At 75.9% G+C, this 56,036-nt stretch carries 56 protein-coding genes (1 of these 56 running past the window's edge); 22 read left to right on the top strand and 34 right to left on the bottom strand.

Annotation, left to right across the window (positions count from 1 at the left end):
• Positions 1 to 1,629, top strand: partial view of a LuxR C-terminal-related transcriptional regulator gene (locus OF117_RS15405; protein WP_263553725.1) — the 3' portion only. It extends 81 nt beyond the left edge of the window; 1,629 of the gene's 1,710 nt are visible here — the last part of the coding sequence; its start codon lies beyond the left edge, outside the window; it ends in the stop codon at positions 1,627 to 1,629.
• Positions 1,630 to 1,639: 10 nt separating this feature from the next.
• Complete coding sequence (locus OF117_RS15400) at positions 1,640 to 1,876, top strand: hypothetical protein (protein WP_263553724.1); 237 nt, start codon at positions 1,640 to 1,642, stop codon at positions 1,874 to 1,876.
• Between the two features lie 17 nt (positions 1,877 to 1,893).
• On the opposite strand, the gene OF117_RS15395 is transcribed toward OF117_RS15400, so the two are convergent.
• Entirely contained in the window at positions 1,894 to 2,406 is a 513-nt protein-coding gene (locus OF117_RS15395; protein ID WP_263553723.1) for an ASCH domain-containing protein, read from the bottom strand.
• Positions 2,407 to 2,466: 60 nt separating this feature from the next.
• A complete protein-coding gene (locus OF117_RS15390) occupies positions 2,467 to 3,303 on the bottom strand; it encodes an alpha/beta hydrolase (protein WP_263553722.1) in 837 nt (278 codons plus the stop codon).
• A 222-nt stretch (positions 3,304 to 3,525) separates the two neighbouring features.
• Between OF117_RS15390 and OF117_RS15385 the strand changes: the two genes are divergently transcribed.
• Complete coding sequence (locus OF117_RS15385; protein WP_263553721.1) at positions 3,526 to 4,479, top strand: AraC family transcriptional regulator; 954 nt, start codon at positions 3,526 to 3,528, stop codon at positions 4,477 to 4,479.
• Between the two features lie 34 nt (positions 4,480 to 4,513).
• Here the strand turns inward: OF117_RS15385 and OF117_RS15380 are convergent, their stop codons facing one another.
• Positions 4,514 to 4,996: a GNAT family N-acetyltransferase gene (locus tag OF117_RS15380; protein WP_263553720.1), complete on the bottom strand. Its 483-nt coding sequence runs from the start codon at positions 4,994 to 4,996 to the stop codon at positions 4,514 to 4,516.
• 153 nt (positions 4,997 to 5,149) lie between these two features.
• On the opposite strand from OF117_RS15380, the gene OF117_RS15375 reads away from it, so the two are divergent.
• From OF117_RS15375 to OF117_RS15365, 3 genes are all read left to right on the top strand, one after another.
• Positions 5,150 to 5,644 carry a DUF1059 domain-containing protein gene (locus tag OF117_RS15375; protein WP_263553719.1) on the top strand — a complete coding sequence of 165 codons (495 nt, stop codon included), beginning with the start codon at positions 5,150 to 5,152 and terminating at the stop codon, positions 5,642 to 5,644.
• A gap of 208 nt (positions 5,645 to 5,852) precedes the next feature.
• The gene (locus OF117_RS15370) at positions 5,853 to 6,083 is read left to right on the top strand and encodes a hypothetical protein (protein ID WP_263553718.1); all 231 of its coding nucleotides are present in this window, start codon (positions 5,853 to 5,855) and stop codon (positions 6,081 to 6,083) included.
• Positions 6,084 to 6,119: 36 nt separating this feature from the next.
• Positions 6,120 to 6,767, top strand: a complete 648-nt coding sequence (locus OF117_RS15365) for a hypothetical protein (protein ID WP_263553717.1) — start codon at positions 6,120 to 6,122, stop codon at positions 6,765 to 6,767.
• Positions 6,768 to 6,786: 19 nt separating this feature from the next.
• On the opposite strand, the gene OF117_RS15360 is transcribed toward OF117_RS15365, so the two are convergent.
• Positions 6,787 to 7,668, bottom strand: a complete 882-nt coding sequence (locus OF117_RS15360) for an LLM class flavin-dependent oxidoreductase (RefSeq protein ID WP_263553716.1) — start codon at positions 7,666 to 7,668, stop codon at positions 6,787 to 6,789.
• A gap of 161 nt (positions 7,669 to 7,829) precedes the next feature.
• Here OF117_RS15360 and OF117_RS15355 point away from each other — a divergent pair, with 161 nt between their 5' ends.
• Entirely contained in the window at positions 7,830 to 7,970 is a 141-nt protein-coding gene (locus OF117_RS15355; protein ID WP_263553715.1) for a hypothetical protein, read from the top strand.
• Between the two features lie 117 nt (positions 7,971 to 8,087).
• Positions 8,088 to 9,065, top strand: coding sequence for a hypothetical protein (locus OF117_RS15350; protein ID WP_263553714.1), 978 nt, complete (start codon positions 8,088 to 8,090; stop codon positions 9,063 to 9,065).
• A gap of 20 nt (positions 9,066 to 9,085) precedes the next feature.
• Here OF117_RS15350 and OF117_RS15345 read toward each other — a convergent pair whose 3' ends face one another.
• From OF117_RS15345 to OF117_RS15320, 6 genes are read right to left on the bottom strand one after another with little or no spacing between them, the layout of a single operon-like run.
• A complete protein-coding gene (locus OF117_RS15345; RefSeq protein WP_263553713.1) occupies positions 9,086 to 9,595 on the bottom strand; it encodes a hypothetical protein in 510 nt (169 codons plus the stop codon).
• Positions 9,592 to 10,050, bottom strand: coding sequence for a TadE/TadG family type IV pilus assembly protein (locus OF117_RS15340; protein WP_263553712.1), 459 nt, complete (start codon positions 10,048 to 10,050; stop codon positions 9,592 to 9,594). The genes OF117_RS15345 and OF117_RS15340 overlap by 4 nt, the downstream gene beginning before the upstream one ends.
• Positions 10,043 to 10,249, bottom strand: a complete 207-nt coding sequence (locus OF117_RS15335; protein ID WP_263553711.1) for a hypothetical protein — start codon at positions 10,247 to 10,249, stop codon at positions 10,043 to 10,045. Before OF117_RS15335 ends, OF117_RS15340 begins: the two co-directional genes overlap by 8 nt.
• Before the next feature lie 28 nt (positions 10,250 to 10,277).
• Positions 10,278 to 11,219, bottom strand: coding sequence for a type II secretion system F family protein (locus OF117_RS15330; RefSeq protein WP_263553710.1), 942 nt, complete (start codon positions 11,217 to 11,219; stop codon positions 10,278 to 10,280).
• Complete coding sequence (locus OF117_RS15325; RefSeq protein WP_263553709.1) at positions 11,216 to 12,070, bottom strand: type II secretion system F family protein; 855 nt, start codon at positions 12,068 to 12,070, stop codon at positions 11,216 to 11,218. The genes OF117_RS15330 and OF117_RS15325 overlap by 4 nt, the downstream gene beginning before the upstream one ends.
• On the bottom strand, positions 12,067 to 13,311 hold the full coding sequence (locus OF117_RS15320; RefSeq protein ID WP_263553708.1) for a CpaF family protein: 1,245 nt from the start codon (positions 13,309 to 13,311) through the stop codon (positions 12,067 to 12,069). The genes OF117_RS15325 and OF117_RS15320 overlap by 4 nt, the downstream gene beginning before the upstream one ends.
• 266 nt (positions 13,312 to 13,577) lie before the next feature.
• Here OF117_RS15320 and OF117_RS15315 point away from each other — a divergent pair, with 266 nt between their 5' ends.
• On the top strand, positions 13,578 to 13,880 hold the full coding sequence (locus tag OF117_RS15315; protein ID WP_263553707.1) for an AbrB/MazE/SpoVT family DNA-binding domain-containing protein: 303 nt from the start codon (positions 13,578 to 13,580) through the stop codon (positions 13,878 to 13,880).
• A 278-nt stretch (positions 13,881 to 14,158) separates the two neighbouring features.
• Here the strand turns inward: OF117_RS15315 and OF117_RS15310 are convergent, their stop codons facing one another.
• Positions 14,159 to 15,154 (bottom strand): endonuclease/exonuclease/phosphatase family protein, encoded by a 996-nt coding sequence (locus tag OF117_RS15310; protein WP_263553706.1) that lies wholly within the window; start codon positions 15,152 to 15,154, stop codon positions 14,159 to 14,161.
• 561 nt (positions 15,155 to 15,715) lie between these two features.
• On the opposite strand from OF117_RS15310, the gene OF117_RS15305 reads away from it, so the two are divergent.
• Positions 15,716 to 15,886 (top strand): hypothetical protein, encoded by a 171-nt coding sequence (locus OF117_RS15305; RefSeq protein WP_263553705.1) that lies wholly within the window; start codon positions 15,716 to 15,718, stop codon positions 15,884 to 15,886.
• A gap of 177 nt (positions 15,887 to 16,063) precedes the next feature.
• Here the strand turns inward: OF117_RS15305 and OF117_RS15300 are convergent, their stop codons facing one another.
• Both OF117_RS15300 and OF117_RS15295 read right to left on the bottom strand, forming a co-directional pair.
• Positions 16,064 to 16,843, bottom strand: coding sequence for a GPP34 family phosphoprotein (locus OF117_RS15300; RefSeq protein WP_263553704.1), 780 nt, complete (start codon positions 16,841 to 16,843; stop codon positions 16,064 to 16,066).
• Between the two features lie 53 nt (positions 16,844 to 16,896).
• Positions 16,897 to 17,877: an AraC family transcriptional regulator gene (locus tag OF117_RS15295; RefSeq protein WP_263553703.1), complete on the bottom strand. Its 981-nt coding sequence runs from the start codon at positions 17,875 to 17,877 to the stop codon at positions 16,897 to 16,899.
• A gap of 152 nt (positions 17,878 to 18,029) precedes the next feature.
• On the opposite strand from OF117_RS15295, the gene OF117_RS15290 reads away from it, so the two are divergent.
• Positions 18,030 to 18,731, top strand: coding sequence for a class I SAM-dependent methyltransferase (locus OF117_RS15290; RefSeq protein ID WP_263553702.1), 702 nt, complete (start codon positions 18,030 to 18,032; stop codon positions 18,729 to 18,731).
• Positions 18,732 to 18,781: 50 nt separating this feature from the next.
• On the opposite strand, the gene OF117_RS15285 is transcribed toward OF117_RS15290, so the two are convergent.
• From OF117_RS15285 to OF117_RS15270, 4 genes are all read right to left on the bottom strand, one after another.
• Complete coding sequence (locus OF117_RS15285; protein WP_263553701.1) at positions 18,782 to 20,335, bottom strand: hypothetical protein; 1,554 nt, start codon at positions 20,333 to 20,335, stop codon at positions 18,782 to 18,784.
• A gap of 65 nt (positions 20,336 to 20,400) precedes the next feature.
• Positions 20,401 to 21,144, bottom strand: coding sequence for a hypothetical protein (locus OF117_RS15280; protein WP_263553700.1), 744 nt, complete (start codon positions 21,142 to 21,144; stop codon positions 20,401 to 20,403).
• Between the two features lie 14 nt (positions 21,145 to 21,158).
• The gene (locus OF117_RS15275) at positions 21,159 to 22,190 is read right to left on the bottom strand and encodes a sugar-transfer associated ATP-grasp domain-containing protein (protein WP_263553699.1); all 1,032 of its coding nucleotides are present in this window, start codon (positions 22,188 to 22,190) and stop codon (positions 21,159 to 21,161) included.
• A gap of 16 nt (positions 22,191 to 22,206) precedes the next feature.
• On the bottom strand, positions 22,207 to 24,006 hold the full coding sequence (locus OF117_RS15270) for an ABC transporter ATP-binding protein (protein ID WP_263553698.1): 1,800 nt from the start codon (positions 24,004 to 24,006) through the stop codon (positions 22,207 to 22,209).
• Between the two features lie 149 nt (positions 24,007 to 24,155).
• Here OF117_RS15270 and OF117_RS15265 point away from each other — a divergent pair, with 149 nt between their 5' ends.
• The 3 genes from OF117_RS15265 to OF117_RS15255 all read left to right on the top strand — a co-directional run bounded on the left by OF117_RS15265 (position 24,156) and on the right by OF117_RS15255 (position 27,163).
• Positions 24,156 to 25,037 carry an ATP-grasp fold amidoligase family protein gene (locus OF117_RS15265; RefSeq protein WP_263553697.1) on the top strand — a complete coding sequence of 294 codons (882 nt, stop codon included), beginning with the start codon at positions 24,156 to 24,158 and terminating at the stop codon, positions 25,035 to 25,037.
• Positions 25,038 to 25,151: 114 nt separating this feature from the next.
• Entirely contained in the window at positions 25,152 to 25,379 is a 228-nt protein-coding gene (locus tag OF117_RS15260) for a tautomerase family protein (RefSeq protein WP_263553696.1), read from the top strand.
• On the top strand, positions 25,376 to 27,163 hold the full coding sequence (locus OF117_RS15255) for a BTAD domain-containing putative transcriptional regulator (protein WP_263553695.1): 1,788 nt from the start codon (positions 25,376 to 25,378) through the stop codon (positions 27,161 to 27,163). Before OF117_RS15260 ends, OF117_RS15255 begins: the two co-directional genes overlap by 4 nt.
• 28 nt (positions 27,164 to 27,191) lie before the next feature.
• Here OF117_RS15255 and OF117_RS15250 read toward each other — a convergent pair whose 3' ends face one another.
• The 6 genes from OF117_RS15250 to OF117_RS15225 all read right to left on the bottom strand — a co-directional run bounded on the left by OF117_RS15250 (position 27,192) and on the right by OF117_RS15225 (position 36,819).
• Positions 27,192 to 28,025, bottom strand: a complete 834-nt coding sequence (locus OF117_RS15250; RefSeq protein ID WP_263553694.1) for a sulfurtransferase — start codon at positions 28,023 to 28,025, stop codon at positions 27,192 to 27,194.
• Positions 28,026 to 28,054: 29 nt separating this feature from the next.
• A complete protein-coding gene (locus OF117_RS15245; RefSeq protein WP_263553693.1) occupies positions 28,055 to 29,416 on the bottom strand; it encodes an MBL fold metallo-hydrolase in 1,362 nt (453 codons plus the stop codon).
• A 51-nt stretch (positions 29,417 to 29,467) separates the two neighbouring features.
• Positions 29,468 to 31,585, bottom strand: a complete 2,118-nt coding sequence (locus tag OF117_RS15240) for a BTAD domain-containing putative transcriptional regulator (protein ID WP_263553692.1) — start codon at positions 31,583 to 31,585, stop codon at positions 29,468 to 29,470.
• A 115-nt stretch (positions 31,586 to 31,700) separates the two neighbouring features.
• On the bottom strand, positions 31,701 to 33,242 hold the full coding sequence (locus OF117_RS15235) for an acetolactate synthase large subunit (RefSeq protein ID WP_263553691.1): 1,542 nt from the start codon (positions 33,240 to 33,242) through the stop codon (positions 31,701 to 31,703).
• 57 nt (positions 33,243 to 33,299) lie between these two features.
• Positions 33,300 to 35,756, bottom strand: coding sequence for a patatin-like phospholipase family protein (locus OF117_RS15230; RefSeq protein ID WP_263553690.1), 2,457 nt, complete (start codon positions 35,754 to 35,756; stop codon positions 33,300 to 33,302).
• 127 nt (positions 35,757 to 35,883) lie between these two features.
• Positions 35,884 to 36,819: an NADP-dependent oxidoreductase gene (locus OF117_RS15225; protein WP_263553689.1), complete on the bottom strand. Its 936-nt coding sequence runs from the start codon at positions 36,817 to 36,819 to the stop codon at positions 35,884 to 35,886.
• Positions 36,820 to 37,166: 347 nt separating this feature from the next.
• Between OF117_RS15225 and OF117_RS15220 the strand changes: the two genes are divergently transcribed.
• Positions 37,167 to 37,886: a DUF4230 domain-containing protein gene (locus tag OF117_RS15220; RefSeq protein WP_263553688.1), complete on the top strand. Its 720-nt coding sequence runs from the start codon at positions 37,167 to 37,169 to the stop codon at positions 37,884 to 37,886.
• A gap of 31 nt (positions 37,887 to 37,917) precedes the next feature.
• Here OF117_RS15220 and OF117_RS15215 read toward each other — a convergent pair whose 3' ends face one another.
• Positions 37,918 to 39,114, bottom strand: a complete 1,197-nt coding sequence (locus OF117_RS15215; RefSeq protein ID WP_263553687.1) for an acyl-CoA dehydrogenase family protein — start codon at positions 39,112 to 39,114, stop codon at positions 37,918 to 37,920.
• Between the two features lie 152 nt (positions 39,115 to 39,266).
• Here OF117_RS15215 and OF117_RS15210 point away from each other — a divergent pair, with 152 nt between their 5' ends.
• Complete coding sequence (locus OF117_RS15210) at positions 39,267 to 39,689, top strand: DUF4190 domain-containing protein (RefSeq protein ID WP_263553686.1); 423 nt, start codon at positions 39,267 to 39,269, stop codon at positions 39,687 to 39,689.
• A gap of 67 nt (positions 39,690 to 39,756) precedes the next feature.
• Here the strand turns inward: OF117_RS15210 and OF117_RS15205 are convergent, their stop codons facing one another.
• Both OF117_RS15205 and OF117_RS15200 read right to left on the bottom strand, forming a co-directional pair.
• Entirely contained in the window at positions 39,757 to 40,710 is a 954-nt protein-coding gene (locus tag OF117_RS15205) for an HpcH/HpaI aldolase/citrate lyase family protein (protein ID WP_263553685.1), read from the bottom strand.
• 155 nt (positions 40,711 to 40,865) lie between these two features.
• On the bottom strand, positions 40,866 to 41,747 hold the full coding sequence (locus OF117_RS15200; protein WP_263553684.1) for a PhzF family phenazine biosynthesis protein: 882 nt from the start codon (positions 41,745 to 41,747) through the stop codon (positions 40,866 to 40,868).
• A gap of 103 nt (positions 41,748 to 41,850) precedes the next feature.
• On the opposite strand from OF117_RS15200, the gene OF117_RS15195 reads away from it, so the two are divergent.
• Together OF117_RS15195 and OF117_RS15190 are read left to right on the top strand one after the other, a co-directional pair.
• The gene (locus OF117_RS15195) at positions 41,851 to 43,089 is read left to right on the top strand and encodes a magnesium transporter MgtE N-terminal domain-containing protein (protein ID WP_263553683.1); all 1,239 of its coding nucleotides are present in this window, start codon (positions 41,851 to 41,853) and stop codon (positions 43,087 to 43,089) included.
• Positions 43,082 to 43,639 (top strand): DUF1003 domain-containing protein, encoded by a 558-nt coding sequence (locus tag OF117_RS15190; RefSeq protein ID WP_263553682.1) that lies wholly within the window; start codon positions 43,082 to 43,084, stop codon positions 43,637 to 43,639. The genes OF117_RS15195 and OF117_RS15190 overlap by 8 nt, the downstream gene beginning before the upstream one ends.
• Before the next feature lie 119 nt (positions 43,640 to 43,758).
• On the opposite strand, the gene OF117_RS15185 is transcribed toward OF117_RS15190, so the two are convergent.
• Positions 43,759 to 44,076, bottom strand: a complete 318-nt coding sequence (locus tag OF117_RS15185; protein WP_263553681.1) for an AzlD domain-containing protein — start codon at positions 44,074 to 44,076, stop codon at positions 43,759 to 43,761.
• Positions 44,073 to 44,813 carry an AzlC family ABC transporter permease gene (locus OF117_RS15180; RefSeq protein ID WP_263553680.1) on the bottom strand — a complete coding sequence of 247 codons (741 nt, stop codon included), beginning with the start codon at positions 44,811 to 44,813 and terminating at the stop codon, positions 44,073 to 44,075. Before OF117_RS15180 ends, OF117_RS15185 begins: the two co-directional genes overlap by 4 nt.
• 208 nt (positions 44,814 to 45,021) lie before the next feature.
• On the opposite strand from OF117_RS15180, the gene OF117_RS15175 reads away from it, so the two are divergent.
• Entirely contained in the window at positions 45,022 to 46,287 is a 1,266-nt protein-coding gene (locus tag OF117_RS15175; protein WP_263553679.1) for a GGDEF domain-containing protein, read from the top strand.
• A 276-nt stretch (positions 46,288 to 46,563) separates the two neighbouring features.
• On the top strand, positions 46,564 to 47,715 hold the full coding sequence (locus OF117_RS15170; RefSeq protein WP_263553678.1) for an Mrp/NBP35 family ATP-binding protein: 1,152 nt from the start codon (positions 46,564 to 46,566) through the stop codon (positions 47,713 to 47,715).
• Between the two features lie 780 nt (positions 47,716 to 48,495).
• Here the strand turns inward: OF117_RS15170 and OF117_RS15165 are convergent.
• The 4 genes from OF117_RS15165 to sigE form a co-directional block, all read right to left on the bottom strand.
• Complete coding sequence (locus tag OF117_RS15165) at positions 48,496 to 48,924, bottom strand: twin-arginine translocase TatA/TatE family subunit (protein ID WP_263553677.1); 429 nt, start codon at positions 48,922 to 48,924, stop codon at positions 48,496 to 48,498.
• Positions 48,925 to 49,047: 123 nt separating this feature from the next.
• Positions 49,048 to 50,409, bottom strand: coding sequence for a S1C family serine protease (locus OF117_RS15160; protein ID WP_263553676.1), 1,362 nt, complete (start codon positions 50,407 to 50,409; stop codon positions 49,048 to 49,050).
• Between the two features lie 206 nt (positions 50,410 to 50,615).
• Positions 50,616 to 51,200 carry an anti-sigma factor family protein gene (locus tag OF117_RS22150; protein ID WP_318014257.1) on the bottom strand — a complete coding sequence of 195 codons (585 nt, stop codon included), beginning with the start codon at positions 51,198 to 51,200 and terminating at the stop codon, positions 50,616 to 50,618.
• A 6-nt stretch (positions 51,201 to 51,206) separates the two neighbouring features.
• Positions 51,207 to 51,902 (bottom strand): RNA polymerase sigma factor SigE, encoded by a 696-nt coding sequence (gene sigE, locus OF117_RS15150; RefSeq protein WP_411969458.1) that lies wholly within the window; start codon positions 51,900 to 51,902, stop codon positions 51,207 to 51,209.
• Between the two features lie 124 nt (positions 51,903 to 52,026).
• Between sigE and OF117_RS15145 the strand changes: the two genes are divergently transcribed.
• Complete coding sequence (locus OF117_RS15145) at positions 52,027 to 52,689, top strand: O-methyltransferase (protein ID WP_263553674.1); 663 nt, start codon at positions 52,027 to 52,029, stop codon at positions 52,687 to 52,689.
• Between the two features lie 62 nt (positions 52,690 to 52,751).
• On the opposite strand, the gene OF117_RS15140 is transcribed toward OF117_RS15145, so the two are convergent.
• Together OF117_RS15140 and glgC are read right to left on the bottom strand one after the other, a co-directional pair.
• On the bottom strand, positions 52,752 to 53,372 hold the full coding sequence (locus tag OF117_RS15140) for a 2'-5' RNA ligase family protein (RefSeq protein WP_263553673.1): 621 nt from the start codon (positions 53,370 to 53,372) through the stop codon (positions 52,752 to 52,754).
• The gene (gene glgC / locus OF117_RS15135; protein ID WP_263553672.1) at positions 53,365 to 54,585 is read right to left on the bottom strand and encodes a glucose-1-phosphate adenylyltransferase; all 1,221 of its coding nucleotides are present in this window, start codon (positions 54,583 to 54,585) and stop codon (positions 53,365 to 53,367) included. The genes OF117_RS15140 and glgC overlap by 8 nt, the downstream gene beginning before the upstream one ends.
• A 93-nt stretch (positions 54,586 to 54,678) precedes the next feature.
• Between glgC and glgA the strand changes: the two genes are divergently transcribed.
• Positions 54,679 to 55,842 (top strand): glycogen synthase, encoded by a 1,164-nt coding sequence (glgA, locus tag OF117_RS15130; RefSeq protein ID WP_263553671.1) that lies wholly within the window; start codon positions 54,679 to 54,681, stop codon positions 55,840 to 55,842.
• Positions 55,843 to 56,036: the final 194 nt, after the last annotated feature.

Here is a 56,036-nt window from a genome sequence, read left to right as displayed (position 1 = left end):
TTCGAGCGGGCCGGTGGCGGCGCGGCCGACGGCAGCCCCGAGGCGGTCGACGGCTTGGGCCAGGCGCTCTACTGGCTGGGTGACTACCCGCGGGCCCTGGCCCTGCGCGAGCACGCCTTCGCCCTCCACCGCCGGCGCGGGAACCTGCGCGCCGCCGCTCTGGTCGCCGTCCGCCTGGCGGTGCTGCACGCGCTGATCACCGGCAACGAGGCCGTGGTGAACGGCTGGGTCGCCTCGGCGCAGCGCGCGCTGGACGGGTGCGGCGACTGCCCCGAACGGGGCTGGCTCGAGCTCGTCCTGGCCGCGGCCGCCGACGACCCGGCGGAGCGGGTCCGCCGGGCCGAGGAGGCCCGGGCCTGCGGACGCCGGTTCGCCGACGCCGGCCTGGAGTTCGACGCCCTCGCCTACACGGGCAAGGGCCTGGTCGAGCAGGGGCGCGTGAGCGCGGGCATGGCGTTGGTCGACGAGTCGGTGGCGGCGATCGCCTGCGGCCTGGTCACCGACCCGTGGGCGGCGGGTGAGATCTACTGCGCGCTGTTCTCCGCCTGCGAACTGGCGCTCGACGTGCGGCGGGCCGACACCTGGCTGCTCGCCGTCGACCGCTACGTCGACCGCACCGGCGAGCTGCCGATCTCGGCCATCTGCCGGATGCACTACGGCGGCCTGCTCTGCGCGGCCGGGCGCTGGTCGGCGGCCGAGCGGGAGCTGCAGCTGGCGTTGCGCATCTACGACGGCACCTACGTCGGCTCGCGCGCGGAACCGCTGCTGCGGCTGGCGGAGCTGCGGGTCCGGCAGGGGCGGACGGAGGAGGCCGCCCGGCTCCTCGAGGGCGCCGAGGACCGCCCCGAGGCGGCGCTGCCGCTGGCCCTGGTGCACCTGGCGAGGGGGGAACCGCACACGGCGGCCGCCACGCTGGGCCGGGCGCTGGTGCGGCGCCCGCCCGACGTCCGGGCCGTGCCGCTGCTCGCCGCCCTCGTCGACGCCGCGCTGGCCGGCGACGACGTCCCGGAGGCCTGCCGGGCGGCCGACGAGCTCACCCGCCTGGCGGGCACGACCGGACTGGCACCCGTGCGGGGCGCGGCGTCCCTGGCGCGGGCCCGGATCGGCGCGCACGAGCGGACGGGCGACGGGGCGGCCGAGGCGGCGGTCGAGGCGGAACGCGCCATCGTCGCGTTCGCCGAGGCCGACCTGCCCGGCGACGTGGCCGAGGCCCGCCTCGAGCTGGCCCGCGCCCTGGCGGACGCGCGGCCGGAGGTGGCCCGCACGGAGGCCCGCCGGGCCTTGCGGACCTTCGCCGACGCGGGCGCCGGACGGCGGGCGGACGAGGCGGCGGCCCTGCTGCGGCGGCTCGGCGACCGGGCACGGCCGTGGCCGAGGCGGTCGCGGTCGGACGTCGGCCCGCTGACCCACCGCGAGGAGGAGGTGCTGGGCCTCCTGGCCGAGGGCCTCTCCAACGCCGCGATCGCGGACCGGCTCGTCATCAGCCCCCGCACCGCCGAGCACCACGTGGGCAACGTCCTGGCCAAGCTCGGCCTCGGCAGCCGGGCCGAGGCCGCGGCCCACGTGCTCCGCCGCCGGACGGGGCGCCCACCGGGTGTTCCGCGGGTGCCGGACGGGTCACCGGGGTAGCGGCCCGGTCATGACCGACGACATGACGATCGAGCTCGACGGCGAGCGGTACGTCGTCCGCCGCGACGGCGACGGCCTGCAGGTGGGCCGCCGGGTGGACGGCGACGTCGCCTGGTTGGACACCGTCGACGAGTCGCTGCTCACCGGACCGGCGCTGGCCGCCCTCGAGCGCGACGACGGCGAGGACGAGGCCCTCCGGACGGCGCTCCGCGGGATCGTCCAGGCCGAGAACCGCCGGGGCGGCTGACCCCCGCGGGCACCCGCTCAGCCGGCGGGCCCGGGCGGCCAGACGACCCGGAACCGCTCGAACACGACGTCCTGGTCGTCGGTGAACCGCTCGCCGCGGGCCGCGCAGGTGCGCTCGAAGTAGCGGCGGTGCCCGGCCAGCCAGTCGGCGCGGGTGCGGTCACCCTCGCCCTCGTCCCGGGCGAAGGCGTCGTCCACGCTGCCGATCGGGCCCAGCCGCAGCTCCGTCGTCCGCAGCACCGCCCGGGGCACGCCGGCTCCGTCGCAGGCGATCCAGTGCCCGCCGATGCGCGGCAGCGGCTGGCCCTCGCCGACGAAGTCGGCGACCAGCGCGGCGGTCGCCCGCTTCGGTCCGTGCAGCACCAGGCCGATCAGCTCCTCGGCCAGCTCGGCCGAGTCGCCGAACTGCTCGACGACGTGCTCGGCGCCGGCCGCCGCCTCCGGGTGCGCGGCGGCGTAGGCCGTCCACATCTCCTCGGCGGCGGCGGCGTCCGGCGGGGCCAGCGGCGTGCGGGGCGGTGTCTCGGGCACGGCGGGAGTGTCCCAGCGACCCGTCCCCGAGCCGCCGTGCCGGCCGCGGCACCGACCGGCTCACTGCGCGCCGGCGGCCTCCGGTCGCGGCGCCTGCGCGTGGCGCAGGGCCCAGTCGAGGACGTCGTCGGCGATCCGCTCCCACCCCTCCTGGGCGGGCAGGAGGTGCGCGAAGCCCTCGTACTCCCGGACCTCGGTGACGGTGTCGCCGGTGTAGTGCCTGGCGTTCGAGCGCTGCACGCTCGGCGGCATGAGGTGGTCCTCGCCGCCGGAGACGAACAGCAGCGGCGGGCGCCGGTCGTTGCGGTAGTCGACGTGCGCGTCCTGCGGGCCGGGCATGACGTTGGCCAGCACCGTGCTCCACAGGATCCGGCTGGACGCGGGGACGTGGTAGCGCTGGTAGAGGCGCAGCGACTCCTCCTCGCCGAAGGTGTTGGTGAAGGCGTAGTGCCACTGCTCGGGGCTGAGCCCCACGGCGCGGTGCCGGTTGGCCGGGTTCCTGAACGCGACGAAGGTCGACCGCAGCTGCGACAGCGGCAGCACCTTGACGCCCTCGGTGGGTGCCGAGTTGAGCGCCACACCCGCGGCGCCGTGGCCGCGGTCGAGCAGCAGCTGCACCAGGGTGCCGCCCGCGGAGTGGCCCATGAGGACCGGCGGCCGGTCGAGCGCGCCGACCACCGAGACGAGGTGGTCGATGATCTGCGGCAGGGTCACCTCGGCGATCGGCGTCGGATCGGCGTTGAGCGCCTCGACCTCGACCTCGAAGCCCGGGTAGGCGGGGGTGAGCACGCGGAAGCCCTGGCGCTCGTAGTGCTCCTTCCAGCCCTCCCAGCTGCGGGGCGTCACCCAGAAGCCGTGGACCAGCACGATCGTGTCCGGTGCGGTGTCGGGGGTCATGGCGGGTCCTTCCGTCGGACGGCTCGTGGGCCGCAGCCTGGCCCGGGCCGGGGCGGCCGGATCGGCTGTCGCTGCACGGTCGTCGTCCGTGGGTGCACGCGGCGGGTGCTCCCCCGCCCGCCGCGGCTCTGCCACACTCGGCCCGCCCGCGAGGAGGTGTGTCCCGGCCGACCGCCGGCCCGGCTGCCGGCGTCCGGCCCCGCCGGACCCGAGGACGGCGCGATGCTCCTGCTCGACACCGCCGGCATGACCCCCGACGAGCGGATCGACGGCTTCCGCGCCGCCATGGGCCAGGCCTCGGTGCCCTGCCGCATCGAGCACCTCGGGCCGGCCCGCGACGTGGCGGCGCGGATGCACCTGTGGCAGTTCGGGCCGGCCAACCTGTTCACCGCCGACGCGACCGGCTTCCGCCTGGTGCGGACGGCCAGGCACGTGCGCATGGAGGCCCCGCTCGTGGTCGCGCTGGCGGTGCAGCCGCACGGGCGGGGACGGTTCAGCCAGTTCGGTGCCGACCACCTCGTCGGCCCGGGCGACCTGATGCTCAGCGACCTGACCGCGCCGTACGTCTTCAGCTGGACCGGGACCGGCGGTTCGCGGGCCTTCCAGGTGCCCTACGAGGCGCTCGGCCTGCCGGTCGACGTGGTCCGGGCGGCCGGACCGCGGCTGCGCGCCAGCCCGGTGCACGGCCTGGTGCAGGCGCACCTGCGCCGGATGGCGCGCTCGGCGGCCGAGCTGGCGGACGACGCCGGCGCGGCGGCCCTGGGGACCGCGACGGTCGAGCTGGTGCGGGCGCTGGTCGTGTCGGCCGCGGCGGACGAGCGCCGGGGCCGACCGGTGCTGGCCGAGACGCTGGTCAGCCGGGTGCTGGCGTACGCCCGGCTGCACCTCACCGACCCCTCGCTCGGTCCGGCGCGGCTGGCCGCGGCGCACCACGTCTCGGTGCGCAAGCTCTACCAGGAGTGCGCTGCGGCCGGGATCAGCCTGGAGCAGTGGATCATCGACCAGCGCCTCGAGCTGGCGAGGGCCCAGCTGGTCGCGCCGCTGGGACGGCGCCGGACCATCGCCGCGGTCGCCCGCAGCTGCGGCTTCACCGATCCGAGCCACTTCGCCCGGCGGTTCCGCGACGCCTACGGCACGACCCCGCGCGAGTGGCGGGACGCGGCGGGTGGCGCGTGAGGCCGCACCGTCCGAGCAGCCGGCGCAGCAGGCGTCACAGCAGCCGCTCGAACTCCAGCTCGTGCCGGATCGGGATGCCGTCGCGACCGACCAGCGGGATCGCGGGCTTGAGCTCGCGGCGGGCGGCGGTCACGGCGTCGTGGTGCAGGGCGCGGAGATCCAGGCCGCGGCGCTGGTAGAAGCGGATCGCGGGCGTGTTGTCGTTGGTGGTGATCAGCCAGAGGCGGCGGCAGCCGGCGTCGCGGGCCGCGGCCAGGCAGGCGTCGACCAGGGCGCTGCCGACGCCGCGGTTCTCCACGAGCGCGTGGAGGGTGGCCAGCTCGAACTCGTCCCCGTGGACGGCGAAGGTGGCCAGCCCCGCCCGCTCGCCGTCCACCTCCGCGACGAACCCCGCGCACCGCGACGCGTCGACCAGCTCGCCGCGCCGCGCGACCTGCACCGAGCCCCAGGTGCGCTCCAGCGTCTCGCGCACCCACGCCGCGTCGTCCGCACCGACCGGACGCACGCCGACCCCCATGGCGCCCCCTCCCCTCGGCACCGGCGGACCCGCGGGTCACGGTGACCTTGTGCTCTGGCCCACCGGGTTCCTGCAGGCCAGCGTCGCACCAGCCCGGGCCCCGCGGCACCGGAGCGGGCCGGGCTGCCGGATGGGTTGGCGGAAGGAGGAGTCGTGGCGCGCAAGACGATCGACTGCCGGAGGCGCCCGAGCGAGCGCGGGTGCACGGTGGTCATCTCGGGCGAGGAGGACGAGGTGCTCGAGCTGGCCGTGGCCCACGCGGTCAGCGCGCACGGGCACACCGACGGGCCGGAGCTGCGCGACGGCCTGCGGGCGGAGCTGCGCGACGAGGGTGCGCTCGACCTGGAGGAGGGCGCGTTCGTCCAGCTGGTCGAGTTCCGGACCGACGACTCGCAGAGGTTCCTCGCGCTCCTCGACGAGTGGCGGGAGCGGATGGGGGCGGAGACCACGGCGCGGTGGGCCGTGCTCACCGCCGACCGCGACCGGCCCGACGTGCACGTGCAGGTGGTCGCCTTCCCCGACCACGCGGCGGCGATGCGCAACTCGGAGCACCCGGTCACCACCGAGTTCGCCAAGCGCCTGCACGAGGTGGCCGACGGCGAGCCGGAGTTCCGCAACCTCGACGTCCGCGCGGTGACGCGGGTCTGACGGCTCCCGGACGACGTGACGGCCCGGCCGGGTGCCACGACCGACGGCCCGGCCGGGTGCGGGGCGGCCCGGCCGGGCCGCTGGACCGCGGCCCATCGCGGCGGGCGGACCGGCACGGATCGTCCGGCGCCGGCCCTGGGCCAGCGGCCGGGCACCCGTCGCGCGGCCGTGTGCTTCCTCCGGGCTCCGGCGCGGCTACGGTGCGGACGTGGTGCGATCGCTGTGCGCGCTGACCGTGTCCGGCGTCGTCTCGGCCTTCGCCTTCCTCCTCGTCACCGGCAGCTACCTCAACGACGGCCCGGTGCTGGTCCAGCTAGGTCCCGGGCACGGGGTGCACGCCGGCGACCTCCTCGTGCTCGCGGGCTGGGCCGTCTCGATGGTGGCGCTCGCCGCGCTGGTGCTGGTGCCGCGGCGGGACGGCTTTCCCTCCCGCCGGTGATGGTCGCGGCCGCGTGCGGCTGGCACAGTCCGCGGCGTGCACCCGCCCGCCCCGCCCGCCCCGCCGTCCGGCACGACGGCGCCGCCGCTGCTGCCGCGACCGACCGCCGTGGCGATCGTCGTGCTGACCGCGGCGACCACGGTCGTCGGGCTGCTCGACTGGCCGCGCCCCGCGGGCGCCTCGCGCACGGTCGCCACGGCCGTCGCCGCCGCACCCGCGGCGCTGTGGGTTCCCGTGCTGGCCTGCACGGCGGCCTGCCTGGCAACGGCCGTGCTGCTGCTGCGGCGCACCGCCGACCTGCGGCTCCGCGAGCCCCGGGCGTGGGCGCTCCTGGGCGTGCTGGCGCTCGCCGCCGCGGGGTCGGTCGGCTACGCCGTCCACGCGGCGGCCCTGTCGGCCACGCTGGTCGGGCCGGTCATCCCCGTCCTCGACTGGCTGCTCACCGTCGTCCCACCCCTGCTGACCCTGCCGATCACGGTCGGCCGGCGCGCCGGCACCCGGGTCGCGGTGGGCGCGCTGACCGGCGTCGTCACGCTCCCACTGCTCGCCCTCGGCTGGTCGCTGCTGCTCTCAGGACCGTCCGAGCCCGGCAGCCCGCTCGATGCGGTGTGGAACACCGCCGTCCTCGGCGCCGTGCCGTTCCTGCTGGTCCTGCTCCTGATCCGGACGCGGTGCGGACGGTGAGCGGCCGCGACCGGCCGGCTCACCTCCGGCCGGCGGCCACCGCCTCGCGGACGGCGGGCGCGACCTCCTGCCCGTACCGGGTCAGCTCGGCCTCGTCGTCGCTGGCCAGGATGAACGTGCCGAACCCGTGCTCGAGGGCGAGCGTGGTGAGCATCTCGACCGGGGTGGGCGGCAGGCCGGCGGTGCGCTCCTCGCCCAGCGCGCCGATGTTGAGCAGCCGGCGCACGTCGGCCGGGCGCCGTCCCGCCGCCGTGGCGGCCTCGTCGATGAGCGCGTTGGCGGCGGCCAGGTCGTCGGTGCTGGGCCAGCCGCCGAGGGAGGGCAGCCAGCCGTCGGCCTTCTCCCCGGTGAGGCGGAGCATCCGCGGCTTGTAGGCGCCGAGCCAGATGCCGATGGCGTGGGCCGGGCGCGGGCCGCGCTTGGCACCGTCCACCGCGTGCACGGTGCCTGCGACGCGAAGCACCGTGCCGGCGTCGACGTCCCAGATGCCGCGGACGACGTTGATCGCCTCGCCCAGCGCGGCGACCGCCTCGGCGGGCGCGAGCCGCCGTCCGCCCATGGCCGCGATGGCGTCCCAGAAGGCGCCGGCGCCCAGGCCGAGCTCGAACCGGCCGCCGCTGAGCAGGTCGAGGCTGGCCGCGGCGCGGGCGACGACCGCGGGCGGGCGCAGCGGCAGGTTGAGCACGTTCGGCGCCAGGTGGACCCGCTCGGTACGGGCGGCGACGTAGGAGAGCAGCGTCCAGGTGTCGAGGAAGCGGGGCTGGTAGGGGTGGTCCTGGAAGGTGACCAGGTCCAGCCCGGCCCGCTCGCTCGCGACGGCCAGCTCGACCGTGTGCCGGGGATCGGCGTTGGCGGGCGTGATGAACGAGCCGAACTGCAGTTCGTGCCGGTAGTCGGTCATGGCGACCTCCCAGCTGTGCGGTGGTGCCCGCTGCAACAGCGTGCCGTGACCGGCATTCCGCCCGACGCGGCAGCCGCGCGGAAACGAGCGGACGGCGGGGCCGCCACGGCGTAGCGTCCGCGCTGCGGAGCGCCTCCCGATCCGGAGCCAAGGGGGCTGTCATGGGCGACAAGTCACCGCACGACTCGCACCACGCCAAGAAGTCGGCCAAGTCCATCAAGGAGAAGCGCGCCGAGCGGAAGGCGAAGGAGTCGCGCACCATCTCCCAGATGGAGCGGCTGACTGCCGAGAAGAAGCGCTGAGCCGGCCCCGCCGGGGCCCTCACCTCACGCCCACCCCCGGGCGGCACGCCCGCCTGGAACAGTGACACCTCACCTGCGGGCGGCGCTCCCCACGTCGCCCGAGGACGGAACGACGCGGTGCGGCCGATCTTCGTGGCCCATCGTCGACGGCGGCGTGGCGCGCCGCCGTCGACGTCGCCGCGCGCCGTCGACGAGCCCGACACGCCGGAGCCGCCCCAGCCCACGCCGGTTCCGGATGCTGCCGAGACGGCGCGGGTCACCGACGGCGCGGAAGGGTCCTTCATCGGCACCGCTGCCCGCCTCGGCGCCATGGGCGCCGCGTTCCTCACCGGCTTCGCGCTCGTCAAGGCGTACGCCGTCGCCAACTTCTCGCTGACGACGGGCTCGGCGCTGCTCACGACCGCTCCGGTGTCGGTCCTGCTGGGCAGCCTGATGTCCTACGCCTACTGGCTCTTCCCGCTGACCGCGATCGCGCTCTTCTGGGCGTGCCGACGCGCCGGGCGACGCGGGTGGAGCGGCGGGTGCACCGTCCTGCTGGCCGGCGGCGTCCTCACGGCGTTGTTGTCACCCGTGCGCCCGCTGCTGTGGTGCACGGGCGCCCTGCTGCTCTATCTCGCGGTCTTCCGTCTCCCGGGCAGGTTGCTGCGCGACCACGCAGACGGCACGTCGTCCCGGTGGACGGCCGTCGGACTGTCGCTCACGCGGCACGCCTTCTTCGGACCGCAGCTCTTCTTCACGGTCGCGCTGCTCTGGCTCGTCATCGCCTCGCTGCCCCGCACGTGGGTGCCCGTCGAGATCATGCGGATCCAGGACGGCCTGGAGCAGAAGTTCATCGTCGGCAACGTCATCAGCGGCGACGGCGAGTGGACGACGGTGCTGAGGGCCGGCGACCGGGGACTCAGCCGCATCCGGTCGGAGGACGTGTACACCCGGCGGGTCTGCCACCTCACGGGCGCGCAGTCGCCCGGGCAGGCGCCGTTGATGTGGGTGCTCATCGATCGTCCCTACCGGTCGCCGAACCTCAACTGCCAGCGGCTGGCCGACGACCGCCCCGGCCTACCGGTCGTCGAGGGCTCGTTCCCGGATTCCGGGTGACCTCGTCGACGGCCCGGTGCTCACGGCGCGTCGCCGGGACCCGCCCGATCGTCGACGTAGCGGTCGCGCTCGACGACGAAGCGGCCGGTGGCGGTGTTGGCGTCGACGAACTCCGGCAGCAGCGGGATGCGCACGGTCACGGTGACGCACACGGTGAACTCCTCGCCCGGCGCCAGCACCGGCGCGTAGCCGCCCGCGGCGCAGTCGCCGCCGACCGGGGCGAAGGCCAGACGCACGTCGTCCGCGGCGACCGACTGGTCCTCCACCGCCAGCCGGACGGCGGCCTCGGCCCGCGCGGTCCCGGTCCCCACGTCGGGTGCGGTGCCCATCGCCCGGCCCGCCTCGCGGGCCGCGGCGGTCGCCGCGAACACCCCGCGCTGGACGGCGGAGAAGCCGGCGACGACGTAGACCAGCGGCACGAACACCACCAGTGCGATGAACACGAACTCGACCAGCGCCGAGCCGCGATCGCCGGCGAGGCCGCCCAGCCGCCGCCGGGTCGGCGCCGTTCGCCGCCCGCCCGGCGTCACGCGGCCTCCCGCACCGACCGGCCGGTGACGGCCAGCGGCAGCAGCGCGCCCAGGCCGTCGAGCAGCGCGGGCACCGCCCCCGAGCAGCGGACGACGACCACGGTCAGCCCGCCGCCGACGACCTCCGTGCCCGACGAGCAGGCCAGCCCCTCGGCGGTGCGCACGGAGGTGGCACGGGCGACCACCTGCAGCGTGCGGGCGGCGCCGGCGGCCGGGTCGACGTCGGCGTTGGCCGCGTACCGGGCTCCCTCCTGCGCGCCGGCGGTCACCACGTTGCGCACGTGCACGTAGACCGCGACCTGCAGCACCGCCAGCAGCAGCGCCACGACCAGCACCGACACCAGCACGAAGTCGACGACGGCGCCGCCGCGCTCCCCGCCGAGCCGCCGAGCCGACCTGGCTTCCGGGGTCCGCTGCGCGCCCGCGGGCGATGGGGGGCAGCAGGGTTCAGCCAACGCTCGTGACGGAGTTCAGCGCGTTCTGCACCGCGGACACGATCGCCTCGCGGAACGGGACGAGGATGGCCAGCACCAGCGCCGCCGTCATCACGGTGATCATCACCCAGCCGGGGACGTCACCCCGCTCGGGATCCGCCCCGCGGAGGCGGGCCGCGAGCGCGGCCAGGGCGGCGAGCAGGAACGCGTAGAGGCGCATCGGTGTCCTTCCGAGTCGGTCCGCGGGCTCACTGCGCCAGCGAGACGATGCTGATCAGCCCCGGGAACAGGGCGAAGAGGACGGTCACCGGAAGCACGAGAAAGACGACCGGGACCATCATGGCGATCTCCTTGCGGCCGCCGGCCTCGAGCAGGCGGCGCTTACCGGCCTCGCGGACGTCGGCGGCCTGGGCGCGCAGGACCTCCGCCAGCGGCGTGCCCCGCTCGATCGCGACCAGCAGGCCGTCGACGAAGCGGGCCAGCGGCTCCAGCGAGGTCCGGTCGGCGAGCTGCTGCAGCGCCTCGGTCAGCGGCGTCCCGGCCCGGGCCCGGCCCAGCGCGGCCGCCAGCTCGGCGGCCAGCTCCCCGCCGGAGAGCCGGGTGACCCGGGCGATCGCCGCCGTCGGCCCCTCCCCCGCGGTCACCGCGAGCGCGAGCAGCTCGGCCACCACGGGGAACTCCGCGAGCAGCAGCTGCTCGCGCCGCTGCACCTGCTGGGTCAGCCACCAGTCGCGGCCGAGCACGCCGCCGACGGGACCGGCCAGGCACACGAGCCCGACCGAAAGCACGTTGACGCCGCCCGACACCAGCGAGCCGAACCCGGCCACGACGGCCCCGCCGGCCAGGCCCAGCCCGCCCCACACCACCTGCTCGACCCGGAAGTCCTCGACGGTGGTGCCGGCGCCCAGCGCCTCGAGCCGGCGGCGGACGGCGGCCCGGCCGCCGAGGACGCGGTCGACCAGCCGGGCACCGTCGGCCACCACCGGGCCGAGCAGGCGCCGCGCCGCGGTCAGCAGGCCGGGCTCGGTGACCGTGCCCAGCAGCCGGGACGGCGGCGGGGTGTCGTGCACGTAGGGCGCCAGCCGGTCGGCCAGCCGCACCGAACGGAACGGCGGCGCGTAGGCGAGCACCAGCAGCAGCCCGGCCCCGGCGACCAGGCCGAGCAGCACCCCCGTCGTCCCGGCGCTCACTGCAGCACCCGCACGTCCTGCGGCAGCCGGCCGATGCGCAGCATGAGGCGGTAGGCGACCAGGCAGACGGCACCGCCGACGACGAGGATGCCGATGCCCAGCGGCGAGTCGTAGGCGGCCAGGGTGGTCGACTGGGTGGCCAGGAGCAGCAGCACCACCCACGGCGCGGCCACGGCCAGCCGGGCGGCCTGCACCACCCAGCCCTGGCGGGTCTCCAGCTCGGCGCGGGCCCGCGCGTCCTCGCGGAGGAAGCCCGAGAGGGTGCGCAGCACCCGGCCGAGGTCGCTGCCGCCGACCTCGCGGGCCACCCGCAGGGTCTCGACGATGCGGTCGCCGACCGGGTCGGCAAGGTCGGCCTTGAGCCGATCCAGGCAGCTGCCGAAGCGGCCGGTGGAGCGGTACTCGGCGGCGAAGCGGGCGAACGGCGGCCGCAGCACCTCGGGGCCGCGGGTGCTCAGCGCCGACAGCGCCTCGGGCAGGGACAGCCCGGCCCGGACGGCGGAGGCGAGGTTGTCGACCACCTCCGGCCAGACCTCGCGCAGGTCGGCCCGCCGCTTGACGGCCAGCCGGCGGACCTGGACCTGCGGCAGCACGAAACCGAAGACGCCGAAGACCAGGCTGACCGCGACGGTGCCGGTGGCCAGCAGGACGGCGACCGTGGCGAGCAGCCCGAGACCGACCTGCAGGGCGAGCAGCTGGGCCGGGTTGATGCCGGTCAGGCCGGCCGCGGTCAGCTGCTCGCGGCGCCGGCTGGGACGACGCGGGGACGTGCGACGCGGTGCGCGCGGCCCGCTGCGCCAGATGAGCAGCAGCCCGACGCCGAAAAGGAGGCCGAGGACGGCGCCGCTCACGACGACCGCCGTCCGGTCGGCTCGCCGAGCAGATCCGCCAGCTCGAAGCCCGCGGCGGCGAACCGTTCCGGGTGCGGCGGGTAGCCGTCGGCGCGGACCAGCCGACCCTCGCGTGTGGTGAAGACGTCGGCGGTCTCGACGACCCCGCCCTCGGCCCGACCGGGCAGCGCCACGATCTCCCGCACCCGCCGCTGCCCGGTCGCGTCGGTGCCGACGTGCACGACGAGGTCGACGCTGGTGGCCACGGTGGGGACGACGAACGCCGTGCCGATGTTCTCGCCGGCCAGCAGCGGCAGGGTGCACATCTTCACCACGGCCTCGCGGGCGCTGTTGGCGTGCAGGGTGCACATGCCGGGCAGGCCGCTGTTGAGCGCGATCAGCAGGTCGAGGCACTCCTCCTGACGGACCTCGCCGACCACCAGGCGGGAAGGGCGCATGCGCAGCGCTTCCTTCACCAGGCGGCGCAGCGGGATCTCGCCGGTGCCTTCCAGGTTGGCCTGGCGGGTCTGCATGCTGACGACGTCCGGGAGCGGGACGCGCAGTTCGAACACTTCCTCGCAGGTGATCACCCGCTCGCGGGCGGGGATCGCCGCGCAGAGGCAGTTGAGCAGCGTCGTCTTGCCGGCCTGGGTGCCGCCGGAGACGAGCACGTTGAGCCCGGCGGCGACGGCGGCCTCGAGGAAGCGGGCGGCCTGCGCGGTCAGCGTGCCCAACGCCACGAGCTCGTCGAGCGAGTGAGCCTGCAGCACGAACTTGCGGATGTTCACCGCCATGTGCCGGCGGGTGATGTCAGGGATGACGACGTGCAGCCGCGAGCCGTCGGGCAGCATCGCGTCGACGAAGGGCGAGCTCATGTCGATCCGCCGTCCGGACGTGCGCAGCATCCGCTCGACCAGGTCGGCCAGCTCGCCAGGCGCCAGGATGGTGGTGGTCAGCTCCGACCGGCCGCGGCGGGCGACGAAGACCCGGCCGGGCTCGTTGACCCAGACCTCCTCGACCTCCGGGTCGTCCAGCCAGCGCTGCAGCGGCCCGAACCCGGCCACCCGGTCGAGCACGTCGCGGACCACGGACTCCGCGTCGCCCAGCGGCGGCAGCGCTCCGGTGACCGACCGCTCGGAGTAGTCGGCGACCACGTCCCGGACGAGCAGCCGCACCGGGCCCGGATCGGCGAACGGGTCCAGCCCGCGCCGGCGGATGAGCTCGCGGACCTCGCCGTCGACGACGTCGAAAGCGGTCGGCACGCACACCCCGTTCCTCGTCGGACCACCCAGCAGGACGACGGGACTGTATGGAAACCGGACGGTCCGTGACGGCGCCGTCAGCCGATCTGTGGACAACTGCGACCGATCGGGTGACCACGCCGTGACGTCTCGGAGGCGGGTCCTCACGGCGGCGGACGCCGCGGGGCGGCTGCAGGTGGTGGTGCTCGTGCAGCGGCCGGAGACGCCACCGGGCTCGCCGGCCGCCGAGCCCATGGCCAGCAAGGGCGAAGCCATGATCCTCGGGAGTGGGCCACCATGCGGCCGGCACTTCCGCAGAGAAGACCGAGGTCGTCGGCGTCACCGAAACCGGCGGCGGCTCCCTCTCGGACAAGGACGCAACGCGGGTTGCGCCCAGGGTTCGGAGACTGGGCGCCAGCAGCGTGAAGGTGCACGCCTATGTGACCGTCCAGCGCCGAGGCACGGTCGCGCTACCGCCCGCGCTCCGCCACAAGCATCACCTCGACGAGCCCGGCGCCCAGGTCGAGATCACCGAGCGCGAGGACGGCGTCCTCGAACTCCGCCCGTTGGTCGCGGGTCCCCGCGACTGAGGCGTGGTTCTGGGACGAGCAGTGGCAGGCAGGAGAGCGCGAGGTCGACGCGCACGTTGCCGCCGGTGAGGCAACCGAGCACTCCACCGGAAGAGATTTCGTCGCCCACCTGGACGCGCTCGACGCCGACGAGTGAGGTGCGAGACCACCCCGCGCTTCGACAGCGACTACAGCGACTACAAGGCCCTCGAGCCCGAGCACAGGCGTGAGTTCCGGAAGGCACTCACCGCCGTCATCCATTCTTCGGGCCTGCGGGCTCATCACACCGCCTCGGGTGATCAGAGGAGGCGGATCTCGGCGACCAGTTGCGCGTGGTCGGACACGGTTCGCTCGCGGCGGTCGTTGCTGAGCTGGCTGTCGACCAGGTGGTCGTTGAAGTACCGCAGGTTCATCACTTCCGCGATGCGTTGCGGATTGCGCTCGTAGAACTCCTGGCTCACGAGGACGTGGTCGAGGTTCTCGTAGTGCCCGTTGAAGATGTGCGTATAGCTGACGTCCCGACCGGTCCGGCGAACGGTGAGTTCGTGGGCCGAGTACAGCAGTCGGTCCCAGTAGGCCTTCCTGTCATCGGGGTCTCTCGGCCAGAACCTCGAGGGCGAGTCACCCATGATGATGTCCGTGGTGACCGCGCGGGCGGCGTCGTTGAGATCCCCGAGCACGATCACCGGTTGCGCGTTGCCGGTGATCTCCTGGAGCACGAGGAAGCGCAGCGCCGCCGCCTCGGCGGCGCGGCGGATGAGCGCCCGGGCCTTGCCCAGCGCCTCCTCGCGCGCATCGTGTTCCGGGGCCTGCGGGTCGCGGATCGGCCGCTTGGACTTCAGGTGGGCGACGAAGACGGTCGATGTCGTGCCCCTGATCGGGTCGAGGACCACCCGTGTCCGCAGGACGGGACGACTGAAGGTCCCGACCGGCAAGGCGAGGCCGTCCGCTTCCGCGTCCATCCCGGCCGGGAAGTCGGTGATGGCCGTGACCGGCTCCGCGATGGACAGTCGGCTGGCCAGGCCGAGCCGTGGGCCGCTGGCCCCGTCGGCGCCCGGGGCCACCACGGTGCCGCCGGGGAACCGACCCGACCGGTCGCAGACGTCGCGCAGGGCGGCCTCGTGGAAGACCTCCTGGAAGCCGACCAGGTGCGCCTCCATGCGACGCAGCTGCCCCGCGATCCAGGTCGCCTTCTCGTCGTACTCGGCGGCCGTGTACGGCTCCTCGTCGGGGTAGAAGCGCTCGCCCTCGCGGGCGAGATTGAGCACGTTGAACGTGCCGACCTTGACGTCCATGCCCAGGCCCCCAACCCTGTCCCGTCGACATTCTCGGCCGACGCCCGTCACCGTCACGTCACCGAGCGGCCAGCCGCACCCGTTCCGCCGGGCGCGCTCCTCGGCGGTCAGCCCGCCATCGTGGGACACCGCACGTCACTGGCACAGCGCAGGCTGCGCCGGCTGTCAGCGCTGCGCCGACTGCCGGCAGAGCCCGGGACTCCGCCGTCGAGGAGCTCCGGTGCCCGCCTCTCCGACGCCGCGGACGCGGGCCGAGCTCGCTGTCCATCCGTGGAGCGGGGCAGTCAGCCGAGCTCGTCGACGGCCTCGCGCCACGCCGGTCACGCCTCGACGTGCTGCTGGAGGCGCGCCCGTCATGCGCTGACCCGACAGGAGGCTTCCGCCCGAGGTGGTCCGACAGCCCGGAGTCCCTGCACGAAGGACACGTGCTGCCGTTGGCACGCCGACGAAGCCGAGCGCCGACCGCCGACCCGGTCCGACCACGACGAGCCGGGCACTCGAACCCCAGGTCCCGCGCATCGGTGGGGCTCGATGCCTGCGTCGACGCCCTACAGTTTCCGCATGTACGTGGTCCACCTGTCGGAGGCCGAGCTCGCCATGGCCCGCCATGCCCTGCAGGCGTACCTGCTCACTTTCGGTCACGACGAGGCCGAGACCGTCGGTGAGATCAAGCGTGTCATCACCAAGCTGCGCGCCGCCGAGAGCGAGGACGATCCGCGCATCTCCGCCTGATCACCAGGCATCCCGAGCGTTCACCGATCTCGCCCCGGGCGAGTCGGCAACGCCCGGCACCTCTGGGTGACCCGTGATCGACGAGCCTCGTCGATCTGCCTCGCGGCCGGCACGGTCGCCCTGTGGGTGCCGCCCGCGTGAGCGGCGCAGGACCGGAGCCCGCGGCGTGGCCACCGGCTACGCGAGGGGACGTCGCCATTCCTGCGCGCCGAGCACCGACGCCAGCGCCGACGCCACGGGTTCGATGCGATGCGTCAGCGCCGCCACCTGGTCGGCGCACCCGCCGGGGACCTGGAAGTGCCGGTTGCGGCGGGGGATGCGCACCGCCAACGCGACGAATGCCGCGTCCCGATCGTCGATGCCGCGCGCGTGCATCTGCGGATGGGACGCGAGCAGGTCTGCCTCGGCCCGCATCCGCAGCTCGGTCAGGCGCTCGCGACGCTGCCGGCGCGTGAGACCTGTGACGTCCCCCTGCGGCACCGCCATCGCCGCGCGGCGAACGGCATCCACGTCGGGCTCGGCCGCCTTCGCCCGGAACAGGATCTCCCCGACCGACGCGCGGATCTCGGCCGCCGACACGGCGTCGGACACCGGGTAGGTCATGTACCGGATGACACCGAGACGGCGAACCTGCTCGGCGCGCACCAGACCTTCGTAGAGGAGCTGGTCACGGGCCACCTGCGCGCCCGTCTTGACGTCGTCACCGATCCACCTCTCCCAGCTGGGCGATCGGGAGGTCGACATCCGGCCGAGCATCCGCTGCTCGAGAGCATCCGCCTGCTCCGGCGGGCGCCGCAGCACCACTCGCCCGTCCCGCTCGGTGATCCCGCCGGTGAGGTGGAACTCGGCGAGGACCCCTGCCTGCACCAGTGCGCCGACGGTGACCCAGTCCACGATCAGCCCGTCCGGCGGGGTGAACAGCAGGTAGAGGCGCTTCCAGATCGTGCTCGGAGGCACTTGGCCACCCTAGCGCCGACCCGGCGGCTTCTCGGCCGCGTCGTCCGCGGCGGTCAGTCCCCACCCCGTGCACGTGCTGGCCGCCGGCGACTCGTGACCGGCGGCGGGCCCGGCCCGGTCACCGCGCCGGCCCGGCCGGCGCGGCGCCACTCCTCGGGCGTCACGCCGTGCGCGGCGCGGAACCGGCGGATCAGGTAGCCCGCATCCCGGTAGCCGACCCGTCCCGCGATCGCGTGCACCGACAGGTCGGTGCCGGCCAGCAGCCGCCGGGCCTCGGTCATCCGCCGCTCGGTGATCCACTGCTGCACGGTCCTGCCGGTCCGCTGCCCGACCACGGTCGTCAGGTGCCCGGGCGACATCCGGACCGACGCCGCGACGTCCCTCAGCGAGATCGGCTCGCCGAACCGCTGCTCGACCACGTCGAACACCGCGGCCAGCAGCCGCTCGTCGCGCAGCCGCAGGTGGCCGGGCACGTCCGCGGCGAGCCGGGCGAGGTCGACCAGCAGCAGCGTCAGCAGCGCGAGCGCCGCCTCCGCGTACCCGTCCGCCCGCTCGCGCAGCTCCCGGTCGAGCTCGGCGAACCGGCGCGACCAGATCGCTCGCTGCGCCTCCGGCACGTGCAGCCGCTGGGCGCCGCCGGCCCGCCGGCCGACGAACGGGAACAGCAGCGGGTGCGCCCGCCACGACCCGAGCGTCCCCGGCGCCCGCGCCTCCACCGCGTCGGGCGGGAAGAACGCCGTCCACGCCACCGCCTCGTCGGCCGTCGCCGTCCACTCGGGCGTCACCACCTCGCCCGGAGCGATCACCAGCACGTCGCCGGTCGCCGCCTGCCACGTCCGGGCGTCGACGGTGAGCTCTCCTCCGCCGACCTCGAAGAAGACCAGCACCAGGAAGTCGTGCGCGTGCGGCTCGGACGGCTGCCAGGCCCCGGGTGCATGCGCGTGCCGGTCGAGCCGGGCCGTCCGCACCGGCGGCAGGCCGGCCTCGCGTCCGAAGGCGTAGACCGGGGCGCCGCCCGGCCCACGCCGCACCACCGGGCGCGAGGGCGCTGCCGAACCGGAAGAAAGTGCCATCGTTCCGTACCCCTCACCCTTGGCGGCCGTGCGCGACGGGGGAACAGTAGTGCGCACGACGGAGGATCGTCCGGACCGGACGACGGATACGACGCAGTACCCAGGGGGCCGGCATGACCGAGCACACCGGCAGGACGACGGACGGAGCGCCGCCGCACGGCGAGCGCGAGTACCTGCCGCCCATGGCGAAGTCGTGGCTGCTCCCGCTCTACGACCCGGTGTCGCGTTTCCTCGGCGTGGGCAAGGTGCACCGGCGCCTGCTCGCCCAGGCCGCCCTGCAGCCCGGCCAGCGGGTGCTGGAGATCGGCTGCGGCACCGGCAACCTGCTGCTCGAGGCGAAGGCCGTGCAGCCCGGCGCCTCGGTCACCGGCCTCGACCCGGACGCGGGTGCCCTCGCCCGCGCCCGCCGCAAGGCCCGTCGCCGCGGGCTGGCCGTCGACGTCGACCGGGGTTTCGCCGACGCGCTGCCCTATCCCGACGACAGCGTCGACGTCGCGCTCTCGGCGTTCATGCTCCACCACGTGCCGGCCGGCGAGCGGGAACCGGCGGTGCACGAGCTGCTGCGCGTGCTGCGCCCCGGCGGCCGGCTGCACCTGGTCGACCTCGACGGGCACGAGCAGCCGGGCGACGGGCACGTACACCCCGGCGGGGGGCGCCGCACCCACCGCGGGCACCGCCACCGCCGGATGCGCGACCACGCCGTCGACGGCATCGACGACCTGCTCCGTCGTGCCGGGTTCCCCGACGTCGCGGAGGTGGCCACGGAGGTGCGGCGGCACACCGGCCGGATCACCTACTACCGCGCCACCCGCTGAGCCGACCGCTCCACGAGCGACGCCGACCGGTCACCCGCCGGGCCGACCGGTCACGTGCGGCGTGCCGCCGCGGCCGCGCGCACCGCCCGCCGTGCCGACCGCACCCCCCGCCGGGCCCGGCGCTGCCCGCTGCGGGCGAGCACCAGGGCGGGCGGCGCGGGCCGCGCGCCGTCGCGCACGGCGATCTGGCACGGACGGCAGCGCCCGCACGGCCGGCCGAGCAGCGGGTCGTGGCAGGTCCACCGCATCAGCAGCAGGTCGAGGAAGCCGTGCTCCTGCGCGCAGGCGCGCATGTCCTCCTTGGTCAGGTCGATGACCGGGAAGGACCAGAAGCGGAACAGCCGCGCCTCTTGGCTGTCGTTGATCCGCCCGGGGGTGTCGAAGACCAGCGCCTCCCAGTCGGCCGCCATGGCGACGTCCGGGATGCACATCTCGACCCCCGACCAGCCGAGCGCCTCCGCCGGGCCGGCCAGCAGGAGGTTCTGCGTGCCCAGCTGCGTCCGGCTGCGCAACGACTCGGACAGCGCCACGCTCTCCGCCGACGGCGGGTAGTCGCCGGCCAGCAGCACCTGCGTCGGCGCCAGCAGCGACGGGTCGGCCAGCCGGGGCTGGACCGCCGCCCGGATCGCGGCCATCGCCCGGAGCTCCTGGCGCAGGCTCACCCGTTCGGTGTTGAGCACGTAGATCGGCTGCACCGGGCGCCGCTCGACCAGCAGCAGCTGCAGCAGCCGGAAGGTGGAGTCCCAGCCGCCGGTCCACAGCAGCTGCACCCGCTCGCCCCCCATGGCGCCGACGCTAGTGGCCGGCGGGCTCGTGCCCGCGCACCCGTCGAGGGCGGGTCCTGCCCGCGCGGTCCGCGTCCCGGGCGGTCGGCGCCGCGCGCCGACGCGCACCAGCCGCCGGGCCGACCGGGCCGCGCGGCGCGCCCGCCGTCCGGCGCTGCGGGCTGCGACCAGCGCGGACGGCGCGACCCGCGCCCCGTCGGGCAAGGCGTCGATGCACGGCCGGCACCGCCGGCAGGGCCGGCCGAGGACCGGGTCGTGGCACGACCACCGCTGCCGCAGCACGTCGAGGAATCCGTGCCGCTGCGCGATCTCCCGCATCTCCTCCTTGGACAGGTGGTGCACGGGGAAGGTCCAGTACTTGAAGAGGGCGGCTTCGGGCATGTCCGCCAACCGGCCGGGGGCGGAGAAGAGCAGGTGCTCCCAGTCGCGGCCGCCGGCCCAGTCGTCGATCGCCAGCTCGACTCCGCGCCAGCCCAGCGCCTCCGCCGGACCGCTGAGCATCAGGTACTGGGTGCCCAGGTCCGACCGGCGGCGGATCGACTCGGCCAGCGCGGCGTTCCCGGGAGTCGGCGGGTGGTCGCTGCCGACCACCACCCGGGTCGGGGCCAGCAGCGCGGCGTCGGAGAGCCGCGGCAGCACCTGGGCCCGCACGGTCCCGATCGCGCGCAGCTCGTAGGGGGTGCTCGACCGTGCGCTGTTGAGCACGTACACCGGCTGCACCGGGCGCCCCTCGACCAGCAGCAGCTGCAGCAGCCGGAAGGTGGAGTCCCAGCCGCCGGTCCACAGCAGCGTCACCCGCTCGCCGTCCCGCTCGGCCACGCGCGGACGCTACGGCGGCCCGGGACCGGCGCGCGACGGTACCGGGCACGTCGGGGTGCGGACCGTCACGCGCCGACGGGGGTCGGGTCACGCAGCGCGACGCGGGCCCGGGCGACGCTGCGGCGCAGGCTCCGCCCCGTGGCCCGGGCCTGGACGACGGACCGCGGCGCCAGGTGCAACCCGTCGGGCAGGGCGAGCCCGCACGGGTGGCACCGCCCGCACGGACGGTCCCCCACCGGGTCGTGGCACGACCAGCGCAGCAGCAGCAGGTCGAGGAAGCCGTGGTCGCGGGCGATCTCCCGCATCTCCTCCTTCGTCACGCCGATCAGCGGGAACGACCAGAAGCGGAAGAGGCCCGCCTCGGGGTTCCGCCCGAGCCGCCCCGGCTCGTCGAACACCACGGTCTCCCACGGCGCCGGCTCCGCCTCCCCGGGGACGGCCAGTTCGACCCCCGACCAGCCCAGCGCCGCCGCCGGCCCGGCCAGCCAGACGTACTGGTCGCCGAGCTTGACGCCGCGACCGCGGATCGCCTGCCCGAGCGCCACGTCGGCCGGGGACGGCGGGTAGTCACCGGCCAGCACGACCCGGGAGGGCGCCAGCAGCGTGGGCCCGGCCAGCCGCGGCAGCGCGCCCGCCCGGATCGCGGCCATCGCCCGCAGCTCGTGGCGGGTGCTCCGCCGTCCGGGGTCGACGACGTAGATCGGCTGCACCGCCCGGCGCTCGACGAGCAGCAGCTGCAGCAGCCGGAAGGTGGAGTCCCACCCCCCGGTCCAGAGCAGCTCCACCCGGTCCGCTCCCCCGGCGACCACGGTCCGGAGGTTAGTCAGCCGGGCGGCGTGACGGGGCTCTCCGGACGGCGGAGCATCCCCTTCCCGACGTAGTACTCGAGCAGCCTGGGATCGGTCAGGAACGGGCCGTGGAACTGGAAGACGTTGACCCCGGGCATGCTGCCGTTGCCCTCGATCACCAACGGCCCGCGGTCGGTGACGGCGATGTCCCAGCCGACGTGGTCGAGCTCGGGGAAGGCGGCCATCAGCCGGAACGCGAGGTCGCGGACCTGCGGCCACTGCGGCACGAGGACCCCGGCGATGCGGGCGCCGCTGTCGGGGTGGGTGTCGTGCTCCACCCGGCGGCGGTCGCGGGGCCGCCCGACGGCGGGCCCCAACCGGCCGGTGTCCAGGTCGACCGCGCTGCACAGCCCGCCGGCGCTGAGGTTGTCCACGGGCCCGGTCCCGACCCGACCCCAGCGCTGCACCGCCGCGGCCAGCAAGGGCCCGTGCCCGGGCAGGCGCACCGCCAGCACGCGGAGGGTGTTCAGCGACCCCGGGTTGACCGCGCGGAGCTCCGGGTGCTGCAGCACGCGCTCCTGGACGATCAGGTCGCACCGCGGGTCGGCCACCGTCGCCTCCGCCTCGGCCGGCGTCACGAGGCGCACCCCTCCGCCGCCGTAGCCCGAGGTCGGCTTGACCACCACGAGGTCCTGCGCCCGCAGCCGGTCGCCGTGCCCGGGCGACCGGACCCGCAGGCCACCCGGGCCGATCGTGGCGTACACCTCGGGCGCGCAGGCGGCCAACCCCCGGGCGGCGAGGGCATCGGCGAAGACGTGCTTGTGCTGCACCAGCACCTGGGCGGCGGGGGTGTTCAGCGCCCGCGCGCGGGTGTGGAACGCCAGGTCGCTGATGTAGGGCAGCGACCGGTCCTCGATGCCCGGGTAGGCGTAGCGCCTGTTGGAGAGGAAGCCGCGTCGCCACATGGCGGGGTGCAGCGCGCCGGCGTAGTCCGACCGCTCCAGCCGCAGCAGGCGGCCCGCCACCCGCTCGGCGTCCCGGACCCACCGGGCGGCGGCCCTCAGCACCGGCGCGCCGCCCCGTTCACAACGCGCCCTGCCGTCGCGTGATCTCGGTGACCTCGCGGTAGAAGTCGTTGTGCTCCAGCAGGGCCGCCGGCACGTCCATGGCCTGGAGCCGGCCGTCGACCACCACCATCACCCGGTCGCACACCGACAGCGTCGACAACCGGTGCGCGACCAGGAACAGCAGGACGTCGTGCTTGAGCTCCTCGAGCGACTGCTGCACGGCCAGCTCCGAGCGCACGTCGAGCGCGCTGGTGGGCTCGTCGAGGACGAGCACGTCCGGCGAGCCGGCCAGGGCGCGGGCCAGGCACAGGCGCTGCCGCTGGCCGCCGGAGACCGCGGCCACCCGCTGGCCGACCAGGGTGTCGTAGCCCTGCGGCCACGACGCGATCTCGTCGTGGATGTGCGCCCGGCGGGCCGCCTCGACCACTTCGGCGTCGGTGATCTCCGGCCGGTAGAAGCGGATGTTGTCGGTGACCGTCCCCCAGATCAGCTGGGAGGTCTGCGGCACGTACGACACCCGGCGCAGCCAGTCCGCGCGCCGGATCGACGCCGCGTCCTCGCCGTTGACCTCGAACTCTCCGGCGGTGGGCGCCCGCAGGCGGAGCAACAGCTGCACCAGCGTCGACTTGCCCGCACCCGACGGGCCGACGATGCCGATGGTCTCGCCCCGGCGCGCCGTGAACGAGACCCCGCGCAGCACGTCGTCCCCCGGCGTGTAGGCGTAGTGGATCTCGTGCATCCGCACCCACTCGACGCGGGCGAGCGGCCGGTCGCCGTCCGGCTGCGGCCGGCTCGTGTACTCGTCGAGGGCCCGGCGCAGTTGCTCCGCGTACGGCACCAGTTCGACGAGACCCAGCCAGGAGGCCTGGATGTGCTGCCCGAAGGTCAGCGACCGGACGAGGATGAGGACGACGGCCCCGAGGACGGCGATCTCCGAGGTGCCCGACAGGTGCACGAAGGCCAGGGCCAGCACGAGCAGCAGCAGCGCGACGCTCTGGTACAGCTGGGGCACGGCACGCAGGAGGAACCGGACCCGGAACAGCGGACGGCGGACCCGCTGGACCAGCCGGTCGACCTCCTGCCGGTAGGCGGCCGAGGCGCCGAAGACCTGGATCTCCTCGGCCATCTGCACGACCTCGTGCACGCCCTTGCCGTACTCGACGTTCTCCCCGGCCAGTTCGTCGGTGTGGCGGCGCAGCCGGTGCGACAGCGGCGCGAGCAGCAGGAAGAGCAACGTCGATGCCGCGATGAGGACCAGCGCGGTCCACACGCTCAGCACGAACGCCGACGCCAGCAGCGTGGCGAACATGAGCACCGCGGTGATCCCGGACGCCAGCCGGGTGACGGCCATCGAGGCGTACGACACGTTCGTGCCCATCAGCGTCTGGAACGCGCCGTCGCGCTCGGCCGCCTGCACCGGCCAGGCCGTGCGGGTGAAGCCGTCGAACAAGCGGAGCCGCAGGTCGGCCATGGCCCGCGCCCCCAACCGGGCGGGCAGGTAGGCGAGCCAGACCTGCAGCACCGCCCGGCCGACGGCGAGCGCCACGCCCACCGCGATGAGCGTCGGCAGGGCGACGCGCAGGTCGAGCGGGCCGGGCGTGATCGCGGCCTCCGACGCCCCCTGCGACAGCGCGCCGGCGAGCACCGCCACCAGCGCCAGCAGCGCCGCCTCGACCAGGCCCGCGACGACCGCTCCGCCGGCGAGCAGCGCCAGTTGCCGGGGCGAGGCGCCGAGGAAGGGCCGCAGCTGCCGCCACACGGCCAGCAGCCCCCGGAAGCCGCGGAGCCCGGACGCCCACGGCGGCCGAGCCGGCACGATGTCCTCCCCACGTCTGCGCACCTGGGGCGCCCCGCGACTGTACCGGCGGGAACGGCGAGCGACGGCATCGCGAATCTTCCCCGACGGGCCACATCCGGACGGTCCCGTGCCTTGTGGTCCCGCCGCGGAGCTGTTGAGGTTCCGCTGTGCCGCCGTACCCCCACAGCGGGCGCGCAGCAGCCCTGCGGGTGCTCCCCCTGCCCGTGCGGCGGGCGCTGCGCTTCCACCGGGCCCACGGCCGGCTGCCCTCGCTGCTGCACCCGCGGACGTTCAACGAAAAGATCAACTGGCGGATCGTCTTCGACCGCCGCGAGCTGCTCGTGCCGGTGTGCGACAAGCTCGCGCAGAAGGAGCACGCGCTCCGCGTCGCGTCCGGGCTCGTGCAGGTGCCGCGGACCTGCTGGTCGGGCACCGACCTCACCGAGCTGGCCGCCGTCCCCCTGCCCGAGCACTGGGTGCTCAAGCCGAACCACGCCAGCGGCCTCGTGGTCTTCGGGCACGGCCGCCCCGATCCGCAGGAACTGGCCGCCCGGACCCGGGGCTGGACCCGGATCCGCTACTGGCAGCGCAAGGACGAGTGGGGGTACCGCCAGGCCCGGCCGCTGCTGCTGGTCGAGGAGTTCGTCGGCACGCCGGGCGTCACGACTCCGGACCTCAAGGTGCTCGTCTTCGACGGCGTCCCGCGGGTGGTCGCCGTGCACACCGGCCGCGGGCGGCGGCACAGCAACCGCATCTACACGCCCGACTGGGAGCCGCTGCCGTGGACCGGCGGCTGGGACCGGGGCCCCGACGCGCCGCGGCCGCGATCCCTCGAGGCCATGCTCAAGGCCGCCGCCGCGCTGGCCGACGGCTTCGACATGCTGCGGGTCGACTTCTACGAGCACGACGGCGTGCTCTGGTTCGGCGAGTGCACGCCCTACCCGGGCGCGGGGACCCACCGGATCGAGCCGGACCTCGACCTGCTGCAGGGCAGCTGGTGGACGCTGCCCGACCTGCGGCCGCGCTTGCCCATCGCCAGCGGGCGGTGACCGGCGGCGTGCGCATCCCGGGCAGCGGACCGGCTCACACGGCTCCTCACACGCCGGACGGCGAACCTCCTTCCCGCGACGCCGGAGAGCCCGGCCGCGAGACCGGAGGTCGACATGCCGTTCGTGACCGTGAAGGTGATCGAGGGGGTCTTCGACGAGACCCGCAAGCGCGCGCTCGCCGAGCAGGTGACCGAGGCGATGGTCCGGGTGGAGGGGGAGGCGATGCGTCCCCTGACCTGGGTGGTCGTCGAGGAGGTCAAGAGCGGCGACTGGTACATCGGCGGCGCCGGCAAGACGACGCAGGACGTGCTCGCCCTCGCGGGCGCGGCGCCGGTGGGGTGACCGGCGGTCCGACCACCGTGCGGTTGCTCGGGCGGCCGCGGCTGGAGCGCGACGGCGACGTGCTGCCGCCGCCGCAGGGACGCAAGGCGTGGGCCCTGCTCGCGGTCCTCGTCCTCTCCCCCGCCGCGCCGTCCCGCCGCAGCCTGGCGGACCTGCTCTTCCCCGACGCCGACGACCCGCTGGGCGCGCTGCGGTGGACCACCGCGGCGCTCCGGCGGGCGCTCGGCGGCGCGGCGGCGCTGGGCGGCGACCCGTTGACCCTCTCCTGGGCGGCGGGCGTCGAGGTGGACGTCGACCGGCTCGCCGGCCGCGCCGCCTGGTACGACGGCCTGGACGGCGAGCTGCTCGAGGGCCTCGCGCTGCCCGGCAGCCCCGCTTTCGAGACCTGGCTGCTCGTCGAGCGCCGCCGGCTGGCCGCCGCCGCCGACGCGCTGCTGCGCGAGACCGCTGTCGCCGCGCTGGCCGGCGCCCGCCCCCGCGACGCGGTCGGGCCGGCCCGGCGGCTGGCGCTGCGCCAGCCCTACGACGAGGGCGCGCAGGCGCTGCTCGCCCGGGCGCTGGCCGCCTCCGGTGACGCCGTGGCCGCCCGCGAGCACGTCCTGGCCACCACCGCCCGCTTCCGGCGGGAGCTCGGCTGCCCGCCGTCCCCGGCGCTGGCGGCGGCGGCCCAGGTCCCGGCCGGGCGGCCGATGCCCCGGCCGTCGGTCGGGGCGGCCGGGGTGCGCGCCCTGCTGGAGGCCGGTCGGGCGGCCACGGCCGCCGGTGCGGTGGACGCCGGCGTCGACTGCCTGCGCCGGGCGGCCGAGGACGCCGACCGGCTCGCTGACACCGCGCTGGAGGCCGCGGCCGACCTCGCGCTCGGATCCGCGCTGGTGCACGCGCTGCGCGGGCGGGACGAGGAGGGGTCGGTGGCCCTGCACGCCGCCGTCCGGGCCGCGCGGGCGTGCGGGGACGCGGCGACCGCCGCCGCCGCGTGTCGCGAGCTGGGCTTCGTCGACGTCCAGGCCGGCCGGCGGGAGCGGGCGGCGCGCTGGCTGGCCGAGGCGGCACGGCTGGCCGACGGCGACGACCGCGAGCTGGCCGCGGTGCTCGGGGTGCGGGGCATGGACCTCTCCGACCGCGGCTGCACCGGCGCGGCGCTGGCCGCGCTGGGCGAGTCGGTGGAGCGGGCCCGCGCCGCCGGCACGAGGCGGCAGGAGGCGTGGTCGCTGTCGATCGCCGCCCGGGCGCACCTGCTGCGGCACGAGGACGGCGCGGCCTCCGCCGCGCTCGAGGCGTGCCTGGCCCTGACCCGCGAGGAGCGCTGGCTGGCCTTCCTGCCGTGGCCGCAGGTGCTGCGGGCCGAGCTCGACCTGTGCCGCGACCGGCTCGACGAGGCGGCCACCGGGCTCGACTCCGCCTTCTCCCTCGCCTGCCAGGTCGGGGACCCGTGCTGGGAGGGCATGGCCGGCCGCGGGCTCGGCGTGCTGGCCGCGCGCCGCGGCCGGCGGTCGGAGGCCGCCGCCCGGCTCACCGACGCCGCGCGCCGCTGCACCCGCTGGCCCGACCGCTACGTGTGGGTGCAGGCGCACGTGCTCGACGCGGTGTGCACTCTCGAGCTGCCCGGCGCCGACCGCGCGGTCGCGCAGCTTCTCGACCTGGCCAGCAGCACCGGCATGGCCGGTTTCGTCGGGCGGGCGCGCGAGCACGCCTCCCGGCTCGAGGACGGCACCCCGGTCCCGGCGCCGCACCGGCCGGCGCCGGGCGGGGCCGGCGGCTGCCTCACCGCCCGCCCGACGAGCTGACCGCCGGCCGGCGCCGCACCGTGCGCGCTCAGGCGGCCTTCTCGATCGGCACGCCGACCATCGACCCGTATTCCGTCCACGACCCGTCGTAGTTCTTCACGTCCGGCCGGTCGAGCAGCTCGTGCAGCACGAACCAGGTGTGCGCGCTGCGTTCGCCGATGCGGCAGTAGGCGATCGTGGGCCGGTCGAGGTCGAGCCCGGCACCCTCGTACAGCGCGTGCAGCTCGTCGTCGTCCCGGAACGTGCCGTCGTCGCGGGCGGCCTTCGACCAGGGCACGTTCTTCGCCGTCGGGATGTGCCCCGCCCGCTGCGCCTGCTCCTGCGGCAGGTGCGCCGGCGCCATCAGCCGCCCGGCGAACTCGTCGGGCGAGCGGACGTCGACCAGGTTGACCTGCCCGGTCGACGACAGCACCTCGTCGCGGAACGCCCGGATCGACGTGTCGGCGTCCTGCGCGTGGTAGTCCGTCCGCGGCCGGGCGGGCACCTCCGTGGTCAGCGGCCGACGGTCGAGCTCCCACTTCTTCCGCCCGCCGTCGAGCAACCGCAGCTGCCGGTGCCCGTACAGCCGGAAGTACCAGTACGCGTAGGCGGCGAACCAGTTGTTGTTGCCGCCGTAGAGCACCACCGTGTGGTCGTTGCCGATACCGCGGTCGGACAGCAGCTGCTCGAACCGCGCGCGGTCGACGAAGTCGCGACGGACCGGGTCCTGCAGGTCCTCCTTCCAGTCCAGCCGGACGGCACCGGCGATGTGGCCGCCGTCGTACGCCGTGGTGTCCTCGTCCACCTCCACCAGGACGACGTCGCGATCGTCGGCGTGCGCCTCGACCCACGCGGCGTCGACGAGCACCTCGCTGCGGCTCATCTGCTCTCCCCTTCCCTGCGTTCCCTTCCTCAGGCCGCGGCTGCGGCCAGGTCCGCCACCCCGCCTCGCGCCACCAGGCCGACCGGGAGGCCGGCGCGGTCGAGCAGGCTCGCCGCGACCGCCGCCCGCCGTCCGCTGGCGCAGACCACCCAGGTCCGCCGCCCGCGGGGCAGCTCGCCCAGCCGCTCCGGCAGGTCACCGAGGAAGACGTGCCGGCTGCCGGGCAGGGCGACCTGCTCGACCTCGGCGGGCTGGCGGACGTCGAGGACGGGCTGGTCGGGGTCGTCGACCGGCAGGTGTCCGACGCCGATCGCCGGATAGCTCGCCAGCGGCCGCCCGGAGGCGCGCCACGCCGCGGGACCGCCGGCGAGGGCGCCGACCACGCGGTCGTAGCCGGTGCGGAGCAGCTGGGTGCGGGCCTCGACCGCGGCGTCGGCGGTCGGCTCCGGCAGCACCAGCACCAGGGGTGCCGCGAACGGGACCACCCACCCGACGTACGTGGCGAAGGCGGCGTCCAGCTCGACGTTCACCGAGCCGGGCAGGTGCGCGGCGGCGAAGCCCTCCCGGTCTCGGGCGTCGACCACCCAGGCCCCGTCGACCGCGGCGCGCTCCACCCCTGCCGGGTCGAGCGCCGCCACGCCCGGCAGGCCGCCGAGCACCGGCGCGCCGGCCCGGTTGAGGCCGGCCATGTGCCGGTAGTAGGCCGGGAACCGCGGCAGGCCGGCCAGCCGGGCGCGGACGAACTCGTCCTCCTGCGCGAGCAGCCGCACGGCCGGGTTGGTCCGTCGCTCGTCCCCCAGCGTGGACGTCGGCAGGTTCCGCGCGCTCGCCGTGCAGAAGCTGCCCGATCCGTGGGTGGGCAGCACCCGGACGGCGTCGTCGAAGGCGAGCAGCCGGCGCAGCGACCGGCACTGCGCGCGGGTCAGCTCGTCGGCCCGCTCGGCGCCCATCAGGTCGGTGCGCCCGGCCCCGCCGACGATCAGGCTGCCGCCGGTGAGGACGGCCGTCGGGCCCTCCGCCCCGTCCTCGGTGACGAGGTAGGACGTGTGCTCCGGCGTGTGGCCGGGCGTGGCCAGCGCCCGGATCGACAGCCCGCCGAACGACAGCTCGTCGCCGTCGGCCAGCGGCAGGTGCGGAAAGGCGTACCCGGCCCGGGCCGGCCCGGCGACGGTCGCCCCGGTCGCCGCCTGCCACTCGCGGGCCCCGGAGACGTAGTCGTTGTGCACGTGGGTCTCCAGCACGAACCGCGGCCGCAGGCCGCGGTCGGCGCAGGCGTCGATCAGGGGCCACGCGTCGCGCTGGGGGTCGACGACGGCGACCTCACCGCCGCTGCTGAGCAGGTAGCTGGTGTCGCCCAGCGCGGGCGTGCGGACCACCTCGATGACGGTCATGCCGGCACGGTGCCGCAGCGGCGTTCCTGCGGCGTTCCCCGGGCGGCGCGGTCACCGGGAGGGCGTCAGCGCGGCCGCCCGCCACGCCTGGCGGGCCCGGTCCCGCGCCCGGAGCGCGCCGAGCCGCTCGAAGCCGGCGATCGCCACGTCGAGCAGGTCGCCGTCCACGCGGGGACCGGCGGTGGCGGCCTGCCACCGCGCCCGCGCCGTCCAGAACGGCTGGCCGGCGCGGGCGAAGAGCGCGGCGGCGCGCAGGTGCTGCGCACGGGCACCGGCGGCGTCCCCGCGGACGGCGGCCAGCGCGCCCTCCGCCCCGGCCGCCATCGCCGCGAAGGCGGCGTTCGGGAACCCGGCGGCGACCCGGCGTGCCTCCCCGGCGCTCCGCGCGGTCCCCGCCTCGTCGCCGAGCGCGGCGCAGGCCTCGGCCAGCACGGGGTGGAGCAGCACCGAGCACGTGCCGCAGTCCCCGTGCCGGGCCGCGGCCGCGGCGGCCGACCGGCCGGCGACGACCGCGGCCTCCGGATCGCCGCGCTCGACCGCGTCCAGGGCGGCGACGCCGAACAGCCGGCCCCAGGTGTGCCGGGCCAGCGGTGACACGGTGGCGATCGCCATCGCGCGGCGCAGGCAGGCCTGCGCGGTCCCGCTGTCGCCACGGCAGGCGGCGAGCTCGGCGAGCCGCTGCCAGGCCAGCACGCCGGAGCCGGGACCGAACCCGGAGGCCAGGTCGGCGGCGCGGCGCAGGCACGGTTCGGACTCGTCGAAGCGGCCCTGGAGGAGCAGCGACTCCCCGAGCATGCACCAGGCGAAGGCCTCGGCGCGCCGGGCGCCGCGCAGGGTGGCCAGGTCGAGGGTGCGGCGGGCGTAGTCCTCCACCGTGCCCGCGAGGTCGTCGCCGTAGAGGTGGAACTGGCCGATGCAGCAGTGGATCTCCGAGATCTGGGCGAGCCGGTCGTCGCTGTCGGCGTCGGGGGCGAAGCGCTCGACCGCGGCCTGCACGCCGTCGCGCCAGCTGCCGCGCAGGTGCAGGACGACGGCGAGGGTGTCGCGGGCGTCGTCCGCCGCCTCCGCCGCTCCGCAGGACGAGGCGAGCCGGACGCCCTCCTCCGCCGCCCGCTGCGCCTCCCCGTACCGGCCGCGCTGCCACAGCCAGGCCGCGCGCAGGCCGGGTAGCCAGGCCCGCTCGGCGGTCGGCGCGGAGCGGGCCAGGGCCTCCGCCGCCCGCAGGTGCGGCTCGGCGCGATCGGCCCGCTGGTCGGTCAGCCACGCGTGCGCCGCCTTGCGGTGCAGCCGGACGGCGCGCCCGGCCGGTCCCCGACCGCGGAACTCGCCCAGCGCCCGCTCGAACGCGGCCACCGCACCCGGGGCGTCGCCCGAGCGCGCCCGCAGGTCGCCGACCTGCTCCCACAGGTCGCGGTCGAGGTCCGACCCCGGCACCGCACCCGCCCGGATCTGCTCGTGCAGCCACTGGGTGGCCGGAGCCGGCGTCGCGGCGAGCTCGTCGCGCAGGGCTGCGGCGAGCCGCGAGTACTCCAGCAGCGCCTCGTGCCGGCGACCGGCCAGGGCGTGCACCCGCATGAGCGCGGCGCTGGCCTCCTCGTGCAGGGGGTCGAGCCACAGGACCCGGCGCAGCGCCGCGCCGGCGGCGTCCAGGTCGGCGCGCGCCTCGAGCAGGCGGGCCTGCTCGACGAGGGCGGCGACGTGCTCGGCCGCCAGCCGGTCGCGCTCCTCGCGGGTCCACGCGTCGTAGCGCTCGTCGGGGAGCAGCTCGCCGCCGTAGAGCGCCAGCGCGATCGCGTAGGCGGCCGGGTCCCGTCCGCGGCGGGCCACGGCCAGCGCGTCGTCGAACGCGGCGACGTCGACCTCCGTGCCCGGGCGCAGCGCGAGCCGTTCCCCCGGCACGAGGAAGCGGTAGGTCGCTGCGGGGTCGGGGTCGAGGCAGCGGCGGGCCTCGTGCAGCGCCTTGCGCAGCTGGTTGTCCGCCGAGTCCGGGGGGAGGTCCGGCCAGAGCGCGTCGACGAGCTGCTCCCGGTGCAGCCGGTGGCCCGGTGCCAGCGCGAGCATCGCCACCAGCGCCCGCGACTTGCGCAGGCGCCAGCGGTCGTCCGGGACGTCCCGTCCGTCGACGGAGACCCGGAACCCGCCGAGCAACCAGATGCGCAGTTCGTCCATCGGCAGCCGCCTCGACCCGACTGTAGGACCGGAGGGGCCCGCGGCACACGGCCCTCCGGCCCGGTCGTCGGAGGTGACCCCGGTGCGCGGGGGTGACGCCGGTCGGCCGAGGGGGTCAGCGGCGCAGCACGGCCTGGACGAGGTGCGGCCCCGATTCCGACAGCGCCCGGCCGAGCTGGTCGGCGAGGTGCTCGGCGGTCTCCACGCGCGACGCGGGCACGCCCAGGCCCGCGGCCAGCTGGACGAAGTCGAGCGGAGGCCCGCCGAGGTCGAGCAGCCGCCGCGCCCGCTCACCGCCCTGGGCCGCGCCCACCCGCGACAGCTCGTGCTCGAGGATGCCGTAGGAGCCGTTGTCGCAGACCACCGTCGTGACGTCGAGGCCCTCGCGGGCGTGGGTCCACAGCGCGGAGATCGTGTACATCGCGCTGCCGTCGGCCTGGATGCCGATCACCGGCCGGTCCGGGCAGGCGACCGCCGCGCCGGCCGCCATCGGCAACCCGTCACCGATCGAGCCGCCGGTCAGCGACAGCCAGTCGTGCCGCGGCGCGCCGGCCGTCATCTCGGCCAGCCCGACGCCCGAGGTCAGGGCCTCGTCGACCACGATGGCGCCCTCGGGCAGCAGCGCGCCGACGACCGCCGAGAGCGACCGCGGGTCCAGCGGCCCCGACGGCGGCTCCGGCCGCTGCGCCTCCGCGACCTGCGGTGCCGCGCCCGGCGCCACCGCCGACGCCAGCGCCTCCAGCGCCGCGACGCCGTCCTCCCCGGGGCGGCTCAGCGCGTGCACGGCGCAGTCCCGCGGCACCGGCGTCCCCGGCAGGTCGGGGTAGCCGAAGAAGTGCACCGGCGCCTGGGCGCCGGCCAGCACCAGGTGCGCCGTCCCCTCGAGGGAGGCCAGGGCCATCTCCGGCGGGTAGGGCAGCCGCGGCACGTCGGGGAGCCCCGCGCCGCGCACCGTCCGCGGCGGGAAGGTCTCGGCGAGCAGCCGGGTCCCGGTGCCGGCCGCGATCCGCGCCGCGGCGCGCAGCCCGGCCTCCGAGGCCATCACCTCGCCGCCGACGAACAGCACGGCCGGCTCGTCCCGGCGCAGCACGGCGGCGACGTCGTCCACCACGGACGGCGGCACGTGCGGCACCGGCCGCGGCCCCACCGGCTCGGCCACCGCGGCGCCCTCGGACCAGGAGACGTCGGCCGGCAGGACCAGCGTCGCGACGCCGTCGCGCGCGGCGGCCACCGCGTCGGCGGCGTCGGCGCCGACGTCCGCCGGCGACAGCGACCGGCGCACCCAGGCCGACACCGTGCCGGCGAGCGCGTCGATGTCGCTCTCCAGCGGGGCGTCGAGCCGCTTGTGCGAGCGGGCGTGGTCGCCGACGACGTTCACCACCGGCGCCCGGCTGCGCCGGGCGTTGTGCAGGTTGGCCAGCCCGTTGCCGAGCCCCGGTCCCAGGTGCAGCAACGTCGCCGCCGGCCGGCCGGTCATCCGCGCGTAGGCGTCGGCCGCACCGGTGGCCACGCCCTCGAAGAGGGTGAGCACGCCGCGCATCTCCGGCACGTCGTCCAGGGCGGCCACGAAGTGCATCTCCGACGTCCCCGGGTTGGCGAAGCAGACGTCGACGCCGGCGCCGACCAGGGTCCGGATGAGTGCCTGCGCCCCGTTCACACCCGGACCCTGGCACGGGCCCGGACCACCGGCGACCGGGCGCCGGCCGCCGGGGTCCTACCGCGGTGGGCCGGCGCCCGCCCCGACGCCGTCGGGGACGCCGAGGGTCCGCGTCCAGCGCTGCCACCGGCGGCGGACGACGAACCGGGCCAGCGGCGCCCACCACGTCACGAGCCGCTGCTGCGGCCGCCGGGCGAGCAGGGCGTTGGCGAGCAGGCCGGTGCGGTCGAGGGCCAGCCGGTGCGGCAGCGCCCGCATGACCGCGTCGGTCACCGCGACGACGAGCGCCGCGCCGTAGCCGCGGGTGCAGAGGTCCGCGACCAGGTCGGCGTCGGTCGTGGTGTACAGCCGCTCGCGGGCCGCCCGCCAGGCGTCGGCGCCCAGGCCGAGCTCGGCGTGCACCGTGTGCCGCTGCACGTCCGCCGTCCAGTCGGTCGGATCGGAGCCGGTCAGCGCCCGCGCCAGGTGCACCTGGGCGTCGAGCCGGCCGGCCGTCCAGTCCCAGCCGCGCCACTCGTCCAGCCCGAAGGCCGCGAAGTGCTGCACCCGCGTGCCGTAGAGCTTCGCATCGCCGCGGTGCCGGGCGCGCTCCGACGACCGCCGGACCTCCGCCGGCTCGGCGTGGGCGCAGTCGACCAGCGGGGTCTCGACGTCCGGTCCGAGGCGGAGGAACTCGAACGGCGCGGTGCGGTGGAACGGCTGGTGGCCGGTCAGCGCCTGGGTGGCCACCTCGACGGCGAGCCCCGCGCAGAGCACGGCCGCAGGATCGACCGAGCCGCCGCGTGCCCGGGCGTACGCCTCCGCCGCGGTGTCGGTGCACCAGGTCAGCGCCTCGGTCACCCGCAGCTCGGCCATGATGCCGTCGGCCCAGGCCAGGAGCGCGGTGCCGCCGTCCGGCGCCGTCGCCGCGGTCGCCACCACGCGGTCGCCGACCGCGTCGCGGACCGCCTCCACCCGGACGAGCGCCGCGGTGATCGGGGCGACCGCGCCGTGGTCGGCCGACCGGTCCCACAGGTCGCGGACGAGCAGCCGGCACACCCGCTCCGCGGCGCCCATCCCCCACCGCCACGGCCCCGCCCGCCGGCGCAGGTCCGCGGCGTCCGGCGGCACCCACGACACGGGTTGCCGGAGGAGCTCGGCCGGGTCGGCACCGGCCACCGGCGCCAGGACGACGCCGCCGCCGGCGCGCGCCCGCGCCAGGACGTTCCGCACGTCCTGCAGACCGCCGACCGCCCGCGCGCGCCGGTACTGCTCGAACAGCCCGTCGGCGAGGCCGGTCGGCGTCCCGGCGTCGACCTCGGCCCGGAACAGCGCCTCGGGCCCCACCTCGGGGCGGCCCTGGACCAGCTCGCCCCGGCCGAGCAGGTAGACGGTGTACTCCATGTCGGCCCGCACGTCGCTCTCCCGCGGGAAGCCGACGGCCGAGCCGAGGATGCCGCGCCACGGCGGGTGCGCGACCTCGCCCTCCCCGGTCGCCGGCAACCGCTCGGCGGCCTCGTCGAGCGCGGCGCCCTGCGAGGGGACGACGTACACCAGCAGACGGCGCACCGGTTCGGTGGCCGGACGGCGTCCGATCGCGTCGAGCACCGGCTGGAACGGCGCGTTGTCGAGCACCCCGCCGTCGACCAGCCAGCGGGCACCCTCGCGCTCGACCGTCGCTGCGGGCAGCACCCGCCGCGCCGCCAGCGCCGGCCCCTCCTCGACCGGGGCGAACGCCAGCGGGAACGACGCCGACGCGCGGGCCGCCGTCACCAGCGCCTCGTGCGCGCCGGGGTCCTTGGCGTCGAAGTCGTCGATCTCGCCGAGCGCGCCGCCGGGCCACCACGACTCCGGCGGGCCGCTGCCCGGCCGGTAGACCACCCGGTCGTCCTCGCTGCGGCGGAAGCGGTAGAGGCGGCGGTGGTCGGCCACGTCGAACCCGCGGCCGAAGCTGTCGACGTACGACCGGTTCGACTCGCCGAGCGCGGTCGCGGTGACGAAGAGCGTGACCGGCTCGGGCGAGGCCTGCCCCTCCGCCGCGTCCCGGCCGATGGTCCCGACCACCCGGTCGATCTCGTCGCGGAAGTAGTCGCCGTCCAGCACGCTGGGCAGGCAGGGGTCTCGCGTCAGCCGGAGCAGCCGCTCGTTCTCCAGGCGGGCGCTGTCGTTCCAGACCCGCCGCAGGTAGGGGTGCGCCTGGGTCGACGGCGGGTCCAGCGGCACGCCGCGCGCCACGGCGGTGGCCAGCAGGGTGCCGTTCAGGCCGCCGGCGCTGGTGCCGGCGATGACGTCGACCACCACCGGCCCGGCGCCCGCCCGCTCGCACAGCTCCGCCCAGGCGCGGAAGACCGGCCGGTCGTACGGGGCGACCGCGGACTCGTCGTAGGGCTCGGCGCCGCAGGCCACCCGGGAGGCGCGCCGCAGCAGGTCGATCTCGTGGACCACGCCGCCCATCCACACGGCCAGGCTGACCCCGCCGTTGAGCACCAGTGCCAGGCGGATCTCCCGCCGTCGCCCCTGCGCCACCTCGGGCATGCCGCACTCCCCCGGACGAACTGCGGCCGAGGGTCCACCCGGCCGGCTCGCCGGCGGCCGATCGGCAGTTCGGCGGACGGCTGACCGGCGAGCCGTTCACCATCGGGAGCCATGCGGGGACGACCGGTCAGAAAGTGAGCACCAGCCGTCCCCGGACGCCGCCCGCGGCGAGCTGCCGGTGCGCCTCCGGGGCCTCCTCGGCCGGCAGGGTCCGGGCCACGCGCAGGGTCAGCACGCCCTCCTCGACCTGCTGCCGCAGCCGGTCGAGCGCCGCGCGGTCCTCGGCCATCCGGCGCACCCGCACCGGCAGCACCTCCACGCCGCGCCGGCCGTCGCCGCGGTAGCCGCGCACCGTGGCCACCCGCCCGCCGTCGCGGACGGCCGGCAGCACGGCGGCGTCCTGCACCGACCCGTCGGCGAGCCCGTCGACGCCGTCGGGGAACTCGGCTCTGATCCGCTCGGCCACGCCGTCGCCCCGGCGGACGACGACGTCGGCGCCGAGGGACCGCACCAGGCGCTCGTCGCGCTCGGCGGCGTCGGCGACGACGGTCAGCCCCTCGGCCTTGGCCAGCTGGACGACGTAGCCGCCGAACGCCCCGGCCGCTCCGGTGACCGCCAGCGTCGCGCCACGCGGCAGCGTCATCCGGTCGAGCGCCATCCGGGCGGTGAGCGCGTTCATCGGCAGGGTCGAGGCGGCGACGAGGTCGGCCCCGGCCGGCACCCGGACGACGGATCCGACGGGCAGCACGAGGTCCTCCCGGTAGCCGCCGTGCGCGCCGGTCGGGACGACGACCGCCATGACCTCGTCGCCGACCGCCAGGCCGTCGCTGCCCTCCCCCAGCGCGACGACGACTCCCGCGGCGTCCATCCCGGGGACCCACGGCGGTTGCTGCACCGGGTCACGGTCGGCGTAGGCGCCCTCCCGCAGGTGGGTGTCGGTGGGGCTGACCGCGGCGGCCCGCACCCGCACCCGCACCTGGCCGGGGCCGAGCGGCTCGTCCGGGACGTCGACCACGTGCAGGGCCTCCGGCCCGCCGAACCGGGTCACCCCGACAGCTCGCATACCTCCTGCCTAGCACGGGCACGCGGCGTGGCCGCCGTCCCCCCACAGCGCCCGGAGCCGGCGCCCGGACCTCGGGGCCACCCTGCTGCTGCCCCGTGCTGCGCGTGCCGTGCGCACGCGGAGCACGACGCCGCGGTCGACCGGCAGCAGCGCCCGGGCACCCTGTGCTCTGCGTGCCGCGCGCACGCAGAGCACAGGGGGCCCGGGGATGCCCGTGCCCGGCCGCGAGGTCCCCGCGACGGGTGGCGGGTACCGCGATCGGCCGTGCCGCGCCGGTCGCGGGGAATGCGGACGCACGCGCGGTGGCTGGAGGAGGAGAATCCAGCAGGACGCCATCGGAGGTGCGCATGCCCGCTCTGCTCCAGGACCGCCCGACGAGCACCGACGCTGCTGGGAGCGACGCAGGCCCCCGCCGGGGACGCGCCGCGCGCCGGCTGGTCGCGGCCGGCATCGGGGTCGCCCTCCTCGTACCGGCGGCCGTGCAGCTGCGCGACTGGCTGCCGGGCTTCGGGAACCCACTGGAGCAGCAGGTCGTCGACCGGAGCACGCCGCCGCTGATCCTCGCGCTCGAGGACCTGCAGGAGTACCACGCCGCGACGGGCACGTTCCAGGTCTTCCTCGACCGGGAGACCGACACGCCCTTCCTGCCCTCGGTGATCAGCGGCGAACGGGTCAGCTTCCTGGCCACCGGCACCGCCGACGCCTACGTCGACTTCGACGGTCTGGACGCCGGGCGGGTCGAGCTCTCGTCCGACGGCTCCTCGGCCACCATCGTGCTGCCGGCGCCCCGCATCGGGGACGTCCGGATCGATCCGGAGGGCAGCCGCGTCGTCGACCGCGACCGGGGGCTGGTCGAGCGGGTCGGCGGCGCCTTCGCCGAGAACCCGACGGACGACACCGAGCTGTACGCGGAGGCCGAGCGCCGCCTGGCCCGCGCGGCCGCCGACAGCGACCTGCGCGATCGCGCTGAAGAGAACACGCGGGACATGCTGACCACCCTCGCCCGGTCGCTGGGCGTGAGGGGGGTCGAGGTCCGGTTCGAGGAACCGCCCGGCGACGCCGGCTGACGCCGGCCGCGACGCGCTGCCGGGCCCGCGCTCAGCGGCGCAGCGCGTACTCCTTGAGCAACCCCCGGCTGATGATCGTCTTCTGGATCTCGCTGGTGCCCTCGCCGATGAGCAGGAACGGCGCCTCGCGCATGAGCCGCTCGATCTCGTACTCCTTGGAGTAGCCGTAGCCGCCGTGGATGCGGAACGCCTGGGTGGTCACCTCGGCGCAGTACTCGCTGGCCAGCAGCTTGGCCATGCCGGCCTCGACGTCGTTGCGCCGGCCACGGTCCTTCAACCGGGCGGCGTTGACCATCATCAGGTGCGCGGCCTCGACCTTGGTGGCCATCTCGGCGAGCTGGAACGCGATCGCCTGGTGCTCGGCGATCGGCTTGCCGAAGGTCTCCCGCTGCTGGGCGTAGGCGACGGCGAGCTCGAACGCACGGATGGAGATGCCGCAGGCCCGCGCCGCGACGTTGACCCGGCCGACCTCGACGCCGTCCATCATCTGGGCGAAGCCGCGGCCGGGCACCCCGCCGAGCACGGCATCGGCGCCGATCCGGAAGCCGTCGAACACCAGCTCGGTGGTGTCGACGCCCTTGTAGCCCATCTTGTCGATCTTGCCGGGGACGGACAGCCCCGGCAGCACCTCACCGAAGCCGGTGGGCTTCTCGACCAGGAAGGTCGTCAGGTTCTGGTGGGCCTTGCCCGCGCCCTCGTCGGTGCGGACCAGCGCCGCGACCAGCGTGGACGAGGCACCGTTGGTCAGCCACATCTTCTGGCCGTCGATCACGTACCCGTCGCCGTCCCGCACCGCCTTCGTGCGGATGCCGGCGACGTCGGACCCCAGGCCGGGCTCGGACATGGAGAACGCCCCCCGCACCTCGCCGGTGGCCATGCGCGGCAGCAGCCGCTCCTTCTGCTCCGGGGTGCCGTGCTGCAGCACCATGTAGGCCACGATGAAGTGCGTGTTGATCACCCCGGAGACGCTCATCCAGCCGCGGGCGATCTCCTCGACCACGAGCGCGTAGGTCAGCAGCGACTCGCCGAGACCGCCGTGCTCCTCGGGGATGGTCAACCCGAAGATGCCGAGCTCCTTGAGCCCGTCGACGATCTCCTGCGGGTAGACGTCACCGTGCTCCAGCTCCTGGGCGACCGGGATGATCTCCTTGTCGACGAAGCTCCGGACGGTCACCAGGATCTCCCGCTGGACGTCGGTCAGGTCGGCGGTCTGGGCCAGGCGGGCCATGGGAAGTCCTCTCGCAGGCGGCGCAGTCCGTGGTTACCGGTGAGTATGGGCCACTGGCGGGTGAACGACGGGTGCGCCTGGTCATGTCCGGGACCCACGGCGTCTACGGTTCCCGCCGACGGTGCTCCCTCCGAGGAACGGCAGGTCCGGCGATGGCCCAGGACGACTTCTACCGTGGCGACGCCACGGCGGGCGCGGGCGGCGCCGGGACGACCGGCCGGCCCGGGCAGGGTTCCCCCACCCCCGCGGCGCCCGGGTACGGCCCGCCGCCGTACGGGGCTCCGTACGGGCCCCCCGGCTACGCCGACCCGGCCTACGGGTACCCGGGCCCGTGGCGGCGGCCGACGAACACGAAGGCGATCCTCGCCCTGGTGATGGCGTTCGTCTTCGCACCGGTCGGCCTGGTGCTCGGCGTCATGGCGCGCAAGGAGATCCGCCGGACCGGCGAGGAGGGAGCCGGCCTGGCCCTGGCCGGGGTCATCGTGGGCGGCATCGTGACCGGCTTCTACGCGCTGCTCGTGGTCCTCTGGATCGCCGCCTTCGCCGCCTTCTCCACCGGCTCGTTCGCCCCCTGAGCAAGGGCCCCCGTGCCTCCCACCCCTCGCACGCCCGGAGCGGGACCCTGCACGGGGGCCGGAACGGTCAGCCCGCCGGGGGCGTGAAGGACGACGTCCGCGACAGGCCGGCCGCCCGGCCCTTGCCGGCGATGACCAGCGCCATCTTCCGGCTGGCCTCGTCGATCATCTCGTCGCCCAGCATCGCGGAACCCTTCGCGCCGCCGGCTTCGGACGTGTACCAGTCGTAGGCGTCGAGGATGAGCTCGGCGTGGTCGTAGTCCTCCTGCGAGGGCGCGTAGATCTCGTTGGCCGCGTCGATCTGCCCCGGGTGCAGCACCCACTTCCCGTCGAAGCCGAGGACGGCGGAGCGCATGGCCACCTCGCGGAAGGCATCCACGTCGCGGATCTGCAGGAACGGCCCGTCGATCGCCTGCACCCCGCGCGCCCGCGCGGCCATGAGGATCTGCATGAGGATGTAGTGGAACGGGTCGCCCGCGTAGTCGGGGTGCAGGGCGCCCACGACCAGTGACTTCATGTTGATGCTGGCCATGAAGTCGGCCGGGCCGAAGATGATCGTCTCGATCCGCGGGCTGGCGAACGCGATGTCGTTGACGTTGATCAGGCCCTGGGCGTTCTCGATCTGCGCCTCGATGCCGATCCGGCCGACGTCGAGGCCGTTGGCCTTCTCCACCTGGGTGAGCAGCAGGTCCAGCGCCCGCACCTGGGCCGCGTCGACGACCTTGGGCAGCATGATGCAGTCGAGCTCGGCGCCGGCGCCCTCGACGACCTCGATGACGTCGCGGTAGGTCCACTCCGTCGTCCAGTCGTTGACCCGGACGGTGCGGATCTTGCCCTCCCAGCCGCCCTCGTTCAGCGCCGCGACGATGTTCTTCCGGGCGCTCGGCTTGGCCAGCGGCGCGCAGGCGTCCTCCAGGTCGAGGAACACCTGGTCGGCCGGCAGCGTCTTCGCCTTCTCCAGGAAGCGCGGGTTGCTGCCCGGGACGGCCAGGTTCGAGCGGCGGGAGCGGAGCTCGGCCACGGTGCCTCCGTCGGGGTCGTGGGGGGCGGTCACCGGAGGCTAACCAGCCCCGGTGCGGCCGCCCGCGGGAGGTTGATCATCGCCGAGTGGTCGCCCGGCACGCCGGGGCGGGCAGCCACTCGACGATGATCACGGGGGACGGGCGGGGGGCTTCCTCAGGGCACGCGGATGCGACCGCTGGCCACCGGGACGACCGCGCCGTGCACCGACGCGGACGCCGCCCGCCCGCCCCCGGCCCGCACCGAACCGCGCAGCACCGACGGGCGGCCCAGCTTCTCCCCCTGCCGGACGACGTACTCCGCCGTCCCGTCCGGCGGCAGCAGGCCGGTCTCGACCAGCCAGACGCCGGTGGCCAGCGCGGCCGACCCGGTCGCCGGGTCCTCACCCCAGCGCAGATCGCCCGCGAAGCAGCGCGCGTACGCGGTCGAGGTCGCGGCGTCCCAGGAGAGCACCGAGACGCCCTCCCCGACGCCGAGCGCGTCGAGGGCACGGTGGTCGGGCGCGGCGCGGTCGACCACCTCGGGCCGCACCGACAGCACCGCCCACGGCAGCCCGCACCCGGTGACGAGCGCCGGCAGCCCGGTGGCGTCCGCGGCGTCCAGGCCGACGGCGGCTGCCAGCGCGACCGGATCCGGGCCGTCCTCGACCGTCGGGACGCCGCCGGTGAGCGTGGCGCCCGCGTCGTCGACGTCCAGGTCGAGCACGCCGGCGCCGCACTCCTGGCGCACCGTGCCGGCGGGCAGCCGGCCGGTGCGCACCAGCGTGTGCGCCGCCCCGACGCTCGGGTGCCCGGCGAAGGGCAGCTCGGCGAACGGCGTGAAGATGCGCACCCGGTAGTCGGCCCCGCCGTCAGCACCGCTGGGACTGGGCGCCGACAGGAACGACGTCTCCGACAGGTGGAACTCGAAGGCCAGCGCCTGGCACTGCTCGGTGGTCAGCCCGTCGGCGTCGAGGACGACGGCCAGCGGGTTGCCCGCGAACGCCCGCGGCGCGAACACGTCGACGACCTCGTACTCCACGGAGCGGGGGTGGTCCACGGCGCCGACGGTAGCCTCAGGCTCCGGCGACCGAGCTCGCGAGGTCGCGCAGGTACGCAGCACCGCCGGTCACGGGGCCGACGAGCGCCAGCGAGGAGGAGCCGTGACCACGGGAACGAGGGCGTACGTCTCCCGGCTGGCCGGGCTGACCGTCTTCGACCCCAACGGTGACCGGGTCGGCAAGGTCCGCGACGTCGTGGTGGCGCTCCGGGTGGGCAGCGCCCCGCCGCAGGCGCTCGGGCTGGTGGTCGAGGTGATCGGCCGCCGGCGGATCTTCGTGCCGATGGGCCGGGTGACCGCGGTCGACCCGGGCGCGGTGATGCTGGGCTCGGGCACGCTGAACCTCAAGCGCTTCGAGCAGCGTCCGGGCGAGACGCTGGTGCTCGGCGAACTGCTGGACCGCACGGTGCGCATCGCCGAGTCCGGCAGGAGCGCGCACGTCGTCGACGCCGCCCTGGAGCAGACCCGCACCGGCGACTGGGTCCTGTCGCGGCTCGCCGTCCAGGAGCCCGGCCGGCTCGGCCGCCGCGGGCAGCTGCACCAGCTGGCGTGGAACGAGGTCACCGGGCTCTCCCTGCCGCAGACCGGCCAGGGCGCCGAGACGCTGATCGCCACCTACCGCGAACTCAACGCGGCCGACCTCGCGCACGCGCTGCAGGACCTGCCGATCAAGCGACGGCACGAGGTGGCCGAGGCGCTGGACGACGAACGGCTGGCCGACGTCCTCGGCGAGCTGCCGGAGGCCGACCAGATCACCATCCTCGGCACCTTGGACGAGGACCGCGCGGCCGACGTCCTCGAGGTGATGGACCCCGACGACGCGGCCGACCTGCTGGCCGAGCTGTCGACGATCGACCGCAACCGGCTGCTGGAGCTCATGGCGCCCGACGAGGCCGAGCCGGTGCGCCAGCTGCTCAAGTACTCCGAGGACACCGCCGGCGGGATGATGACCAGCGAGCCGGTCATCCTCTCGCCCGACGCGACCGTGGCCGAGGCGCTGGCCCGGGTCCGCGACCCCGAACTCACCCCCGCGCTGGCCTCGCAGGTCTACGTCTGCCGGCCGCCGTCGGCGACCCCGACCGGGCGGTACGTGGGGCTGGCGCACATCCAGCGGCTGCTGCGCGAGCCGCCGTCCTCGCTGGTCAGCGGGTGCCTGGACGACCTGGACCCGCTCCGCCCGGAGGCGCCGCTGGGCGAGGTGACCCGCTACTTCGCCACCTACAACCTGGTCGCCGCGCCGGTGGTCGACGCCCAGGGACGGCTGGTGGGCGCGGTGAGCGTCGACGACGTGCTCGACCACCTGCTGCCCGACGACTGGCGGGAACGGGCGCGCCGTGGCTGAGGGCGCGCGGCTCGACGTCCCCCGGACCGGCGGCCGGCGGCTGAGCTCGCTCATCAAGCTCAACCCGGACGCCGTCGGCGCGACCGCCGAGACGATCGCCCGCTTCCTCGGCACCGGCCGGTACCTGGCGATCCAGACGATCCTCGTGATCGTGTGGATCGCGCTCAACGTCTTCGCGGTCACGCTGCGCTGGGACCCCTACCCGTTCATCCTGCTCAACCTGGCCTTCTCCACGCAGGCCGCCTACGCCGCGCCGCTGATCCTGCTCGCGCAGAACCGGCAGGCCGACCGTGACCGGGTGCAGGCCGAGGAGGACCGGGCGCGCGCCGCGACCACCCGCGCGGACACGGAGTACCTCGCCCGCGAGCTGGCCTCGCTGCGGGTGGCCGTCGGGGAGCTGGCCACCCGCGACTTCATCCGCAGCGAGCTCGCCCGGCTGGCCGAGGAGGACGCGGAGGAGGTCGAGCGGCGGGAACGCAAGGCGCGCAAGAAGCGGGAGCGGGAGGCGGCCGCGGTCGAGGCGGCGGCCGAGCCGGAGCCGCTCGGCTGACCGGCAGCCCGACCGGCGCCCCGGCTGACCGGCGGCCCGACCGGCGCCCCGGCTGGAGCGGCGCCCCGGCTGGGGGGGCGCCCCGGCTGAAGCGGCGCCCCGGCTGCACCGGTGGCTGTTCAGCCGCTCAGCACCGCGACGCCGGCGCCGGCCAGGCCGGCGAGCAGCAGGACGACGATGAACGGCGCCCGGAACGCCAGCGCGACGGCAGCCACCGCGAGCCCGACCAGCCGGCCGTCGAGCACGACGTCGTTGCCAGCGGTCGCCGCCTGCACGACGACGAGCGCGGCGAGCAGCGCGGCGGGGACGACGTCGACCACCCGCGCCACCCAGGGCTGATCCACCCAGGCAGCAGGCACCGACAGCCCGGCCAGCTTGAGCAGGTAGCAGCCGAGCGAGGCGGCGAGGACGACCGCCCACAGCGCCGTCCCGCTCACGACCGGCCCTCCCCCGGTCCGGGCTCCGGATCGGGGGCATCGCGGCGTCCCGGCCGTCGACGCCCCGGCCGTCCGGCGAGCACCACGGCCACCGCCGCGGCCAGCACCTGCACGCCGGGGGGCGCGACCGGCGTCAGCGCCAGGGCGACGACCGCGCCGCCGAGCGCCACCCGGCGCTGCACCTCGGCACCGGGGAAGCTGCGGCGCAGCCGCGGCCACAGCAGCGCCAGGAAGGCGGCCGGGACGACGGCGTCCAGCCCGGCGCGGGCCGTCTCGCCGAGCGCCGCGGCCCCCAGCGCGCCGGCCACCGTGGTCGCGTTCCAGGTCAGGTAGATCGTCGCCCCGCCGGCGACGAACGCCAGCCGGGCCAGCCGGCGGTCGGGGGCGGCCAGCGCGAGGGCGGTGGTCTCGTCGATGACCCAGTGCGCGGTGGCGGCGCGCACCGGGGCGCCGCGCGGTCGCAGCAGCGGCACCAGCCGGACGCCGTACACGGTGTTCCGCGTGCCGAGGAGCAGGGCGCTCCCGATCGCGGCGGGCGCGCTCCCACCGGCGCCCAGGACCCCGACGAGGGCGAACTGCGAGGCGCCGGTGAACATCAGCACCGACATCGCCATCGCCTGCCACACGTCCAGCCCCGCCGCGTCGGCCGCGGCGCCGAACGCGGCGCCGTACAGGCCGACGGCCAGCCCGAGCCCGATCGCGTCGCGCAACGTGGCCGAGCGGGCTAGGGACGACACTCGCGGCACCCTAGCGAGCGGCCGACCGCACGGCCGCGGGCCCGGGACGCGGTGCCGTCGGGGTTCTCCGGCTTTCCCGCGCGTGTTCACTGCAGGGGCTTCCGAAACGACTTCACCTGCAGGGGCTTCCGAAACGACCTCGGACCGACCAAAATGGCTGGTCCACGCGGGGGCGGGTGTCCTCCCCGCGCGACCCGGGAGGACGCCGGTGCAGCCACTGCAACGACCGCAGTCGGGCCGGACGCCGGTCGCCGTCCGACCGGTGGCCCGCACCGGGAGGGCGCCCGAGCCCGGACCGGCGTCCGCGGGCGGACGGGCGTCGGCGGGCGGACCCGCGACCGCGGAGCTGCGGGAGCGGGCCCGCACGTCCGGCTTGCTGATCGGCGTGCTGGCCGCCGTCATCGTGCCTGCCTGGTCGATGTTCGACGCCATCCTCGAACCGGCGCGCGCCACGAGTTTCACCGTGCTCCGGCTGGCCTGCACGGTGCCGGTCCTGCTGGTCACGTGGCTGCTCTGGCGTCATCCCCTCGGACGACGCCGTCCGGAGCTGCTGACCTTCGTGGTGATGGCCGTGGTGCAGGCGGAGATCGCCTGGATGGTCCCCCGGGTCGACAACGTCGAGTTCTACCTGCTCGGGTTCACCCTGCCGCTCTACGCGAGCGGCTGCCTGCTGGCCGCCCGCCCGTTCTGGACCGGCGCTCTCGTGGCCGCGTCGTGGGGGGCCCTCGGCCTCTCCGTCCTGACCGCTCCCGCTGCCATGCCCGCCACGGCGCTACTGGCGACCGCCATCTACCTGGCGACCGCGTCGGTGATCAGCGTGCTGGCGCACCACCGGCGGCACCTGCTGGCCGTCCGCGAGCTGACCGCCCGGCTCGACCTGGAGCGGGAGCAGGCCCGCGCGAGCGCGTTGCTGGAGCGCCTGGAACGGCTGAGCAACGAGGACGCGCTCACCGGGCTGGCCAACCGCCGGCGGTGGGACGCCGAGCTGGCGGCGACCTGCGCCGCCGCGCAGGAGCGCGGGACCAGCGTCGCGGTGGTGCTCGTCGACGTCGACCTGTTCAAGCAGGTCAACGATCGGTACGGCCACGCGGGCGGTGACCTCATGCTGCGCGACGTGGCCGACCTGCTGGCGGCGCGGGTGCGCGCCGGCGACCTCGTGGCCCGCGTCGGTGGTGACGAGCTCGCGCTGCTGCTGCCCGGCGCCGACGCCGGCCGCGCCTCGTCCCTGGCCGAGGAGGTGCGGCGCGACGCCCACTCCTTGCGACCGGCAGGCTTCGCCCCCAACGAGGTCAGCCTCTCCCTGGGCGTGGCCGTGGCCGCCGGCGACGACGCGACGCCGCACCGGCTGATGACCGTCGCCGACGCCCAGCTCTACCGGGCCAAGGAGACCCGCAACGCGGTGGCCGCCACCACCGTCGACGCGGCGGTCGGCCTGGCCGGCCCGTCCGCCGTCGTCCGGCCGCTGTCGGCGTAGGAATCCTGCGGCATAGGAAGCTATGCCCCCTGTCCGGCTGCCCAGGACGCAGGCATAGCTTCCTATGCCGCAGGATGACCGTGCCGCAGGATGACCGTGCCGCGGGATGACCGTGCCGCGGGATGTTCGGCCGGACGTCGCTGCGCAGCAGATCACCCCGCGGGGCCGCGGCCGGTCGCGCCGTCCGCCGTACAGTGGCAGGAGATCCGCGCGCAGGTCGGCCGCGGAGTCCGGCTGTCCGCCCGGGTCCCCCGTCGAAGGAGACAGACTCACACGATGTCCGACACGCTGACCGGCTCGCCGGCGCTGGACGCGATCAACGCCGCGCTGGCCACCGTCCAGGACCCGGAGATCAACCGCCCGCTGCCCGATCTGGGCATGGTCAAGGACGTGCGGATCGGCCCGGACGGCGCCGTCCGCGTCGAGGTGTACCTCACCGTCGCCGGCTGCCCGATGCGGGAGACGATCACCAGCCGGGTCACCGAGGCCGTGTCCGCCGTCCCCGGCGTCACCTCCGTGCAGGTCGCCCTCGACGTCATGAGCGACGAGCAGCGCGCCGAGTTGCGGCGGACGGTCCGCGGCACGGACGCCGCCGACCCGGTCATCCCGTTCTCCCAGCCCGGCTCGCTGACCCGCGTTTACGCCGTCGCCTCCGGCAAGGGCGGCGTGGGCAAGTCGTCGGTGACGGTCAACCTGGCCGCGGCGATGGCCAAGCGCGGGCTGTCGGTGGGTGTGGTGGACGCCGACATCTACGGCCACTCGGTGCCCCGCATGCTCGGCGTCGACGACAAGCCCACCCAGGTCGACAACATGATCATGCCGCCGCAGTCGTACGGCGTGAAGGTCATCTCCATCGGCATGTTCACCCCGGGCAACACCCCGGTGGTGTGGCGCGGGCCGATGCTGCACCGCGCGCTGCAGCAGTTCCTCGCCGACGTGTGGTGGGGCGACCTCGACGTCCTGCTGCTCGACCTGCCGCCCGGCACCGGCGACGTGGCGATCTCGGTCGCCCAGCTGCTGCCCAACGCCGAGATCCTCGTGGTGACCACGCCGCAGCAGGCCGCCGCCGAGGTGGCCGAGCGGGCCGGCGCTATCGCCACCCAGACCCACCAGCAGGTGGTCGGCGTCATCGAGAACATGTCATGGCTGGAGCTGCCCGACGGCTCGCGCATGGAGGTCTTCGGCTCCGGCGGTGGCGAGGCGGTCTCCGACGCGCTCACCCGCACCCTCGGGGCGCGGGTGCCGCTGCTCGGCCAGATCCCGCTCGACACCCGGCTCCGCGAGTCCGGCGACGCCGGCGCCCCGATCGTGCTGGCCGATCCCGGCACGCCCGCCGCCCAGGCGCTGGCCACGGTCGCCGACTCGCTGGTCACCCGTCAGCGGGGCCTGTCCGGCATGTCGCTGGGTCTCACCCCGGTCCGGCGGTAGGTCCCACCGCCTCCGGGGCGGGTTCGGCCGGTCCGCGAGGGGCCCCCCTCCCCGTGCGGCGGACGAGCAGCCAGCTCGCAACCCCGCAGGCGGCCACGCCCACCGCCCACCGCACGGCGGCGATGCCCGGCTCGTCCCCCGACCAGCGCGGCAGCCACACCATCTCGGCCGCCGCCCCGACCGGCACGGTCAGCGCGGCGAGCAGGCCGACTCGTCCGCCCCGCCCGACGCCGGCACCCCCCCCGGCCGAGGACGGAACCCAGGACGACGCCAACCGGCCACCACACGGCCAGCTCGCCCCCGTAGAGGGATGACGGCTCGTCCCGCAGGACGGCGTCGGCGAGATGGTAGGCCGTGCTGCACGCGACCAGGGCGAGCGCGCCCGCGCCGGCACCCCGGAGCCGCGTGCCGGCCAGCCGGCCGGCCAGCACGGCCAGGCCGCCCCACACCCATCCGGCGTTGAGCACGAAGCTCGCGCCGGCCGCCGCCGGGGGCAGCGCGTTGGTCCAGGACGAGGTGACCCCGAGGGCTGCCCCGAGCACCGGGGCGACGAGCGGGCCGGGCAGGCGCGGCATCCCGGAAGGATGGCAGCCGACCGGAAGGGAGGGCCGCCGCTCCGGCGTGGACACGCGTGCGAGGTCGTCGTCCGGGGGAGAGGACGACCGCGGTGCCGCGCGCGGTGCCCGCGCCGGCGGTCCGCGCATGTCGTGGTTCGTGCGTGCGCCCGGGGTCCCACAGGACCCGTTGTGCGCGGGTGACGCCCGAGATGCGGAGCCGGGGTCAGGTCGCGTCGGGGTCGAAAGGCGGCGGCGTGCTGCGGTCGCGCGAACGGGCGGCGGCGTGCGCGGTCACCGTCGCGGCGGCGGCCGCGGCGCCGGCGCGGTGCCCCGTGCCGGGGCGGTGCACCGCACCGGCCCGGCCGGTCCCGGTTCCGCGGCGGACCGGCGGCAGGTCGTCGTCGTCACCGAGCAGCTGGTTCCGGATGAAGGTCCGCGGGTGGTACTGCCGGAAGTCGACGTCGCGCAGGTGGGGGAAGTCGTCACCGAGCGACTCGTCGACCTGCGCGCGGACGCCGGTGATGGCGCGGCGCACCTTCTTCAGCCCGGACGCCGCGTCGCGGGCCAGCGAGGGCAGCCGTTCGGGGCCGAAGATGAACAGCGCGGCGAGCGCCAGGACGACGATCTCGCCCCAGCCGATCGAGTCGAACACCTGCGCTCCTCTCGCGTGCGTGCCGCGGCCCGCCGTCGAGGGTAGGCGCGCCGCCCCGGACGGGAGGCCGTGCGCGGCTGCGGCCCCGGTCCGGGCCCGCGGGGCATGGCGGGTACGGAGCGCTCAGGCCTCGCCGAGCGTCGCCTGCAGCTCGACCGACGCGCCGTCGCGGACCACCTCGAGCGTGACCTGGTCGCCGGGCTCGCGGGCGTCGACGGCGACCACCAGCTCCTCCGAGCTGCCCACCGGCTCGCCCTCCAGGCCGATGACGACGTCCTGCTCGCGGATGCCGGCGCCGGCGGCGGCGCTCCCGGGCTCCACGTTGAGCACCAGCGCGCCGTTGCGCGTGCCGTCGGTGACCGACCGGGTGTTGACGCCCAGCGTGGCGTGCACCGCCTCGCCGGTCGCGATCAGCTGCTCGGAGATGTCGCGCACCGTGTCGATCGGGATGGCGAAGCCCAGGCCGATCGACCCGCCGCCGGTGCCCGTGCCGCCGAGCGAGGCGATCGCGGTGTTGATGCCGATGACCGCGCCGGAGGCGTCGACCAGCGCGCCGCCGGAGTTGCCCGGGTTGATCGGCGCGTCGGTCTGCACGGCGCTGATGACGGCGTTGGTGTCGCTGCCGCCGCCGGACAGCCGCACCGGCCGGTCGAGCGCGCTGACGATGCCGCTGGTCACCGTGCCGGCCAGCCCGAGCGGCGAGCCGATGGCGACGACCGGGTCGCCGACGACGACGCTGTCGGACGAGCCGAGCGCGGCGGGCACCAGTCCGGGCTTCTCCACCTTGAGGACGGCGAGGTCGCTGGCCGGGTCGCGCCCGACGATGCGCGCGGCCGAGCCGCTGCCGTCGTCGAACACGACGCGGATCTCCGCGCCCTCGACGCCGTCGGCACCGGAGACGACGTGGTTGTTGGTGACGACGTAGCCGTCGTCGGCCTCGATCACCACGCCCGAGCCGGTCGCTCCGGCCTGGCCGAGGCGCACCTCGACGGAGACCACCGCGGGCGTGACGCGGGCGGCGATGTCGGACACCGAGCCCGGCTCCCGGGTGATGCCCGGGTCGACCTCGGACAGCCGGGTGCCGGGGGCCAGCAGCGGCGTCTCCCCGGCCGTGCGGGTCAGCCACCAGCCGACGCCACCGCCGAGCGCGCCGACCAGCAGGACGGCGAGCAGCACGAGCGCGGACAGCCGCACCGACAGGTCGCCGACGCGGACCCGGCGCCGGCCGCGGGCGTCGACGACGACCGGGCCGGGCTGGACCTCCTCCGACGGGTAGACCGCGGGCCCACCGAGTCCGGCCGGCGCGGCGGGGTCGCGCCACGGGTCGGAGCGCGCGTCGGCCTTCCACCACGGGCCGCGCGAGGTGCGCCGCCGTCCCGGGCGCCCGCCGGGCGGCTCCTGCAGCCCGGTGCGGACCGCGCCGGGTGGGCCGAAGGCGCGCAGCAGCGCCTCCGGCGGCGGAGGCGGGACCGGGCGCGCCGGCACGGGAGGCCGGTCGGCGCCGAAGCTGCCGGCCACCTCGGCGGGGCGGCCGAAGACGGCCTGCTGGCCGGGCGCGGGCGGCGCGGGCTCGGCGGGCCGGGTGGCCAGCCGCTCGGGCGCGTCGAAGCCGCCGGTCTCCCCGGCGGGGCGCCGGAAATCGGCCTCGGAGAGCTGGGGGTCGTCCGGGGCGCGGCGGTCCGACGGCGCGCTCAGGGTGTTCCGCCCGGGCCGGGGACCGACAGGACCGACGCGGTGCCCGCGTTGAAGGTCCGGACCGGGGGTGGGACGACCTCGGTGCGCTCCTCGGGGAGCGTGGGACCGGCGACCGTGCCGCGGGCCCCCTCGTCCGGCCCGCTGCCCGGCAGGGTCAGCGCCATCAGGGTCACGCCGAGACCGAGGCCGGCGACCGTGCCGGCGACGCCGCGCCGCAACCACCGCGCGGTGCCCGGCCGCGGCGGGACGTCCTGCGGCCGCAGGTCGACCGACCAGCCGCCGGAACCGCCGTCGACGGTCAGCTCACCGGCGCCGGCGCGCAGCGTGCCGAGGCCGCTGCTGCCCGGGACGTCGGCGCTGAACGGGATGGCCACCAGCCGGGACAGCAGGTCACCGGGGACGGCGACCTCCGCGCACTCGTGCAGCGCGTCCTTCGCCTCCTGCTGCGCCGCGACCGCCATGCGGCACTGCGCGCAGCGGGAGAGGTGCCGCGCGGCCCGGCCCGCGGGGCCGGGCGGCAGCTCGCCGTCGACCAGGGCGGCGATCGCCTCCTGCGCCAGGTGGCTCTCCGGGATGCTCACCGGCCCTCATCCCTCCTCGGCGGCGGTGCCCACCCGGCGCGGCGCGAGGTGTGCCAGGGCCTGGCGCAGCTGCACCCGGCCCCGGTGGATGCGGCTGCGCACGGTGCCGAGCTTGATGCCCAGCGTCGCCGCGATCTCCTCGTAGGTCAGACCTTCGATGTCGCACAGGACGACGGCCACGCGGAACTCCGGGGAGAGCGCGTCGAGGGCCGCCTGGACCTGCGGGTCGAGGTGGGTGTCGGCGTACACCTGCTCCGGGCTGGGCGCGGTGCCGGGCAGCCGCTCGGTGTCGTCGGGCAGCGCGTCGAAGCGGATCCGCTGGCGCCGCCGCACCATGTCGAGGAACAGGTTGGTCGTGATGCGGTGCAGCCAGCCCTCGAAGGTGCCGGGCGAGAAGTCGGCCAGCGACCGGAATACCCGGACGAACGTCTCCTGGGTGAGGTCCTCGGCGTCCTGCGCGTTGCCCGACAGGCGGTAGGCCAGCCGGTAGACGCGGGCCGAGTGGTCGCGCACGACCTGCTCCCACGTCGGCGCCACCCACACGTCACCGCCGCCTCCGGGCGCCCGGGCAGGCTCGGGCTCGCCGGCGGAGGTTCCGGCGGGGACGACGGCGTCGGACACGGTCCCAGGATCGCAGACCGCGGCCGCCGTGACCTCCCCGGCGTCGTCCTGTCGGGGGGAGGCGGCTCTCAGCAGGCGCACGTCCGGATCAACGGGCGGCCGAGGAGGCGGTGTTCCCGCCGCAGCCGGTTCCCAGCCGACTCACAGGTCCCGGCCGTGCGGCGGCGTGCGCGGCGCCGCCGGGCGCGGCATCTACCCTCGCCCGGTGACGAGCGCCGGAGGACCGCCGCCGGCCGGCGGCAGCACCGACGGCGCCGGGTACGCCGACCGCTACGCCGCGGAGGGTCCCGAGCTGGTCGCCGCCCGGTCCCGCGCGGCCCGGCTGCGGGGCGCCCCGCCGGTGGAGCCCGCGGTCGGCGCCACCCTGGCCGTCCTGGCGTCCGGGCTCGAGGCCCGCGCCGTGGTCGCGATCGGCAGCGGCGGTGGCGTGGCCGGGTTGTGGCTGCTGCGCGGGATGCGGCCCGACGGGGTGCTCACCGCCCTGGACGGCGACCCCGAGCAGCTGCGTGCGGCCCGGGCGGCGTTCGCCGAGGCCGGCGTTCCGCCGTCCCGGACCCGGCTCATCTACGGCACCCCGGCCGAGGTGCTGCCCCGCCTCTCCCCCGGCGCCTACGACCTGGTGAGCTGCGCCGGCCCGCCCGGCGAGTTCGCCGGCCAGCTGCCCGCGCTGCTCGGCCTGCTCCGGACGGGCGGCACGCTGGTCTGCCACGGGCTGCTGGCCGGTGGCCGAATCGCCGACCGCACGGCCCGCGACCCGCAGACGGTGGCGTGGCGGGAGCTCGCCCGCGCCGTCCGGGAGGACGAGTCGCTGCTGTCGGCCGTCCTCCCCGTGGGGGCGGGCGTGCTGGTGGCGACCCGCCGGGCCTGAAGCAGGCCCTGTCCCGAGGCTCGCGCCGAGCGTACGAGGCGTGAGGAGGACGGTGTCCTTTCTCAGCGGAAGGCGTGCTCGGCGACCGGCTCCCAGGGCCCGCCGAGGTAGCGCCACAGACCCAGCCCGCGGGCGGGCACCGTCTCCGGCGCGAAGGCCGCGGCCAGCCGGGCGTGCAGCTCGCGGGCGGTGGCGGGGGCGACCTTGTTCTGCACGGTCACGTGGGGGGCGTGGCGCTGCCGGTCCTGCGGGGTGAGCCACGGCCGCCAGGCGTCGGCCAGGCGGGCGCGCAGCTCGGTGAGCTCGGCCGAGGCCAGCGTGTAGGCGACACCGCGGCCGAGGAACCGGACGCCGGTGACCTCCACGTCGAACGCGGGGCGGTCGGCGGCGGTGGCCAGCCCGGCGTCGACGGCGTCCCGGTGCTCGCCGGGCAGCGCGTGGAACAGGGTGACGTGCGCGGCGAGGTGGTTGCGCTCCGGCGGGAAGTGCTCGGCGCGCAGCCGGTCGAACCGCTGCTGCGCCTCGTCGGCGAGCAGCAGCGTGACGACCAGGGGCGACGGGCTGGAACGGCCCTCGTGAAGGGGCTCGGACCGAGCGGAGCGAGGTCCGGGGGGTGCACGGACCCCGTCCCGCTCACCCCTGGCAGGCTCGGGGCGAGCCTCCGGACGGGGCCGTTCACACAACGGCCCGGGCGCCCTTGCCCAGCACCGCGACCCCGCCCTCGCTGACGTGGTAGCGCTCTCGGTCGGCGGCGAGATCGACGCCGATCCGGGCCCAGGACGGGACGACGACGTTCTTGTCGAGGATGGCCCGCCGGACGAAGGCACCCTCGCCGACGACGACGCCGTCCATGAGCACGCTGTCCTCGACCCGCGCGCCGCGCTCGATGCGCACGCCGGGCGAGACCACGCAGTTGTGCACCGAGCCGCCGCCGATGATCGCCCCGGCGCTGACCATCGACTCCTCGGCGCGACCGCCGAGCACGAACTTGGCCGGCGGCTGCTGCGGCGGGAGGGAGTAGATCGGCCAGCGGTCGTTGTAGAGGTTGAAGACCGGGGTGACCGACACCAGGTCCATGTGCGCGTCGAAGTAGGCGTCGATGGTCCCGACGTCGCGCCAGTAGCCGTGGTCGCGCTCGGTGGCGCCGGGGACGATGTTGGTGGAGAAGTCGTAGACGTACGCGTCCCCGGACGCCGAGAGCATCGGCATGATCGAGCCGCCCATGTCGTGCGCGGAGTCCTCGTCGACGGCGTCCTTGCGCAGGGCCTCGAGCAGCGCGTCGGTGGTGAAGACGTAGTTGCCCATCGAGGCGAAGCTCTCCTCGGGCGAGTCGGGCAGGCCGGGCGGGTCGGCCGGCTTCTCGAGGAACCCGAGCACCTTGCCCTCGGCGTCGGCGTCGATGACGCCGAACGCGGTCGCGTCGGACCGGGGCACCCGCAGGCCGGCGATGGTCACCCCGGCGCCGGTCTGCACGTGCTGCTCGATCATCTGACCGGGATCCATGCGGTACACGTGGTCGGCGCCGAAGACGACGACGATGTCGGGCCGCGCGTCGTAGATCAGGTTGAGGCTCTGGAAGATCGCGTCGGCGCTGCCGGTGTACCAACGCGGGCCGAGGCGCTGCTGCGCCGGCACGGGGGTGATGTAGTTGCCGAGCAGCGACGACATCCGCCAGGTCGTGGTGATGTGCCGGTCGAGGCTGTGGCTCTTGTACTGGGTCAGGACGGCGATCTGCCGGATCTCCGCGTTGACCAGGTTGGACAGCACGAAGTCGACGAGGCGGTAGTTGCCGCCGAACGGCACCGCGGGCTTGGCCCGGTCCGCCGTCAGCGGCGCCAGCCGCTTGCCTTCCCCACCAGCCAGGACGATGCCGAGCACCCGTGGACCGCCGCGCATGTCACGCAACGTAGCCGGTGAACGGCGACCGCGCCCCTCCCGGCTGCGCGGTCTCGACTCCTCCTGGCGGCGCCTCCCCCCTAGGGTGGCGCCGTGCGCATCGGCATCGTGACCAGGGAATGGCCGCCGGACGTCTACGGCGGGGCCGGGGTCCACGTCGAGCACCTGGTCGCGGCGCTGCGCGCGCTGCCGGCCGGGCCGGAGCTCGACGTCCACTGCTTCGGCGCTCCGCGGCCGGACGCCACCGCCCACGGCGTCCCCCCGGGTCTGGCCGGCGCCAACGGCGCCCTGCAGGCGCTCGGCGTCGACGTCGAGATGGCCGGTGCGCTCGCCGACGTCGACCTCGTGCACTCGCACACCTGGTACGCCAACGGCGCCGGGCTGTTCGCGAACCTCGTCCACGGCCTCCCGCACGTGGTCAGCGCGCACTCCCTGGAGCCGCGCCGCCCGTGGAAGGCCGACCAGCTCGGCGGTGGCTACCGGTTGTCCTCCTGGGTGGAGCGGACGGCGTACCTCGCCGCCGACGCGGTGATCGCGGTGAGCGCCGGGATGCGCGACGACGTCCTGGCCGTCTACCCCGAGCTCGACCCGGGCCGGGTGCACGTCGTGCACAACGGCGTCGACGCCGAGGCCTACCGGCCGGTGCACGAGCCCGGCACCGTGCGCGCGCTCGGCGTCGACCCCGACCGCCCGTACGCGCTGTTCGTCGGCCGGATCACCCGGCAGAAGGGCGTGCCCCACCTGCTCGCCGCCGCCGAGCAGCTGCCCGAGGACGCCGGGCTCGTGCTCTGCGCCGGCGCGGCCGACACCCCGGCCGAGCGCCAACAGGTCGCCGACGCGGTCGAGCGGCTGCAGGCCAAGCGGCCCGGCGTCGTGTGGATCGAGCAGATGCTCCCCCGCGACCAGCTCGTGCCGCTGATCACCGGCGCCACGGTGTTCGTCTGCCCGTCGGTCTACGAGCCGCTGGGCATCGTGAACCTCGAGGCGGCGGCCTGCGGGACGGCGGTGGTGGCCAGCGCGGTCGGCGGCATCCCCGAGGTGGTCGCCGACGGGCGCACCGGCCTGCTCGTCCCCTACGACCCCGACGACGTCCGGGCCTTCGAGGAGGGGCTGGCCGCGCGCACCGCCGAGCTGCTCGCCGACCCCGACCGGGCCACCGCGATGGGCGCCGCCGGCCGGGAGCGGGTGCTGTCGGAGTTCGGCTGGCCGGCCATCGCCCAGCAGACCGTCGAGGTCTACACCGACGTGCTGCGGTGACGACGCTATGACATCGCGATCCTCCGGATCGCACCGCGGCCACGTGCCGTTCCCAGTTGCCGCTGAGCCCATCCGTGCCCCGCGCCGGGAGGCCTCCGGCCCCCACGTCCCGGACCACCACCCGGCCCACCACCCGCCGCTCCCCGGGCGCCGCTGAGCCCATCCGTGCCCCGCGCCGGGAGGCCTCCGGCCCC

Origin of the sequence: Geodermatophilus sp. YIM 151500 (assembly GCF_025716945.1) — a bacterium.
GTDB lineage: Bacteria > Actinomycetota > Actinomycetes > Mycobacteriales > Geodermatophilaceae > YIM-151500.
Note: the sequence above shows the minus strand (reverse complement) of the source record. Positions and strands in the feature narration are given on the sequence as shown.

Excerpts from the sequence above, each read along its gene's own strand:
- OF117_RS15360 (WP_263553716.1), bottom strand. The coding sequence starts at position 7,668 with ATGACCGACTACCGGCACGAACTGCAGTTCGGCTCGTTCATCACGCCC.
- OF117_RS15170 (WP_263553678.1), top strand. The coding sequence starts at position 46,564 with ATGTCCGACACGCTGACCGGCTCGCCGGCGCTGGACGCGATCAACGCC.
- OF117_RS15210 (WP_263553686.1), top strand. The coding sequence starts at position 39,267 with ATGGCCCAGGACGACTTCTACCGTGGCGACGCCACGGCGGGCGCGGGC.
- OF117_RS15215 (WP_263553687.1), bottom strand. The coding sequence starts at position 39,114 with ATGGCCCGCCTGGCCCAGACCGCCGACCTGACCGACGTCCAGCGGGAG.
- OF117_RS15240 (WP_263553692.1), bottom strand. The coding sequence starts at position 31,585 with ATGGACGAACTGCGCATCTGGTTGCTCGGCGGGTTCCGGGTCTCCGTC.
- OF117_RS15310 (WP_263553706.1), bottom strand. The coding sequence starts at position 15,154 with ATGGACGTCAAGGTCGGCACGTTCAACGTGCTCAATCTCGCCCGCGAG.
- glgC (WP_263553672.1), bottom strand. The coding sequence starts at position 54,585 with ATGCGCGGCGGTCCACGGGTGCTCGGCATCGTCCTGGCTGGTGGGGAA.
- OF117_RS15305 (WP_263553705.1), top strand. The coding sequence starts at position 15,716 with ATGTACGTGGTCCACCTGTCGGAGGCCGAGCTCGCCATGGCCCGCCAT.
- OF117_RS15380 (WP_263553720.1), bottom strand. The coding sequence starts at position 4,996 with ATGGGGGTCGGCGTGCGTCCGGTCGGTGCGGACGACGCGGCGTGGGTG.
- OF117_RS15250 (WP_263553694.1), bottom strand. The coding sequence starts at position 28,025 with ATGAGCCGCAGCGAGGTGCTCGTCGACGCCGCGTGGGTCGAGGCGCAC.
- OF117_RS15400 (WP_263553724.1), top strand. The coding sequence starts at position 1,640 with ATGACCGACGACATGACGATCGAGCTCGACGGCGAGCGGTACGTCGTC.
- OF117_RS15225 (WP_263553689.1), bottom strand. The coding sequence starts at position 36,819 with ATGCGAGCTGTCGGGGTGACCCGGTTCGGCGGGCCGGAGGCCCTGCAC.
- OF117_RS15385 (WP_263553721.1), top strand. The coding sequence starts at position 3,526 with ATGCTCCTGCTCGACACCGCCGGCATGACCCCCGACGAGCGGATCGAC.
- OF117_RS15390 (WP_263553722.1), bottom strand. The coding sequence starts at position 3,303 with ATGACCCCCGACACCGCACCGGACACGATCGTGCTGGTCCACGGCTTC.
- OF117_RS15220 (WP_263553688.1), top strand. The coding sequence starts at position 37,167 with ATGCCCGCTCTGCTCCAGGACCGCCCGACGAGCACCGACGCTGCTGGG.
- OF117_RS15290 (WP_263553702.1), top strand. The coding sequence starts at position 18,030 with ATGACCGAGCACACCGGCAGGACGACGGACGGAGCGCCGCCGCACGGC.
- OF117_RS15355 (WP_263553715.1), top strand. The coding sequence starts at position 7,830 with ATGGGCGACAAGTCACCGCACGACTCGCACCACGCCAAGAAGTCGGCC.
- OF117_RS15335 (WP_263553711.1), bottom strand. The coding sequence starts at position 10,249 with ATGCGCCTCTACGCGTTCCTGCTCGCCGCCCTGGCCGCGCTCGCGGCC.
- OF117_RS15260 (WP_263553696.1), top strand. The coding sequence starts at position 25,152 with ATGCCGTTCGTGACCGTGAAGGTGATCGAGGGGGTCTTCGACGAGACC.
- OF117_RS15230 (WP_263553690.1), bottom strand. The coding sequence starts at position 35,756 with ATGCCCGAGGTGGCGCAGGGGCGACGGCGGGAGATCCGCCTGGCACTG.
- OF117_RS15245 (WP_263553693.1), bottom strand. The coding sequence starts at position 29,416 with ATGACCGTCATCGAGGTGGTCCGCACGCCCGCGCTGGGCGACACCAGC.